This window comes from Leptolyngbya iicbica LK (assembly GCF_004212215.1).
Taxonomy (GTDB): domain Bacteria; phylum Cyanobacteriota; class Cyanobacteriia; order Phormidesmidales; family Phormidesmidaceae; genus Halomicronema; species Halomicronema iicbica.
Map to the genome: position 1 here is coordinate 1 of NZ_QVFV01000003.1, position 57,671 is coordinate 57,671.

34 protein-coding genes (1 of these 34 running past the window's edge) are annotated in these 57,671 nt (G+C 54.3%); 17 read left to right on the plus strand and 17 right to left on the minus strand.

The features are described from left to right. Positions 1-712 precede the first annotated feature (712 nt). The 4 genes from DYY88_RS14005 to DYY88_RS14020 all read left to right on the plus strand — a co-directional run bounded on the left by DYY88_RS14005 (position 713) and on the right by DYY88_RS14020 (position 25,017). Positions 713-886 (plus strand): hypothetical protein, encoded by a 174-nt coding sequence (locus DYY88_RS14005; protein ID WP_207223344.1) that lies wholly within the window; start codon positions 713-715, stop codon positions 884-886. A gap of 347 nt (positions 887-1,233) precedes the next feature. Then, on the plus strand, positions 1,234-13,389 hold the full coding sequence (locus tag DYY88_RS14010) for a cadherin-like domain-containing protein (protein WP_160299544.1): 12,156 nt from the start codon (positions 1,234-1,236) through the stop codon (positions 13,387-13,389). A gap of 1,079 nt (positions 13,390-14,468) precedes the next feature. Continuing rightward, positions 14,469-21,935: a cadherin-like domain-containing protein gene (locus DYY88_RS14015; RefSeq protein WP_039726775.1), complete on the plus strand. Its 7,467-nt coding sequence runs from the start codon at positions 14,469-14,471 to the stop codon at positions 21,933-21,935. A gap of 604 nt (positions 21,936-22,539) precedes the next feature. Beyond that, a complete protein-coding gene (locus DYY88_RS14020) occupies positions 22,540-25,017 on the plus strand; it encodes a CapA family protein (RefSeq protein ID WP_052288398.1) in 2,478 nt (825 codons plus the stop codon). A 123-nt stretch (positions 25,018-25,140) separates the two neighbouring features. Here DYY88_RS14020 and DYY88_RS14025 read toward each other — a convergent pair whose 3' ends face one another. The 6 genes from DYY88_RS14025 to gvpA all read right to left on the minus strand — a co-directional run bounded on the left by DYY88_RS14025 (position 25,141) and on the right by gvpA (position 30,838). After that, positions 25,141-26,529, minus strand: a complete 1,389-nt coding sequence (locus DYY88_RS14025; protein WP_039726777.1) for an alkaline phosphatase family protein — start codon at positions 26,527-26,529, stop codon at positions 25,141-25,143. A gap of 87 nt (positions 26,530-26,616) precedes the next feature. Beyond that, entirely contained in the window at positions 26,617-27,444 is an 828-nt protein-coding gene (locus DYY88_RS14030; protein WP_039726778.1) for a hypothetical protein, read from the minus strand. A gap of 41 nt (positions 27,445-27,485) precedes the next feature. Beyond that, positions 27,486-27,830: a gas vesicle protein gene (locus DYY88_RS14035; protein ID WP_039726779.1), complete on the minus strand. Its 345-nt coding sequence runs from the start codon at positions 27,828-27,830 to the stop codon at positions 27,486-27,488. Positions 27,831-28,060: 230 nt separating this feature from the next. Beyond that, positions 28,061-29,326 (minus strand): gas vesicle protein GvpN, encoded by a 1,266-nt coding sequence (gene gvpN, locus DYY88_RS14040; RefSeq protein WP_039726780.1) that lies wholly within the window; start codon positions 29,324-29,326, stop codon positions 28,061-28,063. Then, positions 29,323-30,321 (minus strand): coiled-coil domain-containing protein, encoded by a 999-nt coding sequence (locus DYY88_RS14045; protein ID WP_152624670.1) that lies wholly within the window; start codon positions 30,319-30,321, stop codon positions 29,323-29,325. Before DYY88_RS14045 ends, gvpN begins: the two co-directional genes overlap by 4 nt. Before the next feature lie 298 nt (positions 30,322-30,619). Beyond that, positions 30,620-30,838 (minus strand): gas vesicle structural protein GvpA, encoded by a 219-nt coding sequence (gvpA, locus tag DYY88_RS14050; protein ID WP_039726782.1) that lies wholly within the window; start codon positions 30,836-30,838, stop codon positions 30,620-30,622. A 339-nt stretch (positions 30,839-31,177) separates the two neighbouring features. On the opposite strand from gvpA, the gene DYY88_RS14055 reads away from it, so the two are divergent. Beyond that, positions 31,178-31,867 carry a DUF4079 domain-containing protein gene (locus DYY88_RS14055; protein WP_039726783.1) on the plus strand — a complete coding sequence of 230 codons (690 nt, stop codon included), beginning with the start codon at positions 31,178-31,180 and terminating at the stop codon, positions 31,865-31,867. 205 nt (positions 31,868-32,072) lie between these two features. Continuing rightward, a complete protein-coding gene (locus DYY88_RS14060) occupies positions 32,073-35,147 on the plus strand; it encodes a UPF0182 family protein (protein ID WP_052288399.1) in 3,075 nt (1,024 codons plus the stop codon). Positions 35,148-35,299: 152 nt separating this feature from the next. On the opposite strand, the gene DYY88_RS14065 is transcribed toward DYY88_RS14060, so the two are convergent. Together DYY88_RS14065 and DYY88_RS14070 are read right to left on the minus strand one after the other, a co-directional pair. After that, a complete protein-coding gene (locus DYY88_RS14065) occupies positions 35,300-35,731 on the minus strand; it encodes an EamA family transporter (protein WP_039726784.1) in 432 nt (143 codons plus the stop codon). 270 nt (positions 35,732-36,001) lie between these two features. Next, positions 36,002-37,060 (minus strand): tetratricopeptide repeat protein, encoded by a 1,059-nt coding sequence (locus tag DYY88_RS14070; RefSeq protein WP_039726785.1) that lies wholly within the window; start codon positions 37,058-37,060, stop codon positions 36,002-36,004. A 447-nt stretch (positions 37,061-37,507) separates the two neighbouring features. Between DYY88_RS14070 and DYY88_RS14075 the strand changes: the two genes are divergently transcribed. Together DYY88_RS14075 and DYY88_RS14080 are read left to right on the plus strand one after the other, a co-directional pair. Next, entirely contained in the window at positions 37,508-39,157 is a 1,650-nt protein-coding gene (locus tag DYY88_RS14075; RefSeq protein ID WP_039726786.1) for a B12-binding domain-containing radical SAM protein, read from the plus strand. 61 nt (positions 39,158-39,218) lie between these two features. Next, on the plus strand, positions 39,219-39,938 hold the full coding sequence (locus DYY88_RS14080) for an esterase/lipase family protein (protein ID WP_039726787.1): 720 nt from the start codon (positions 39,219-39,221) through the stop codon (positions 39,936-39,938). A 29-nt stretch (positions 39,939-39,967) separates the two neighbouring features. On the opposite strand, the gene DYY88_RS14085 is transcribed toward DYY88_RS14080, so the two are convergent. After that, the gene (locus tag DYY88_RS14085; RefSeq protein WP_044151202.1) at positions 39,968-40,612 is read right to left on the minus strand and encodes a lysophospholipid acyltransferase family protein; all 645 of its coding nucleotides are present in this window, start codon (positions 40,610-40,612) and stop codon (positions 39,968-39,970) included. 17 nt (positions 40,613-40,629) lie between these two features. After that, positions 40,630-41,514, minus strand: a complete 885-nt coding sequence (gene fabD, locus DYY88_RS14090) for an ACP S-malonyltransferase (RefSeq protein ID WP_039726789.1) — start codon at positions 41,512-41,514, stop codon at positions 40,630-40,632. Between the two features lie 232 nt (positions 41,515-41,746). On the opposite strand from fabD, the gene DYY88_RS14095 reads away from it, so the two are divergent. Continuing rightward, on the plus strand, positions 41,747-44,188 hold the full coding sequence (locus DYY88_RS14095; protein ID WP_052288400.1) for a GAF domain-containing sensor histidine kinase: 2,442 nt from the start codon (positions 41,747-41,749) through the stop codon (positions 44,186-44,188). Between the two features lie 70 nt (positions 44,189-44,258). Here the strand turns inward: DYY88_RS14095 and DYY88_RS14100 are convergent, their stop codons facing one another. Then, positions 44,259-45,380 carry an ABC transporter permease gene (locus tag DYY88_RS14100; protein WP_039726790.1) on the minus strand — a complete coding sequence of 374 codons (1,122 nt, stop codon included), beginning with the start codon at positions 45,378-45,380 and terminating at the stop codon, positions 44,259-44,261. Positions 45,381-45,737: 357 nt separating this feature from the next. Next, positions 45,738-46,322, minus strand: a complete 585-nt coding sequence (locus DYY88_RS14105) for a hypothetical protein (RefSeq protein ID WP_052288401.1) — start codon at positions 46,320-46,322, stop codon at positions 45,738-45,740. A 397-nt stretch (positions 46,323-46,719) separates the two neighbouring features. On the opposite strand from DYY88_RS14105, the gene ureA reads away from it, so the two are divergent. Both ureA and DYY88_RS14115 read left to right on the plus strand, forming a co-directional pair. Continuing rightward, positions 46,720-47,022 (plus strand): urease subunit gamma, encoded by a 303-nt coding sequence (gene ureA / locus DYY88_RS14110; protein WP_039726791.1) that lies wholly within the window; start codon positions 46,720-46,722, stop codon positions 47,020-47,022. Between the two features lie 86 nt (positions 47,023-47,108). Continuing rightward, positions 47,109-47,414, plus strand: a complete 306-nt coding sequence (locus DYY88_RS14115) for an urease subunit beta (RefSeq protein WP_039726792.1) — start codon at positions 47,109-47,111, stop codon at positions 47,412-47,414. A gap of 25 nt (positions 47,415-47,439) precedes the next feature. Here DYY88_RS14115 and DYY88_RS14120 read toward each other — a convergent pair whose 3' ends face one another. The 3 genes from DYY88_RS14120 to DYY88_RS14130 form a co-directional block, all read right to left on the minus strand. Beyond that, the gene (locus DYY88_RS14120) at positions 47,440-48,495 is read right to left on the minus strand and encodes a substrate-binding domain-containing protein (protein ID WP_039726793.1); all 1,056 of its coding nucleotides are present in this window, start codon (positions 48,493-48,495) and stop codon (positions 47,440-47,442) included. 76 nt (positions 48,496-48,571) lie between these two features. Further along, a complete protein-coding gene (locus DYY88_RS14125) occupies positions 48,572-50,119 on the minus strand; it encodes a serine/threonine-protein kinase (protein WP_039726794.1) in 1,548 nt (515 codons plus the stop codon). Positions 50,120-50,190: 71 nt separating this feature from the next. Then, a complete protein-coding gene (locus tag DYY88_RS14130; RefSeq protein WP_039726795.1) occupies positions 50,191-51,210 on the minus strand; it encodes a LysR family transcriptional regulator in 1,020 nt (339 codons plus the stop codon). A gap of 268 nt (positions 51,211-51,478) precedes the next feature. On the opposite strand from DYY88_RS14130, the gene DYY88_RS14135 reads away from it, so the two are divergent. The 5 genes from DYY88_RS14135 (at position 51,479) to DYY88_RS14155 (ending at position 55,386) form a co-directional block, all read left to right on the plus strand. After that, a complete protein-coding gene (locus DYY88_RS14135; protein WP_130199457.1) occupies positions 51,479-52,249 on the plus strand; it encodes a hypothetical protein in 771 nt (256 codons plus the stop codon). A gap of 135 nt (positions 52,250-52,384) precedes the next feature. Continuing rightward, complete coding sequence (locus DYY88_RS14140; protein ID WP_039726797.1) at positions 52,385-52,870, plus strand: 2Fe-2S iron-sulfur cluster-binding protein; 486 nt, start codon at positions 52,385-52,387, stop codon at positions 52,868-52,870. Between the two features lie 278 nt (positions 52,871-53,148). Further along, complete coding sequence (locus DYY88_RS14145) at positions 53,149-54,066, plus strand: RluA family pseudouridine synthase (protein ID WP_242517614.1); 918 nt, start codon at positions 53,149-53,151, stop codon at positions 54,064-54,066. Positions 54,067-54,163: 97 nt separating this feature from the next. Continuing rightward, entirely contained in the window at positions 54,164-54,949 is a 786-nt protein-coding gene (locus tag DYY88_RS14150) for a hypothetical protein (protein WP_039726800.1), read from the plus strand. Next, positions 54,949-55,386: a hydrogenase maturation protease gene (locus tag DYY88_RS14155; RefSeq protein WP_039726801.1), complete on the plus strand. Its 438-nt coding sequence runs from the start codon at positions 54,949-54,951 to the stop codon at positions 55,384-55,386. Before DYY88_RS14150 ends, DYY88_RS14155 begins: the two co-directional genes overlap by 1 nt. A gap of 84 nt (positions 55,387-55,470) precedes the next feature. On the opposite strand, the gene DYY88_RS14160 is transcribed toward DYY88_RS14155, so the two are convergent. Beyond that, positions 55,471-55,968: a molybdenum cofactor biosynthesis protein MoaE gene (locus tag DYY88_RS14160; RefSeq protein WP_063776178.1), complete on the minus strand. Its 498-nt coding sequence runs from the start codon at positions 55,966-55,968 to the stop codon at positions 55,471-55,473. Positions 55,969-56,338: 370 nt separating this feature from the next. Next, on the minus strand, positions 56,339-56,986 hold the full coding sequence (locus DYY88_RS14165; RefSeq protein WP_039726802.1) for a flavin reductase family protein: 648 nt from the start codon (positions 56,984-56,986) through the stop codon (positions 56,339-56,341). A 630-nt stretch (positions 56,987-57,616) separates the two neighbouring features. On the opposite strand from DYY88_RS14165, the gene DYY88_RS14170 reads away from it, so the two are divergent. Beyond that, positions 57,617-57,671, plus strand: partial view of a polysaccharide biosynthesis/export family protein gene (locus DYY88_RS14170; protein WP_160299545.1) — the start only. Its footprint extends 1,175 nt past the window's final position; only the first 55 of its 1,230 coding nucleotides appear in the window; it begins with the start codon at positions 57,617-57,619; the stop codon falls past the right edge of the window.

Here is a 57,671-nt window from a genome sequence, read left to right on the forward strand (position 1 = left end):
ACAACGAGGCGACTCGTTCATCGAACAAGTCGCCCAAGCCATGGTGCGGCAAAATCGCGCTGCTTAAATCGACGCTAAACACGTACGCGCTAACCCATCCTACAAAAGCTTTGAATATTTAGGGCGCTTTACTTACAACCTCACGGTTGTTTCTGCCCTGACCCTAACCGAAGCTCGAAGTCGCCAAACTAAGCCCTACATCTAGAGTCTCACGAGCCGAATCGAATCGAAAAAACTCTATCGGTGCCATCTTTTGACCATGATAAAAACGATCAGTCACTATCAGTAAACAGCGCTAAACAGTCCCATCATCAATTCACTCAATATGGCCGACTTTTAATCTGCTAATAATCTTTGACTGCCTGTTTTCATCGTGGCGGCATTACCGAGTCGCAAAAAAACGCTAGAAATGTTTAAATTCCCTCATCCCTGAAACATTCATGGTCAGAGCAAATTCGAACAATCACTTTTTGCAAAAAAACGCTACGTCATGAAATAGCCCACGCAGCCTTCTGTTACGGTCTGTTAAAACTTTCCGGGAATTGTTTCTGGCTGAACTACACTTGTGACCCCTCTCAATCTATTTAAGACAAAAATGCGCCGTTGACTGCCTAATAAAAATTAGACAGTTATCCTTTTTTTCTGAATACGCACTTTCCAAAAAAGGATTTGTAACAAAAGGCGGCAAGTGGTGAGTGTTTTAAATAACATCGTGGGTATCCTCACGGGTGTTGATGGTATTTATGAGTTTTGGATGAATGGTGCCGTTGATGCAGTCAGGGTTGATGTTGATGGTGGTTTGCGAATTCCCCTTTGTGCGAGGGCTGTGGTGATCGTCGCTAAATGGGAGGGCGAGATTCTGGCCGACGCTGAATGTTTAAGCTGATGTAAGGGCAAGATGGGTTGGGAGAACGTGCTGAGTGCTTTTTCGGACGTGTTGAGCGATGTTGTCCCTAAAAGTTTCCTCGTTGTTGGCCAATAGGTGAGAGTCATCTTGGTGTTGATTTGTCGCCGCAACTCTTGGGTCAAGTTGGCTTTAAAACATCAGTGTGGGGCAGTCGCTAGAGAAAATCTCTGTCGCAAAAGCAGTGTGTGGGTGTGATTTTTGGTGTGATCTTTGCAGAAACCTCTTATACACTTTGGTCAGCATGATGCCTGAAATCAGTGAGTAGGTGTTTGACTAAAAAGAGTGGATTCGGTGTGCAGGTTGTAGATTTTTTTGGGATGCGAATCATGGCGAATAAAACGAAGTCTATTGTTTTTGTTGATGCAAGTATTGAGGCTCCTTTGCAGCTAGCTGCTGGGATTGCTCTTGATGCTGAAACCTTGATTTTGCCTCCCGATGTCGATGGTGTGGCCTACATCACCGCTACCCTACAGGCTCACCCGACTGCGACCGAAGTCTTTGTGGTGGCGCACGGTGCGCCAGGGCGACTCTCGCTCGGCAATGCTGAGCTGAGCTTGTCAACGCTGCCTCAGTATCGCGATCGCCTCCAACAATGGACAGCTCAAACTGCCATTCAGGATATCCACTTTTACGGCTGCCGAGTCGCTGCGGGCGATGCCGGAGCCGAGTTTTTGGCCGCCATCCACACCCTGACCCACGCCAATATTGCTGCTTCTACCCACGTGCTCGGCCACGCCGCTCGCGGCGGCGACTGGACCCTTGATGCCTTTTGGGGCGAAGTCGAGCGGCGCCAACTCCTCACCGCTGCTGCCGCTGCCGCCTATCCCGGCACCTTAGCTGCGAACAACGATATTCAGAATGCGATCGCCCTCACTCCAGGGACGCCTGATGTGATCGGCAACGCGCTAGCCAATAATCAAGTCGGTGAGCCGATTCACGATGCCACCCCAGGGGCGACCACCTTCTCCAACGACTCCGTCTGGTGGACTTGGACCTCCAACGTCGATGGCCTGGTGAACATCAATACGGCTGGGAGCTCTATCGGCACTGTGCTAGCGGTCTATAGCAGCCCGATCGCCGCCACCGATCCAACCTTTACCTTCGGCAGTCTGACCCCCATTGCCAATGATCTGAGCGCCTCTAGTAGCGACACCACTAGCGTCAGCTTTGAAGCGCAAAATGGGGTGATTTACTACTTTGCAGTTGATGGCACAGGCTTTCAACAGACGGCCAACGATACCACTGGCATCACGATTCAGCTCGATGTGCCACCGCAGATTGCCCCGGCGCAGCTGTTTACCGTTCCCGAAGACAATAGTGCTGCCCCCAGCGATGGCACCGACAACCAGGTGAACTTGGTTGACCCTGCCGTGACGGTGGATACGTGGGCGATCACCAGCGGTAATCTTGACAATGACGGCGATGGCAATCTGGTGTTTGCGATCGATAGTGCGACTGGGGCCATCACCGTTAATGATGCCGATGACCTCGACTTTGAAGCCTTTCCGCAAAACTATGAGCTGACTATTTCGGCGACTAATGGCGCTGACACCGATACCGAATCGGTGTTTGTGCAGGTGACTGATATCAATGAGGCGCCCACTATTACCAGCCTGAGTGTGCCAGCAGGCACTGTAAATGAGGGGCAACTCTTTACTCTGACAGGGCAAGTTGATGACCCTGATATCAGCGACACCTCAACCGTGCTCATCGAATGGGGCGATGGCACCACTAGTACAGTGGCGGCTGATGGCACTGGTGCGTTTTCGGCCTCTCATGCCTATGCCGACGATACTGCCTTTACTGCAGGCTTCATTAAGGCCACGGTTACTGATTCCGGCAGCCTGACGGATTCAGCGACTCTTGATATCTCAGTGGAGAATGTGGCTCCCACGGTCACACCATCTATTGGCCAAACCTTTTCATTGGCGGAAGACGGCACGAAGAGTTTCTTTCTCACCGCTACCGATCCGGCTGGGGCGTTAGATCCCTTTACGTGGAGTTTCACTACACCCCCCTTATCAGCAGGAGGAAACCTCGTCATCAACCCGGGTGGGGACGAGGCAACACAGTTCTTTACCTATACGCCGCGCGCCAACTTTAACGGCACCGAAACGTTTGCCATCAAGGTTGACGATGGTGATGGCGGCACCAGTACGATTAACTTCACTGCCAACGTCACGCCAGTTGCAGATGCGCCGACCAGTTTCAAGTTGGCCACTTCGGCGGCCACCATTGATGAAGGCGACTCCATCATCCTCAGTGGTAGTTTTGTCGATCCTGACGTCGGGGACACCTTTACTGTCACCATCAACTGGAATGATGGCACCGCCCCAACCACCTTGAATTCGTCGGATTTAACCTTCAAAGCGGCGACGAATACCTATTCCTTTAATACGGGCCATGTGTTCAATACCAATGGCACCGTTGCGATCTCGGCCACCGTGGTTGATAGCTTTGGCAAAGTCGCGAACGCCACCAAGTCCATCATTATTGAAAACACGCCGCCTGAAGTGAGTCCGATCAGCAGCTTCCTCACGATTGACGAAGACGCTACAGGCACTATTACCCTTTCCGCTGCAGATATTAGCTCTGAGAGCTTTACCTGGGAAATTGATACTGCTCCGACTCAGGGCACCGCTAGCTTTGTGACCAGCGGCACGGGTGACACGCAAACCTTGTCGTATACGCCTAACCCTGATTATTTTGGGGGCGACAACTTTATTGTGAAGGTCACCGATGAAGACGGCGGCATCTCGTTTGCCAGCATCGGTGTCAACGTTAACCCGGTCAATGATGCGCCGATTAATCTGACGGTCACGCCCGATGTCAGCAGCATTAATGAAGGCGACACCGTCACGCTGAGCGGTAGCTTTGATGATATTGATAACTCCACTGAGGTCGATCTCGATGACGTCCACTCCATCACGGTGGACTGGGGTGATGGCACAGTCGAAACCTTCAATGACACGGATGTCACCATCTTTACGAATACGGATCAGACGACGGTTTCCTTTGCCGGGCTGACTCATACCTATCTGGATGAGGGCGATGGGACCTATGATGTCACGGTTACGGTGACCGATAAGGCCGGAGCCACAGACGACTTTACTACCGAGATTCAGGTGGCAAATGTCAGCCCGACGCTGGTTGATCCGGCTGCATCACCGACTAACCTGGGGCCGGTCACCGAAGATAAATCGTTTAATTTCACCGTCAAAGCGAGCGATGTCGGCACTCAAGATACGCTGACCTGGCAAATTGTGTCTGGCCCGAGCAACGGAACACTGACACTCGGCACAAGCCCGAGTAATGGAGTCCGAAATCTCACTTATACGCCTGATGCCAACTATGACGGAGATGGTGACGGCGCGACTTTTAACGACGATACCTTTACGTTACAGGTCTCTGATGGCGATGGCGGCTTTGAAGACTTGGTCTACAACGTCGGGATTACGCCGGTTGCCGATCGCCCTGACATTACCGTCAACAGCTTCACCGTGGTGGAAGATCAGGTGCTGCAAGTCACGGGCGATGTGCTGAATGCGATCGATGATGACACCTTGCCTGCCAATCTCAACTTCACGATTACAGGCACTGACTCAGGCAGCTTCTTCTACAACGACGGCACCACGGTCAGCGCAAAAGATAACTTCACGCTGGACGATGTTTTCCAGGGCAAAGTCACCTTCCTGTATGAGAACGCCAACAATACTGGTGCGCCAAACTTTACCATTACGGTCTCTGACGACACCACGCCTACCCCACTGACCGATATTGTGGCGGGCAACATTGTCAATTTCACGGCTGTCAATGACGCCCCAGAACTGGTCCTCGATGAGAGTACTGATGACCCGGCGACTGTTGATGTTGTTGAGATCGACAACTTTGTGGTTGATGAAGGCGGGCAGCTAAAGATTTCGAATGCCCTCATTAGCGCCACTGACGAAGAATCTGGCCCGGCTAATCTGACCTTTACGCTCACCAATATTGAAGGTGGCGATTTCATTGTCAACGGTCAGGTCAAGACGAGCTTTACCCTGGCACAAGTGAATGCCGGAGCTGTATCCTTCCGCCATGATGGGACTGAAATTGCCCCTCTTGCAACCATTAGCGTGACCGACGGTAATGGGCTATCGTCACTGCCACAAACCATTCAAGGCATTATTGATCCGGCTGGATTCGTAAATGATCCGCCCACGATTTTGGTCAACAATTTTAACGTGGTGGAAGGGGAAGAACTGCTCATTACCACCAGTGTGTTGGATGCGATCGATGTCGATGCGGCTACTCCTGCGCCTGACATCCAATTCACGATTTCCGGCCCTAATGCTACCAGCTTTATCTTTCCAGGAGATACTGACCCGGATAATGACGCTAGCACGGTCACCTTCAATCGCTCCGATATTGTGGCGGGTGAGGTCACCTTCCTCTACAACGGCGAAACGGCCCCCGTCTTTAGCATCACGGCGAATGATCAAGACCCGAATGTCACTCCCGCTGAAACCACTGTGGCGGGGAATGTCACCTTTACTGAAGTCAACGACACGCCAGTCTTTTTAGAGCCAGTTAATCCTGCGGTGACGCCAGTCGTCTTTGAGCCGAGCGATGGCATTTTGCCTGACTTTACGGTGAAAGAAGGCGGCAATGTCGCGATCAATCGACTGATCATTCGAGCGACCGATGGCGACTTTGACGATCGCAACCTCCAATTCACTGTCTCGAATGTGCAGGGGGGCGAATTCCGCTTGGTAGGCAGCTCCAATGCAGTTACCACGTTTACCCAAAACGACATCAACTTGGGCCGGGTGCTCTTTGTTAACGATGGCACCGTAACTGATCCGAGCTATGACATCAGCGTCACCGATGGCGTCAACACCGCTACGGCCATCGGCGGTGGCACTGTTACGGCAGTCAACGATGCGCCCGAAATCACGGTCAATAACTTTACCGTTGTGGAAGATCAGGTGCTCTTAGTCGATGGCAGCGTGTTAAATGCGACTGACGAAGATAACCCTGACCCGAATGACCTCACCTTTACGATTACGGGTAGGGATGCTGCCAGCTTTATTTTTGCTGGGGATACTGATGCCACCGACGGCATTAGCTTCAAGCTTTCAGATGTCTTCCAAGGCAACGTCACCTTCTTGTATGAAAACGCCGATAATCTCGGCGCGCCCAGCTTCAGTATTAAAGTTGCGGATTTACAGCCGCTGGCAGATACGGCAGCAGGCAACATTGTTAATTTCACTGCGGTCAATGACGCCCCGATTTTAGATGGCACTCCGCTAGATGATACGGATTCAGATGATCTGACTCCCATCACCGTCGATGAAGGCGGACAAGTTACCGTTAATAGCGTCAACATTGGGGCGCGGGATGAAGAATCAGGGGCCGCTAACCTGACCTTTAACCTGACGAATATTGAAGGCGGCGACTTCATTGTTAGCGGTCAAGTCAAGACCAGCTTTACCCAGGCACAGGTCAACGCTGGGGCAGTGTTCTTCCAGCATGACGGCACCGAAGTGCCACCGGCTTACACGGTGACCGTGACCGATGGCGGAGGTCTATCGTCTCCGCCACAAACCATTCAAGGCATCCTTGACCCGACAGGACTCGTCAACGACCCGCCCACGATTTTGAAGAATAACTTTGTGGTGACGGAAGGGGAAGAACTGCTGGTTACGACGAAGGTGTTGGATGCGATCGATGTCGATGCTACGGTTCCTGGCACCGATATTGAGTTCACCATTACGGGTGCCGATGCCAGCAGCTTTATCTTTGCGGGCGATACTGATGCGACAGACGGGATTACTTTCAAGCGCTCCGATATCGTAGCGGGTGATGTCACCTTCCTCTATGACGGTGAAACTGCCCCTGTCTTTAGCATCACGGCCAATGACCTTGACCCAGATGCCGCGGGTGGCGCGAAGGTCACGGTAGCGGGCAATGTGACCTTTACCGAGGTCAACGATACGCCCATCTTCCAAGAGCCGGACGGTGCGGGTGGCTTTGTCACCATTACCGACGGTACCTTGCCAGACATTACGGTGAATGAAGACGGTAATGTCTCAATCACGCGGCAAATTATCAAAGCGACCGATGGCGACTTTGACGATCGCAACCTCCAATTCACCGTCTCCAATGTGCAGGGTGGCGACTTCTTCATCATTGGCAACGCTAATCCAGTCACCACCTTCACCCAAAACGACATTAACTTGGGCCGCGTCTTCTTTGAAAACGACGGCACCGAAACTGCCCCGAGCTACGACATCAGCGTCACCGATGGCGTCAATACGGCGACGGCTACAGGCGGCGGTACTGTCAATGGCGTCAACGATGCGCCCGAGATCACCACCAACGTCTTCAACATTACCGAAGGCGTTGAGCTGGTCATTACCCCCGACGTGCTCAATATCACTGATGTAGATAGTCTCGACAGCGAAATCGAGATCACGGTTGCGGGCAACACCGGCAACCCGGTCGCGGGAATCGATACTGATGGCGAGATTAACGCAGCTTTTGCTGTCAATGGCACCCCTGCAACGACCTTCACCCTCGAAGACATCATCAATGGCGACGTCACTTTCAAATACGAAGGTGAAATTGAGCCGTCCTTTAGCATCACAGTCACAGATAATCGGGCTGGCGTGAATCCAACGCCCATTCCGTTAGCTCCGGTTGATGCCAACATCACCTTTACCCCGGTCAATGATGCTCCAGAGCTGACGCTCGACCCAGCAACGAACATTCCGATCACTGAAGATGCATCCCTGGCCATTACGGACACTTTCTTCAAGGTCGTTGATGCTGAGGTGAAAGCTGGACTGCAACCGCTAACCGATCTGGTTTACACCGTTGATGCCACCACCAACGGCACTTTCCAGCTCGACGGCGTTAACGCCACCACCTTTACCCAAGCGGATGTCGAGAATGGCGATGTTACCTTCTTGCACAGTGGCGAAACCGCCCCTAGCTTTACGGTCACCCTCAATGACAACGGTGCCCCCATTGATGAAGAGGTCACCGTAACTGTTGCGCCGGAAGACTTTAACTTCACGGCAGTGAACGACGTGCCCGAACTGGTCAACAAAAACCTGACTGTCACCGAAGGCAGCACGGTGACTCTGACAACGGCCAACTTAAGCGCGATCGATGTTGAAACCAAAGCGCTGGATCTTGAATTCACAGTCTCCAACGTGGTCAACGGTAGCTTCAATAAGACGACCTTCACGCTGCTAGACATCATTCAAGAAACGGTCACCTTTACCCACGACGACACGGGCGAAACCCCCACCGACAATAAAGCACCTAGTTTCGATGTCACCGTGACCGATATCGGAGCCGACGCCGGTGCGGCCTTAGCCGACAAAACGTCTCCGGTATCCACGATTAACGTCACCCTGATTCCGGTCAATGATGCTCCTGTGCTGATTCCCGATGGTGATCTGCCCGGTAACCTGGGCAATGACCCCTTTGCCATTACCGAGGGGGCGCTGCTCGTCCTTGATGCGACCAACGTAGCGGTGAATGCGGCCATTTTTGCCAGCGACACCGACACCTTGCCCGAAGATTTAGACTTCACGGCAACCAATGTTGTGGGCGGGTTCTTTGCTTTGGCGACTGATACCAGTACCCCAATCACCACCTTTACTCAAGCTGATATCGACAATCGACTGGTCGCGTTTAAGCACAACGGCACCGAAACCCAGCCCAGTTTTACGCTCGAAGTCACTGACGGCACTAGCACCGATCTACAAAACTACGTTGCGACCCTTGTCCCCGTTAACGATCCACCGGCAATTACGACGAATACCCTGACCATCAGTGAAGATGAGCAGGTGCTCCTGACCATCAGTGACCTCAAAGTCGTTGATCCAGAAAGTGGCCCTGCCAACCTCAAATACTCCATTACGAACCTGGCCAATGGCTCTTTCTTTATTGACGATGGCTCCGGTGCCTTCGCGACTGAAATTGCGACCAATACGGTGGATGCCTTTAGCCAACAGCAGGTGATTGACGGACTGGTCGCCTTTAAGCAAGGCGGCAGTAACGACGCTCCCACCTATACGCTGACGGCAAAAGACAATGGCACGCCTCAGGGAGTTTCTGTCGCCAGTGATGCGGATATTAACTTCACGCCGATCAACGACGCCCCTGAGTTGGCAGCCGGCACAACGGAAGGACTATTCGCGATTTCACAGGGCCAAAAAGTCACCATTGATGGAGCGACTCAGCTCAGCTTTGTGGATGAAGAAACCTTTGATGGCACCACTGGTGACCCGGCACTGCTGACCTACACCATTGATGCTGTTAGCAAAGGCACCTTCTTCTTGAGTGGTGCGGCGTTAGGCGTCAACGATACCTTTACGCAGCAAGACCTCAACCTGGGAAGCGTGGCCTTCCAGCATGACAACAGCGAGTTCGCGCCCAGCTACACCGTTACGGTGAGCGACAATGGCGTTCCCGCACCCGTCCAGTCCACTTCCTTAGAAGTGGTCTTTAAGGACGTCACTGATGGCGGCACCTTTACCAATCTACCGAATGCTCCGGAGTTGCTGATCAATGCCCTCACCATCGACGAAGGGCAAACGGTCGAGTTCACCACCAGCAATCTCAGTGCCGAAGACTTAGATTCGCCCAATCTCGACCTGGAATTCTTCATCACAGACGAGACCAATGGCACGTTCACCGTTGATAACTCAACTGCTGTTAATGGGGACTTCACTCTGCGCGATGTGGTGGAGGGGCGAGTCAGCTTTGAACATGACGGCTCGAACGATGCGCCGACTTACAAAGTCGAGGTCAAAGATGCTGGAGGCACGGGACTGACTTCCGGCGTGGAAGCTGCCGATATCACGTTCAATCGTGAGAACGACAATCCCACGTTGATCAGCCCCGATGGGCCGATTCCGGCGACTGATCTAGAAACGGCCAATGACTTGGCACAGTTTACGTTCACTGTCGAGGAAGATGGCATTTTCGGCCTCACCCTGGATCAAATTAATGCGGCGGATGAACTGGGTGAAACCGCACAAGAAAATTTGACGTTCGAAGTTGCTGAGGTGAAAGGTGGCTTCTTTGCCCTGTCAACCAGCTCGGATACCCCGATCGCTGATAACAAGTTCACCTGGGTGCAGGTTGAAAATGGCGACATCGTCTTCAACCACGATGGCTCTAACGTGGTTCCAAGCTATGAGCTGACCGTTTTTGACGACGAGGGCGGCAGCACGACCGCTACTTACGAGGGCACCTTGACCGCCATCAATGATGTGCCCGTGCTCAAGGCGGCCCAGCTCAGCCTCACCGAAATCGACGACGGCACTGGTACGCCCATCACGGCAGCCAACCTGCTGTTTGAAGACGAAGAGACGGCCCCTGCGAATCTCAACTACGAGATCATCAGCGTTGGTCCCGATGGGGCGACCGATGCGGAAGATGCATTCTTTACCAGAAACGGTACGCGGCTCAATGTTGGGGAGTCGTTTAGCCAAGCCGACGTCAACAATGGGCTAATCGCCTTTGTGCAGGCTGAGGTAGACAACAATGCCGCGCCGACCTTTAAGTTACAGCTCAAAGACCAGGTGGTGCCTGGTGATGTCACTTCCACGGTCAACGCTATTGATATCGAGACCGGAGTCAACTTTACGCTCAACTTCACGCCAGTCAACGATGCGCCGACACCTGATCCATTTGTGATTAGTTTCCCGACGGTGGTCGAGGGTGGCACCATCAATGTCGTGAGTGGAGTTGCAGATCCGCTGGCGGATCCGCCTGAGGTGCAGATCTTTGTCGAAGACGAAGAAACGACGAATCCGGTAGAGCTGGTTTACACCGTCGATAGCATTGCCAATGCGAACTTCCAGGTGAGTGGCAGCAATGCGACGACCTTTACCCAAGATGACATCAACAACAATCGGGTCACCTTTGTTCACGATGGCAGTGAGTTAGAACCGACCTTTACGCTGTCGGTGCAAGACAATAATGGCGGTACCGGGGCCAATACGCTCACTCAATCCGTCACTCCTATGTTCCAGTTGGCTAACGAAGCGCCAGAGCTCACGAAGAATACGCTGAGCCCGATTGAGGGACAGGAGATCACCCTGACCACTGACAATATCTTTGCGAGCGATCGCGAAGACCTGGTCACACAACTCAAATTTGAGATTTCTGATGTGGTGGGCGGCACCTTCTTCCTGAATGGTGTAGCGCTAGACGTTGTCGATGGTGGCGATGGCTTTGGCCAATTTTCCATTGCGCAGTTAGCTGCAGGTGAGCTCACCTTCAAAGATGACGGTAACGAAGATGCGCCCAGCTACAAGGTCAACGTGATTGATAGTGAGGGCTTGGCACTGGCGGCACCCGAAGCGGCCACCATTGACCTGTCCCAGTTCCCGGTGAATGATGCGCCTGAGATTAAAGTCGTTAACTTCCCCATTGTGGAAGGGACGCTGTTAGAACTCGATCTTGATCTCCTCGATACGGCCAACGCCAACCTGTTTACCGCGGATCCGGACAATACCGATGCGGAGCTGACCTACACCGTCAGTAACCTCACAGGTGGCCAGTTCTTGCTCTTTAACTTGACCACTGCGGCGCTAGATCCGACCAGCACATTCACCCAAAAAGACGTGATCGACGGCTTGGTCAACTTCCAGCCGGACAAAAATAGTGAGGTGGCCCCGAGCTTTACGCTGACGGTCAGTGACGGCATTGATGGCACTGACTCGGTCAACGTTTCTGTTGCGAGTGGCAATATCACCTTTATTCCGGTCAACGATCCGCCGGTAGCGGTTGCGAATAGCTTCACTACCGATGAGGATACGAAGCTGACTGGGCTGAATGTGACCGCGAATGACACTGACGACAGCGGCACCACCCTGCAGGTCACTGAGATCAACGGTCAAACGGGGACGGTCACTACCACCAAAGGGGCTACCGTTGAAATTGTTGGTAACCTGATTAACTACGATCCAACGACATCTACAACTTTCCAAGCGTTGGCAGTCGGGCAATCCGGCACAGACACCTTTACCTACACGATCAATGACAATGACCCTGACTTAACTGATGGCAAAACAGCTATTGGTACGGTGACGATCGCGATCGAGGGGGTAAATGACTTGCCTACTCTGGATACGGCGAGCTTGACTGCGGCAGCGACTGAGGGCAGCCCGCTTAACCTCAACCTTCTGACGGCGGCGGGAGCGAAGGATGTCGATTTTGGCGATGTGCTTACCATTAGTGACGCCAGCGATGGCACCTTCGGTACGGTCACGTTCACCAATGACATCCTGACGTATACCCCAACGGGGAATCTCTTAGGGGGCGAAGTTAAAGAGGATACGGTCACCTACACAATCAGTGACGGCAACGGCGGCACCGTCGATGGCGAGCTGAAAATCACCCTGACAGGCGTCAACGACCCACCTGTTGCCGTCGCCAACAGTGGCTCTGGCTTCCGCACAGTTGAGTCAGCGGCCTTTAGAACCGGTAATGTGCTAACCAATGACTTTGACCCTGAGGGCCAAGCCATCACCTTAAAGAGTGTTGACACGACTGGGTTGCGAGGCTTACTCGTCAACCGGGGCGATGGCACCTTTACCTATGATCCCAACGGGGTGTTTGATGCGCTACCAGTGGGCAAAACTCGCAATGATGTCTTTAGTTACACCATTGAAGATGCTCAGGGGGCAACTGATAGCGCTACCGTCAGCATTCGGATTACCGGGCAGCTCAGTTCCTTCCTCGATTATGAGAAGCAACTGAAACTCCAAAACCTGAATGCCGTGGCACCGGGGAATACCTTCGGCGTGTTTCCCCTGGCCCAGCTCTACGACGAGCGATACTATCTCAATCAAAACCCACAAGTTGCGGCTGTTGTCGGCCCAGGTTTACCCTTTAGTTCTGGCTTCCAGCACTTTGTACAGTTTGGCTTGAGTGAAGGGCGCAACCCCAGTGTGCTCTACAACGAGTCGTTCTATCTGGCGAACAATGCGCAAGTGCGTCAGGCGGTCAACAATGGTATTTTCAGAAGTGGTTTGGAGCATTTCCTCCAGTTTGGTCACCGCGAAGGCCGAGACCCCAGCGCCTTCTTTGACCAGAGTGATTACTTGCTTAACAACCCCGATGTAGATAGGGCCGTAGATAGTGGGGCGATTCAGAGTGCCTTCCAGCATTACGTCATTGCTGGGGTGGATGAAAATCGCTTGCCCGCGTTGTCACTCTTTGATGCCCAGTACTATTTGGATACGAATCCTCAATTAGTACAGGCGGGCGTTACCCGAGCAGGAGCATTTGACCACTTCCAACAATTTGGTCAGTTTGAAGGGCGACGAGGTAGTGCGGCTTATCGTGAATCGAGCTACCTGTCATTTAACACAGACGTTGCTAACGCCATCAACTCTGGAGCCCTGCCCAATGGCTTCCAGCATTTTGAAGCGGCGGGCCGCTTTGAAGGACGGTTTGTCTTGCCCGTTTAAGGGGGTAGGGGCTTAACGTCAAAACGACTCCACGACCCAGACTCGTCTTTTAATAATTGGCGGGGCTGGGTCATTCTTATTCAGCCATGTTGGTGGTGAGGAAATGTTCTTTTATGGGTAAGCGATCGCCCCACCATCACAACTCTGACTTCCTTTTCTGAATACTAAACTTGATTTTTGTAGATAAATCATTATCATGATTACGGTCGATCCTGTTCAGTTCTTGGTAAAGATCTAGGACGATCTTTAGAGACGTATCGGCAATAGCGACTCATCGCTTTGACCTGATGCCAAAGTGCAAGCAATCGATGACGTCTTTTGTTGATTTTGCAGTCTTAAATAAAATGACTTTTGACCAATTTAGGTTGAGCTAAGGTTGCGAAACGGCGTGACTTCTTGTGACGACGTGAGTTCACTCGTTGATGTCTGATCAAGCAAATTTGCTTTAGCTGAAGCTATGCGAATACTTGCTTGAGTACTTGTCACGCTAATACCATTACGAACGCTATGGCAGCCCGTAATGCCGATTGTAATGATGGAAGCCTTATTTTTCCGAAGGCCCTGGTAGCCTGAATGACTTTAGGGAAAGCCTGGCAGAGCTTATATCTATAGACTTTGTCACGTTTCTCTACAGTGCCAAATTTGATGAATGGCCTATTTTTAGGGCTACTTCGACTGTGTTAATTATTGCAGGATGCTGCACTCAACTCTACGAACTCTGTCAGTCTCAAGAAAGATAGTTACGAAAATGATCTGCCTTAGGTGGGAACCGATATTTGGTTTGGCCTGATATTTAGAGACGACTTCAAATTCTGCGATCGCTGAAAAACTACTATTGCTGAGTTGTTGCGCTCCATAAAATTTATGTGCTCAAAGCCGCTCACTTTTTAAAAGTTGAGCTAGAGTTTATGTGGCTTTTTACACACAAGTAATTTGAGTCTACTGTTGGGTGTTTGTTAGGTGATCTAATTTTTGAGTGAATTTTTATGAGCGTTGATTGTGTGCGAATAGTCACCTAAAAGGCTGCGATCGAAATCGAGTTAAATCTTCCACTGCATTGAAATTCAAGAGTGAATCCCATGGCTATACCCATCATCCAGAACAATATTCTCAGCATTGAAGAAGGGAATACCCGCACACTATCGCTGAACAACTTGAATGCCACTGCAGGGGACGCGGCACTGGATGAAATTCTCATCACAGTTGAGCCGACGTCTGAGGGCTCATTGGCGGGGACCTTTTTGCTGGATGGCCTGCCCACACTGAGTTTCACCCTTGATGATGTGGATATGGGGCTAGTGGAATTTGAGCATGACGGCTCGAACTTTGCCCCCAGCTACAACATCATCGCGAGTAATGACGGTGATGTGTCTGCCCCAGATCTCGCGCAGGTATTGTTCGACGCGGTGAACGATTCTCCCGATGTTGAGGCCAATGCGCTGACGATCGCCGAAGGCGGCACCGTCGTGTTCAACCTTGGGGATACCGTCAACCTCCTAGTGACTGATGAGGAGGGAGAATCAACAGCCGCCGAGCTTACCTACGATATTCAGTCGGTCACCAACGGTAAATTTCAGAAGTTAGAAGATGGCGTATTCGTTGACTTAGGGGTGGGTGACGATGCGTTTACCCAAGCCGATGTTGATAACGAGCTGATTCGATTTGTCCATGATGGCAGCGAGCTCGCGCCCACCTATCGCCTGCGCGTGGTGGATAGCGGTTTGCCGGGTGAGGGCTTTGATAAGTTGCCCATTGGCCAGTCGATCCGGGGCAATATTACGTTTGAGCCGGTCAATGACGCGCCGACTCTGACGACGAATACGTTGACGTTATCAGAAGGCGATACCGTCACCATCACAGCGGCTAATTTGGCGGCCACTGATGTGGAAGAGGATGACGCGACCCTCACCTTCACAATTACCGCGATCGCGGGCGGACGATTTGAGCTGCTCGACGCTCCTGGTGGCAGTGTCGTAGACGTGTTGGCGGCCCCCGGGCAAGCCCCGGTGGGCTTTACGCAACAGCAGGTGAGCGACGGACTGGTGCAGTTTGTTAACGATCCGGCGACCGATACGGCTCCCAGCTACTCCGTGCAGGTCAGCGACTCTGGCCGAGTGTCGGCAACGGCTGCTCCGAATCCTGATCTTGTGCAAACCGACAGCGGCGCGATCAGTCAGGGTGACGGTATTACCTTTGCCCCGGTCAACGACGTGCCCATCGTCAAGTTTCCCAATGTGGATTCAGCGCTGATCGATTTGGCTGAACAGACCCAGGTCACGCTGTCCAACAACGATTTGAGTGTTGAGGACGAAGAGTCGACTGCGGCCAACCTGGTTTACACCGTGACGGATCTAACGGAGTCACCGAACGAAGCAGCTGGTGAATTTCTCCTGGAAGATGTTGACACTGGAGAATCCAGCCCGACGCTAACGTTTACTCAGGCCGACATTGATGCAGGCTTGGTGTCCTTTAACTACTTTGGTGATAAACAAGCTCCCAGCTTTGAACTCACTGTGACCGATGAAGGCGGCGAGTCTGTCGTAATTGCTGGTGGTGAGATTTTCAACTTCTTGCCGAACAATGATGTGCCCCAGATTGCGGATGATCTAAGTCCTCTGGCTCTGCCGGAAGGGGAGATGGTGCTCATCACTGCGGCTAATCTATCGGTTACTGACGAAGAATCGACAGCGGCAGAGTTGACGTATACCGTCACCATCAATAATTTGGACCCCGACCAGCCCGATAGTTTCATCATCGATGGCGTAGTGGAACTCGGCCCCGAAGTCACGTTTACACAGAAGCAGATAGATGACGGACTGGTGATATTGGTGCATGGGGGCTCGAATTTTGAGCCCGATTTGACCATTAGCGTGACCGATACGGCAGTCGGGGGCGATGCGAATACGATTCCCGTGTCGTTGAATATCGCCTTTGAACCGCTGAACGATCTACCTGTTTTGGAGCCCCTGGCGTTGTCCCTCACTGAGGGAGGCACTGTGCCCATCACGGATGCAGTACTGTCCGTCAGTGACGAAGAATCGGGGGCTGCCGACATCACTTACACCGTCGATGCGGTGACTGGCGGACAGTTTTTGCGCTTGTCGACGGAGCCCGGTGGCGAGCCGACAGTGGCGACCACCTTTACCCAAGCCGACATTGACGCTGGGGATGTCATCGTCTTTGAGCATGATGGCTCGAACGATGCGCCGACCTTTAGCCTGGCGGTGAGTGATGGCGAAGATGCGATCGCGATCACCGACGCCGATGGGCAGATCAACTTTACCGCCACCAACGATGCTCCAGTCCTGACGAATAATACGTTGACGGTGCCCGAGGGTAACCCCGACAATCTGGTGGGCATCACCCTGACCGCCGACAATTTGTTGACTGAAGACGAGGAAAGCGCTCCTGAAGGCTTGACGTATACCGTCACGATCGCCGATAACGACGCCGAAAATCCTGACTTCTTTCAGGTGGATGGCGTCAGAGAGATTGGGCCAGAAGTCACCTTTACCCAAGCGCAGGTCAACGACGGGCTCGTCCAGTTTGTCCATGGCGGCTCCAACAGCATCGCAACGCTAACCGTCAGCGTGACGGATACCTTCCCCGAGGGAGAGCCGATTACGACGCCCCCCGTGCCCTTGAACGTCGATTTTCAAGCGGAAAACGACTTGCCCGTCGTGGTCAACAATCGCCTGGCGATTAATGAGTCGGGTTTGGTGATTTTCGGTCCCAATAATTTAAAAGTCACGGATGAAGAGACCACGGCGGCAGCGGATCTGGTATACACCATTGAGGCTGTGACCAACGGTGACTTTGAACTGCGGGATCTGGATTTGGGCACGGCCACGAAACTGACCGTCGGGCAAACCTTTACCCAAGCGGATATCGATGGTGGACTGATTCAGTTCAAGCATGACGGCGAAGAAGCGGCTCCCACCTACGAACTCAGCCTGGTCGATACGCCGCTAGAGCCGGGCGGCCCGGTGAATGAGGTCGCGATCGCGAGCAAGATTACCTTCGAAAATATCAACGATGACCCCACCTTGACCGCGAACGCGATCGAAATCGATGAGGGTGGTTCCGTCATTCTCACGCCGGATAATCTGGCGGCCAGCGACCCTGACAACCTGGCCAGCGAACTCCGATTTAATATCACCAACGTCCAAGGCGGTACCTTTACCTTTGATGGCCAACCGTTGGTCGAAGGGGCCAATTTCACCTCGCAGGATCTGCTGCTCAAAGAGCTGAAGTTTACGGACAATGGCGACGAAACTAAGCCCGCTTACACGGTGACTGTGCTCGACCCTGAGGGCGGCGTAACCACTGGCGATGCTGCGGTCACCTTTAACCCCGTCAACGATCCCCCTGAAATCACCGTCAATACCTTCACAATCGCCGAGGGCGGCATCTTAACGCTGAATGACAAAGACACACCAGGCGTGGTGAATCTGGCAGCGACGGATGATGAAACGGCGGCGGCGGCGTTGGTCTTTACGCTGAGCAATGTGCAGGGCGGTTCGTTCGTAGACTTTAATGCGCAACCGATCACCGAGTTTACGCAAAGCGTCTTGAACCAAGGGGAAATCACCTTTGTGCAAGATGGCAGCAGCCCCGTCCCCAGCTTTGACATTACCGTCAAAGATGCCGCCGGCGAAACGGTCACCGTCGCCGCTAACGTTGACTTTATCCCCGTTAATGATGCGCCCGAGGTGCAGGTGAGCACCTTTGCGGTCACTGAGGGCGAGACCGTCACTCTGAGTTCAGAAACCCTGCTCACGTTGGATGACGAAGGCGAGAGCGGCCCCGAAGATTTGACCTATAAAATCACGATTGCCGATAACGACGCCGAACAGCCCGACGGCTTCGAAGTCGATGGTGTGTTGCAAACGGGGCCCGAAGTCACGTTTACCCAGGCTCAAGTCAACGACGGACTGGTGAAGTTTGTCCACGGTGGCTCCAACACGATTGCCGACATCAGTGCCACCGTGACCGACGCCTTCCCCGCAGAATTTGGCGAGCCGATTACGATTCCGGTAACGCTGGAAATTGGCTTTACCGCCACGAACGATCCCCTCGTGGTGGAAAAGAACAGTTTGACCATTAACGAAGGGCAAACGGTGACGCTGACCGAAAATAATCTGCGCACCACCGACGAAGAAACCGCGCCGGAAGATATCCTCTACACCGTCGTTGCCACGACCAATGGTTCCTTCCAGCGGCGCAATCTCGATCCTGACGACACGGCGACGACGATTCCGGTCGATGGCACCTTTAGCCAGGCCGAGATTACCGCAGGCTTGATTCAGTTCAAGCAGGACGGCGCAGAAGCGGCTCCCACGTTCTCGCTCAAGGTGGAAGACACGCCCCTGGCCCCCGGTGACGAGACCAACAGCATCACCTTTGATGGGGTGATTGCGGCCTTTGAGAATGTGAACGATGCCCCGACGTTGACCGCCAATGCCCTGACCGTGACTGAGGGGGGCGAGGTCACCGTCACCCCGGCGAATCTGGCGGCAACGGACCCCGACAACTCACAAAGTCAACTGCGCTTTTCAATTGGGGCAGTCACTGGTGGCGAGTTCTTCTTGGATGGGGCGCTACTGGCCCCAGAGCAAAAATTCACTGCGGCCGCGATCGCCTTTGGTGAACTGACCTTTAAAGATGATGGTGACGAGATTGCCCCCACGTATACCGTCACGGTGACCGATCAACAAGTTGATGGCACCACCGTCGCTCCGGCTGCGGTCACCTTCAACAAGGTCAATGATGACCCCGACATCACAATCAATACCTTCACCATTACAGAAGGTAAGCGGCTCACCCTTAACAATCCTGATACGCCTGAGGTCATCAATCTGGCCGCCACCGACCCCGAAACACTAGCGCCCAATCTGCTGTTCCGAGTCAGCAATGTGGTGGGGGGCCAGTTCTTTGATTTCGCCGCTCAGCCGATCACCGAGTTTACGCAGGCGTTGCTCAACGCGGGCGAAGTCAGCTTTAAGCATAATGGGTCGGAAACTTCGCCAACCTTTGACATCACGGTCGTCGATGCGGATGGCGGCACCTTTACTGAGGCGGGCAACGTCGTCAGCTTTGTGCCCATCAACGACCCGCCGGTGATTGGCAAGGCCCAACTGACGGTGACCGAAGGGGCGACCATCACGCTGACCGGCGACAATATCGCGGTTGACGACCCTGATACCCCGTCTGAAAACTTGATCATCACCGTTTCGGGATTGTCGGGCGGCTCATTCAACTTAGTAGTGGATGGTGTCGTCACTGAAAATGTCACCAGCTTTACCGAAGCTCAAGTGATCGCGGGTCAGGTGCAGTTTGTGGATGATGGCGACCAAGTCCAGCCCAGCTTTAGCGTCAGCGCGAGCGATGGTGAGTTTACCAGCGTGGCCGTGCCCATCACGATTGTGGAGTTCCTCAACATCAATGATGCGCCGACGGCGGTGCCCGATCCGAGGCCAGGTAATGGTGCGGCCTTCACGACGGATGAAGATACGGCCTTTGTCACGGGCGATGTCTTGGCGAATGACACGGATGTCGATCCGGGGGATCAGGACAATCTCTTTATCTCAGCGATCGCGGGCCAAGCTGTGGCGACTGGCGATATTACGCTGGCCTCTGGAGCGATCGTGTCCCTAGCCGATGGTGGCACGATTAACTACAACCCCAATGGCGCGTTCCAGTTAGCCCTCGGTGAAACCGACACCGACAGTTTTAGCTACACCGTCAGTGATCCCAATGGCGGCAGCAACACCACAACGGTGACCGTCACGATTACTGGGGTGAATGATGCCCCGATCGCCAAGGATGATCCGATCCCAGAAGATGAGGACGATCTGGCGTTATTTACGGCTCCTGACAACGCCCCCTTTACGACTCGCCCGTTGACCGACAATGATGAAGACGAAGATGGCGATACCCTCAAGGTCACCAAACTGAATAATCTGGCTGCCGTGGTGGGGATACCGGTGACCCTCGACGACACCGATACGACGACCGCCACTTTGAACGCTGATGGCAGCATCACCTACACGCCACCTGAAATTTTCCGGATGTTGGCAGTGGGAGAGACTGCCACCGATAGTTTTACTTACACCATTGCAGACCCAAGCGGGGTCGAAAGCACGGCCACGGTCACGATGTTGATCAATGGCGTCAATGAAGCGCCGACTATCACGAGTGAGTTGGTGACCTTTGACACCACCGAAGGCAACGCGATCGATCTAAATCTCCTTACCAAGGCTGGGATTACAGACATTGACCTCAATGACAATCCCAACCTGACGATTAGCAGTGTGAGTGACGCAAGTTTTGGCACGATCACCAATAATGGCAGCACCCTGACCTATACCCCTGGGCAAAGCCTCATCGGGGGGCAGGTCGCAACCGAAACGCTCACTTACACCGTTAGTGATGGCAATGGTGGCGAGGTTGATGGCACCGTCAACATCAACATCACGGGGATTAACGATCTCCCGATCGCCCTCAACGATAGCGGCGCGGGCTTTAGAACCGATGAAGCCACGGCCTTCACCACGGCGAACGTCTTGGGGAATGATTTTGATCCGGAATTCAAGGCGGATCCGAGCTTAGGGCAACTCGAAATCATCAATGTTGATACGTCGAACACGCGGGGCTTAATCGTCAATCGCGGCAACGGGACCTTTAGCTACGATCCCAATGGGGCCTTTAACTTGTTGCCAGTGGGGCGCAGTGCCACCGACCAATTCACCTACACCGTGCAGGATGAACAGGGCGCGACGGCGACGGCGACGGTCAGCATTACCATACGCGGTCTGCTCAGCACCTTTATTGACTACGAGCAACAGCTCCAGCTCGATAACCCAGCGGCAGTGGCCCCAGGAGAGTTCATTGATAGCTTGCCCTTGGCCCAGCTCTTTGACGAGTCTTTCTATCTCAGTCAAAACCCTGATGTGGCCTCTTTGGTGGGTTCGAGGTTTACCTCGGGCTATCAGCACTTTGTGCAGTTTGGCATTAACGAAGGACGCAATCCCAGTGTGCTGTTCAACGAATCGTTCTATCTGGCGCGTCATGGAGACGTACGCAATGCGGTGGCGACTGGGGCGCTCAGCAGCGGTCTGTCCCATTTCCTGACCCGTGGTCACCGAGAAGGGCGCGACCCCAGCGCGTTTTTTGACCAAAGTGACTATTTGTTGAACAATCCCGATGTGTCGCTAGCCGTCGCTCAAGGTCGATTGACGAGTGCCTTCCAGCACTACATTTTGACCGGGGTTGATGAAGGGCGCGTACCGAGTCTCGCCCTGTTTAATGAGCAGTTCTATCTCCGAAATAGCCCAGATGTGGCAGCTGCAGGCACGGATCCTTATGAGCACTTCATCGACTTTGGTCAGTTCGAGGGCCGACGACCGAGTGCGTTGTATAACGAGGACAGCTATCTGGCCCTCAACCCAGATGTGGCTGCCGCTGTGAATGCGACACCAGGCTTCACGGGCTTCCAGCACTATCAAGAAATCGGCCGCTTTGAGGGGCGGCGCGTGTTTGCTTAGGAATGAGGATCAAATCACCCCAATGGTTGTAAAAGCAGGCAGCTTGTCTGCTTTGGGATAGCCGTAGTGGCTGTTTAGCGTTAGTTCGGAATAGCTGGTCCCCTCCGATGGAGGGGTGCCCGGAGGGCGGGGTGGGTCAGATATCGGTCATGACTTGACTAACCCACCCCAACGCCCCTCCCCAGAGGGGATTCAATCCCGGCGGAGAGCTTCACGCTAAACACTTACTAGCTGTATCGGCTATCCCGATCGCTGCTCGTTCTCTAGCGAAGGACTGCTGCTGAGAAAACCCGATCGCTTTTTTTAGATATCGCTCTCGAGAGCGATCAGTCTCTTTGGCTCGCGTGCTGGTAAAACTGGGCGCGGGTCATATTTGATATAGGCGTGGGACGAGTTTTCTCAACCGTGACCTTTTGGGAACCCACAAAATCGCTCTAAAATATTGACAAAATCGTTTCTTTTTCCGAAATCGTTGTTATCATCATTGGCGCTTCTACCTATTCGTTCACGATAAATTTGATGACGCCAGGTTTAAGTGTGCGATGTTTAGGGGTGCTTTAAGCAAGTGCACCCTCGTCTCTGGCTCTACAACAGTTCCAACAGCATGGTTAACGCTACTGTCAATTCATCGGCTGATAGTCTGTCCACCAAGGTGTTGGCGGCTGCTGGGCAGTTTCGGGCGATCGCCCTCTGGCTCAATGAGCCGCTCATTCCCGAAGGCATTTATGCCCAGGTGAGCCAAGACAAACGGCCTGGTTGCATTCAAATCACGCTTGAGTTTGAGCGCACCCCCCTGCAAAAACCGCTGACTCAATATGTTTGTCACCTCATCTGGCAGCTCAATTCACCCCTGATTGAAGGCATTCATCTAACCGCGCGACCGATTGGTGGGCGCAAGCTGCTTTGGCAGCAGCGCATTCGGGTCATGACACCGGCGTTGAGAGAGCGTCTGAAGCGTGAACAAGGCGCGGGAGCAACTTCCGCGATGATTCCCCCGACTTTAGTGCAGCGGACCGCTTCTACTCCCAATATTCCAGGCTTTGGCTGGCCGGTACTGGCTGACCAAATTAAGACGATGCGTGCCTTTATGCTGACGGGGTCAGCCGTCGCCGCGTTCGTTTTTGGCTGCATGGTCGAAGTCGTGATGTCGGGTCGGACCGAGCCGTCGCTGCCCTTCCAAACTCGGGCGGAGACGGAGGCGGGCGATCGCCTCCTGCCTGCTGGTCGCGAGGCCCGCAACAAAGGGGCCGAACCGCAGCTGCCCACCTTTACCCCTAACGGTACCCATACGGTGCTGGCTGACCATGCTGCCCCTGATCAGGCGACCAGCCATGCCACCACCGTCGCGACGTCGGTGGCCTATAAAGTTGAGCCCGAGCGCGATCGCCCCAATGTCGTCAATGCCGCCTTGGAACCCGTGGGCGTGCTGAAGCATGATCGCCTAGAGCTGCCTCAAGATCCCACCATTACGCTGCTGTTTGGCGGCGATGTCGATTTAGACGGCTTGCCCTATGACCAGCTGGCCTATGAAGGTCAATTATTGGCGGGCTTGCCCAACTATCGCCAGGCGGACATTGCCATGGTCAATCTACAAGATCCCCTGGCGAGTTCAGCCACTTCGCTCGAAGAAGAATGGTTAGAACGGCAGCGTCCCGATGCCATTAATCTGCTCAAAGAGGGCGGCGTTGATTTGGTTAACCTGACAGGCAAACAAGCGCTTGCCTTTGGGGAGCAAGGATTAGCCGAAACCCTCGATACTCTTGATCGCAACGGTGTCTTTCGTGTCGGTGCCGGACGCGGCCAGCGAGAAGCCCGTCGCCCCGAAATTGTGGACGTCAAGGGACAGCGGATCGCTTATCTGAGCTACGACCGTGACTTTACTTTGGCGGCTGATGAAACCCTCGGCGGCGTTAATGCCGTCACCATGAAAGAAATCGTGGCGGATATTCAGGCCATTCGAGATGAGGTGGACTGGTTGGTGGTGAGCTATCGCTGGTCAACGGAGCCACCCGCGACCCCCGCCGAATCCCAAACGAACTTGGCTAGATTAGCCATTGATCAGGGCGCTGATTTGGTTGTCGGTCAACATCCCCACCAGTTGCAAGGTGCGGAACTGTATAAAGGTCGCCCCATTGCCTATTCCCTCGGCGATTTTGTCTACACCCAGGCCACCGAAAACCCCACAGCGGAAACCGCCGTGTTGCAAGTGGCGATTCGCGCGGGACAAATGAAAGTCGATTTGATTCCCGTCAAGGTGGAAAATGGGCAGCCGCAAAAAGTGAGTGGCGCTGAGGGCGATCGCATCCTGCAAAAAATTTACGCCGCTTCCCAAGAATTTCGAGAGCCCATGCCACCGTCAGTCGTGCTGGACGTGCGGCCCACTGGCGCGGGTGCGGCACCTGTGACGCCCGATGGCGATGGCTTCACGGTTGATGAACCCCTCGAAACGACCCCTCAGTTCGCCCCCGAGCCCGAGCCCACGGGTGAAGCAGAGGTCGCGCCACCGGACGCCTTCGATGAGACGGCCCCCGTCGAGCCTGCCCCCACCTTCGAGGCGGAAGACGAGCTGGACATCGAAATTGAAGAATTTTCCGACGACTTGCTGCAAGAGTGGGGACCCAAAGATAGTCCCAACACAATTTACGAGCCGGAGTCTCGCCTGCCCAGTGAATTCAAACAACCGGTCGAAAAGCCTCAGCCGTCCACTCCGACCGATATTGACAAGCTAGAGCTGCAGGAAGTCGAAATTTCGAACCCTGCCCCTGACGATAAACCGGCAGCCCAGCCCAAGTCGTTGGAATCGCCTCCCGCGATCGCGCCTGCCGCTCCTCCGCCTGCCCCAAAAGATGCCATCGGTCCCTATAGCGAGCCCTTAGTTGGCCCCATGAGTTCTTTGCCGGAGATTACCCCCGAGATGAAACTAATGCAGCATAAGCCGATGGACACCGATGTCAATGCGGGGCTGCCCCAAACCCGCGTTTATGAGCCCCTGAGTCATGACGATGAGCCAGGCGATACGGTGAACATCGACGCTATACAAATGGACGAGATCGCCCAATCGGATCCCTCCTCTTCTCTGTAAGTGCCACTGGAAAACTGCCGTGTCTGATGCAGGCGTGCGGCGCTTATGCAATGTAGTTTCAATAGTGTGCGCTCAGCCTGCGCCCCTTTTTGCTGGCTGAGCTGCATGGTATCCAAACTGTCGCTAAAGATTCAGAATCTTACCGCGCAAATCTTTGGGCGCTTCTAAGCCGTAGCGGTGCAGCAGGGTCGGCACAATGTCGTACAGCTGAGCACCTTCCAGAACCTGTCCATGTTGGGGCGATCGCGGATCATGGAAAATCATCAACCCAAAGGGTGCATGATTCGCATCGTCTGGCCCCGTGTCGTTTTCCACGGTATAAAGGTCGCCCGTGCCGACACTACCGACCGATCGCCACGCCAAATCATCAAAATACACAATCAGATCAGGCGCTCGACCCCGCACTTTTTGGTAAATCTCTTGGGGCCGAAATACCTTGACATTCAAGGGGTCGCCGGTCGGAGTCGTCAGTTGGGATAGTTTAGCGGTGAGTTCTTCCCGTAGCGGCTCGTAATCAGTCATGGCAACGGTGCCCTCGGGTTCGCGCCCCTTGACATTGAGAAAAATGCGGGCATAGTAGCCACCGGCGCCCCAGACCTTAGTCTGGCTCCAGTCCACCGACACTTCATTTAAGGGCACGGGCTCAGGGGGGAACTCGTTAAGGGTGAGATAGCCGTTTTTGATCAACCATTCGTTAATGCAAATCCCGCCCATCAAAGGTTGCGCGCCATGGTCTGAGACCACTAGCACCGCAGTATCGTCGTCACAGACCCGCAGCAATTCCCCAATGCGCTGATCAACGTGGACGTAATAGTCATGGATTGCGTTGGCAAAGGGAGAGTCCGGTTCATATTGCGGATGGCGCGGATCCATCGGTTTCCAAAAGGCGTGGTGAATGCGATCGACCCCCATATCCACCAGCATGAGGAAGTCGGGTTGGTCTTGGGCAATCAACTTTTCCGCCAGGGTAAAGCGTTGGTCGCACAGCTTAAACAGATTGTCTAAAATGCGCGCTTTGTCATCCGAGCGAAAGTTGGGCACATCCATCATGAAATCGGGCATCCAATTGCGGATTTGGTCGCCGAGTTCGGGCGGGTGGGTAAAGGGCACCTCGGTGCTGGGGGTCAAAAAGCAGGAGACGAGGCTACCATTCACCGGATAGGGCGGTGAGGTGCCGGGCACGCCCAAGGCGGCCACTTGCCAGCCGGCGTCACCGAGCCAGTCCCACAAGCGAGGAAACTTTACTGCACTACCGTCGGAAATGCCCATGCTGTGGTAACCGCGATCGCGCCGATTGCGAAACCCATAAATCCCCAGCTCGCCTGGATCCCGCCCCGTCATCATGCAGCTCCAGGCGGGCACGGTAATCGCGGGAATGCTGCTTTCAAAGCGACCATAGCTGCCCTGAGCCATCAATCGCTGCAGGTTGGGCAAATCCTCCCGCCAGCGATCGAACACCAGCGAGGGTTCCATACAGTCCAGTCCGATGATGATGAGGCGGGGCGTTGGCATTAGCTTGGTTACCTTGTGAAGCTGTGCCTATTCTAGAGAACTCTGCCGCCATTCATTGACCAGAGCACTTAGCCACCTGGTCTGCGGTTAATAAGGCGCTTGCCGCGGCTGAAATTGCATCGGGTTGAAATCAAAGAGCTCGGTCGCCTGGGACAAGCCACCGTGATGGATGCGTCCGGCCAAGAGTTTGCCGTGCTCTGCCCAGACTAAGCGATCACCATCCAGCTCGGCCCATTCCCAATCGGGATAATTTTGGGTCGTGCCCGAGGCGGGATGGCGGAGTTGATGCTCGTCCCAATAGCAGCCTTTGCCGACGGGCGCTCCCACTTCGGCATGGGCGATTTTGCGCAAGCGCCAGCCGTGACCTAAGGGCTTTTCGAAAATATCTTGACTCTGCCACTTCGCTATTTCTCGCTGCTCTAGCAATTGCCAGCCATCTCGTAGCAAACGGGGATAGTAAACCCCAGTACATTCAGCACCAAAATAAGTAGAGGGCTGAAACTTCAGATCGCGGCGCAGTTTGTTGGCATGGTTGAACAAGGCTTCGTCATGACAGCCATTGAGCCAGTAACGGGTGTGGCCGGTCCACAAGCCCCCGCCCTGCCAACAATCGCCCTTAGGAAATAGCGTCAATGCCTTGAGGTAAGGCGCTTGGGAAATCGCGGTCCACGATCCTTGCGCCTCCGATTGCCAGTGGCCATTCATGGCAAAGTAGATCAGGTATTGGCCATCTGGCGAGAGATCGCTGCGGCGCTCATAAATACGGCCTTTGAGCCATTGCCCTAGCTGAAAGGTATCTTGGCGGCGATCCCACAAAATTGTCGCTACCTGTTTAGACGGACCCCGCCGAATGATGACCCCCAGTGGTGCCTGCGGAGCCAATAAACCATGGATGCGAGCGGGAAACTGGCGCATGGGTCAGGCATCAGCCCTCATTCATCAACGGGTGGATGCGGTCAGTCTTCTTGCGATCGCAATGATTTCAGCTCTTGTTCCAAGCTTTCGATGCGGGATTGCAGTTGTTCATTGGCGGTCAAGAGTTCCTGCGATCTCGCACTCAGATACGGATCGTTTTCCCACCAGTTGATGCCCATTTCACGTGCCTTATCGACTGATGCGACCAGCAAACGAATGCGAATGGTGAGCAGTTCTGTCGAACCGACCGAGACGGAAATGTCGCCTGCAATGACAATGCCCTTGTCTAGTACTCGTTCTAAAACATCGACCAAAGTGGAACCTTGGGTCGCGGTGGCCATTTGGCGATTGGCACTTGAAGAACGCGATAAAGATTGGCCAGTCATGATTGCCCTTTTGTGCAGCAGTGGTTCAGAGACCACAAACAAAGTTGGAAAATTTTATGAGAGAAGTATTTGATTGAAACCCTCAGATGATTGAGTGAGATCGCCCCAATTGTGAGGCACTGACCAAAAATCATGGCAAATCATTTACGTGCCTTAAGAAAACTAGCCAGGGATCAGCATCAATGACAACTCATATTTACCCACTTGGCGAGCACTTGCAATGGCGGAATCTAGGACTCCTCTGGCACTAAACCATAAATCGCTGGTTTGCCCGCACCGTTTTGTTTTTGTAAGTAACCGGCCTCGACCAGAGATCGCAAAGCATCGACTGCTTTAAACCGCGTCAAAGAAAGTTCCGACTCAATTTCTGACAAAGAGGCCGATTCCCTCGCGGTCAAAAAGGTCAAAATGCTGGACTCGATTTCGTCGAGTTCTGGGGCTGAGGCACTATCATCACCAGCCTCATCAGCCTCCTCTGAAGCCTTAGCCGATTCTTTAGCCTTACTTTTTGTCGTAGATTTGCCCTTAGAGCCCTTCGTCTCGACTGGCTTATCTGCCTCGGGTTGGGGGCTGACATCAGTGCTGTTACTCTCTGGGCCCAACACGTCTGCGCTGGCAGTTAACTCATTAAATAAATCCCATAAAGTATGGGTTGCCGGCGACAGTTCATTGGTGACGCGAGATAGCAGAACATCACTACAGACGTCTCGAAAATCAGCATCTTCCGTCATCATCGCGACGCCATGCTCATGGCAAATATTGGCGATCATCAAGCTAGGTCGCAGGCTCGTTGCGCTGTGGTTCCCCATTTGGGATTTAAACGCTTTGACCAAGCGTACGATCATCAGCGCATCAGCTGGTTCAATCCCAACTTTTTGGATCAGAATTTGCTGCTGAGTGAGCTCGTCAGGTTCGGGCATGTGGATGGTAATCAAACGATCCAGCAGGGCATCTTGAGTGCCGTGCACCCCCGCATACTCTTCGGGGTTAGAGGTGAAAATTGCCCGAAAATGGGGATTGACCCGCAAATATTCTGGTCGATGACCGCTCGGGGGCAGCACCAGCAATTTTTCTTCTAGGGCCGAGAGTAAAACGTTGTTGACCTCGGGACGCGAGCGGTTGAACTCGTCATACACCAGAGTGAACCCTTCTCGGCAGGCTAAGGTTAAGCGCGAATCGACCCAGTTGTGTCGCAGTTCATCTTCAACTTTCACGACACTGTGGATATAGTTGTCGACGACCTTTTTGCGGGTATAGCCAGACTGATTGCCAATCAAATCTGAGGTCTTGAACTCATCGTCACCAAACACCAGCATGATGGGCCGACTTAACAGATCAGCGAGGTGCAGGGCGAGGGTCGTTTTGCCAGTACCGGCAGGGCCGCGCAGGTGTACCGAATACCCAGATTGGAGATACCGCAGGGCACGGCGGGCAATGCGTTCGACGGCGGGGGTACTGACAAAGTTGCGGGGGCGGGCTTGTAGGACGGTGCTCACAGAACGGCTTCCTCTTGAATACGGTAGGTTCTATCTTTTTGAACGATGAGCTCTTTTTGAATTAGCGATCGCAGGGCATCCACCGCTTGGAATCGATTAATTCCCAGAGTGGATTCGATTTCGGTCAAACGCGCACCGTCATTGTGGTCTTGCAAATACTCAAAGACCGCTTCTTCGGTGGGCACAGCAGCCTTAGCGGGAGTCGCTTTTGGCGCTGCCGGAGCCGGAGCTTTAGCGCCATTTGATTTAGCCACCGATTTCATCGTTGCTGGTTTAGTGGCAACCGGTTTTGCTTTTGTAGGAGACTTGCGGGCCGCTGCCGGTCGACTTTTTGCTGCCGATTTCGGTGGTTTCGGAGCCGCTGGCGCTGCTTGCGGGACGGCATCACCCCAGACAGACTGCCTTAAGTCTTCGCGAAAGTCGCGCATCTGCTGCCGATAAACCGTGAATTCTTCGCGCAGGGCTTCCACATCTTCTGTTAATGCTTCGCGATCGCGATGCCGCTGAGCCCGATCAACGACTGCCGTCGCCTCTCGATTTTCCTTGATCTCCGCCAGATAATCGGCAACGACGTCTTCGAGTTCAACGACATATTCAGACAAGGCTTGCGCTTGGCGACTGCGCATCACGGCGCGATCGTGCATGTGACCCGCCAACTTTTCCTGAGTGGCTTGTTGCAGCTCAAACAGGTCTTCTTGATTGGCCGCCCGTTGATCTGCCACAGCGCTGCGCAGCTCAGCATCAAACTCCTTTAATTGCTGAGCGGTTTGCCTGGCCATCGCCCGACGTTGTTGCTCGACTTGGGTCAAATATAAATTGGTTTCGTCCTGCACTGCGGCATAATGCTCAGCCAAGGACGCTCGCATTTGAGCAGCGTCGGCTTCGCGGCTCTGCTGGCAGTGCGCTAATTCTTCCAACACCGTCGCCCGGCGCTGAATCACTTCTTCTTGGCGCGTCGCACGCGCTGTTTCCCATTCATCTCGGAGTGCCGCCACAGCCGTCATCTCCCTAATAAAACTCTGCAAAGTGTGGTGAAAGATCTCTACCGATTTCTACAAGGGCTTCACTCCATATTTGGAGTAAGAAAAAACATCTATTCGGCAACCTGTGAAGACCTGATAGAGAAGACTTCACGAGGCTAGAAATCCTGTGTGAACGAATCCCACAGTTCAGCTTCAAAGATGGGAAAACCAGTAGACAAACTCGAACAATCTCAAACAATGAATGTTTGGGAGGAAGCAAGCGGTATGGCCAACTCCTCCCAAACCAGGTTAATTAAAACCGTAAACCTAACTAGGAGGCAGGAACGGCAGCTTGAGCCGTCAAACCAACTGCTTCGGCATACTTCAAATAGGTCTCGACAGAGGCGATGACAACGCGAGCTTCAATGGCTAGCAGCTCAATACCAACGAGCGATACGCGAACCCAAGCATCAACTACGATACCTTTGTCGAGAATCCGATCAACAACTTCTGCCAAGCTGGACGAAGAGTTTACTTTTTCAACAGCCATGGTGATAAACCTCAAAATCTGTTTGATTCAGGAAATGTGAAATCTGTTGTTCACAGGCTCAAGAGAACTGTGCAGTGGGAACAACACACTTCATGTTTTGCACAGATTTATGTTGCCCAGCCGTTATGAGAACTCACCATGATTTACAGATCAAAATCATTCAGCAACAAACCTTGACAATGTCAGGGCACGCCCGGGCAGATTTTCAGGGGACGCTCAGGCACGTCTCACAAATACTGTTTACGATTACTTCAGCAGGGCTGTCGTTGAGGCAGTCGCTAGCTTGTTCTGAAAGTCAGTCAGCAAAGCGTTTTATTTTCCTTGCGGCATTCCTAACCTATGAATACTACCGACATTTTGCGGCTCGTCCACCCGGCGATCGCCGTTTTCTACGTTTTCCCTCTGATTGGGATTGCGACCTACTTTGCCTTACAAACTCGCCAACGCCGCTTGGCCGCATCCACTAAACAGAAATCCAAAATCCCCCCAGTTGTTGGGGCGGAACACGTCAAGATCGGTCGCTGGCTTGCTGCCTCGGTGGTGGGCATTGCCCTCCTCGGCATGGCCCATCCCCTCATCAAAACCCTGATTCGCACGAATGCCTTTGCCGATAACTTATTTCAGGTCTTTTTTATCGCTGCCATGTATGCCTTTACGGTGGCAACTTTGGTATTGCTGTATCGCGCTAAAAAGCCTGTTTGGCGTGCTGGCTTTGCCACCCTCTCCAGCATGGGGTTGATTATTTTAGGCTGTCAGGACGGCATCTTTCGTCGCACGAACGAATGGTTCATGTCTCATTACTACTACGGCATTGTGGCGGCTGTGTTGATGATTGTATCGGTTGCCATCTTGCCCGAGATTTATCGCTCTAAAGCTTGGCGCAACAGTCACATTGCCTTGAATATGGTCGCTCTCTTACTCTTTGTGGGCATGGGCATTACGGGAACCCGTGACCTGTTAGAAATTCCACTCTCCTGGCAGGAACCCGTCGTTTATCAGTGCGACTTTGCAAACAAAACCTGTGAGTAGCAGTGCCTGATTGGTTGGGTAGCAGAGTGCCTGGGTAGCTGGGTGGTTGGGTAGCAGAGTAGTTGGGTTAGCCAAGTAGCTTGAGGGCTCGATAGCTAAACCCCCTGCCACCCTCATACCCTCACACCCTGCCACCCTCACCCCCTTCCCCAAGCTTCTGTAACGCCGGACGATCACTCTCGCGATCGCCCCTTAAAATGCAGGCATGTTAGAAAAACGACTCCGGTATTGGGCGGGCTGGCCGTGGCTCATTGGCATCGGCGGCGGGCTGCTGTTAGCGCAAGTCATCGCCTATTTTTGGGCTGAGGGGCTGTGGTTTCAAGATGCAGGCTACAGCGATGTGTTTGTGCTGCGGGTGCGGAGTCAAGTGTTGCTGGGGGGGCTGGCGACTGGCCTAAGTGGGCTGGTGCTTTGGGGCAATTTGGCGTTAGCGAATCGGTTGCCCACACCCATTACCAGCGGCCACTCGCATCGCGAACGGGAGCGATCGCGCCAAACGGGTATCGGCCTGTTTCCCCTGCTGCTACTGACGGGTGGCCTGACCCTGATCCTGGGCATTCAAATGCTGTATTTGGGGCGCGTCGTCACCAGCTATTGGGATCTCAGCTCCTCGGTTTACAATCCTGCGCCGCCGCTGCCGCTGTGGGCTAAACCGGAGGCGATCGGCGCGGTGCTAGTGCAGTTAGTGACTTATCCCTGGCTGTTGGCGGCGCTGTTGGCGGTGGTGATAGCCTTCATCTTTTTGCCGCAAATCTGCACGGCGATCGCGGCCGTCTTTGCCAGTTTTGCCCTCGGCCTCGCCCTCTCTGAACAGTGGACAAAGGTCTTGACGGCCATCAATCCCGTTCCCTTTGACGCGGTTGATCCCCTCTTTGGTAATGACATCGGCTATTACGTGTTTCGACTGCCCTTTTTAGAAGTGGCGGAATTCTGGTTCATCAGCCTGATGTTCTTCACGCTGGTCAGCGTTACGCTGATTTATCTACTGTCAGGCAATAGCCTCAGTAATGGTCGCTTTCCCGGTTTTACCTCGCCTCAACAGCGGCACTTATATGGCTTGAGTGGCTTGCTGCTATTAGCCACCAGTTTGAACCATTGGCTGGGCCGGTTCGAGATTCTCTACTCTCCTCAGGGGGTAGTGTATGGCGCGAGCTACACCGATGTGCGGGTCGGGTTACCCGTCTACACTGCGCTCAGCATCATTTCCCTCATCTTGGGGATGGGGATGCTGTGGCGATCGCTCTTTTGGACAGTGGGTCTGCGTGATCTCATCGCTTGGGCTGGCGAGATTGCCCATCGCCAACACGCAACGTTGCCGCCGGTGACTCAACGGCCACTGACAACGCGCCCGCTAATTTGGGGCTTGGCTGTTTACATGGTGCTGGCTATTCTTGGGGGCTTGGTGGTGCCGCGCCTCGTGCAGCAAATTGTGGTGCAACCGAATGAATTGCAACGGGAGCGGCCGTACATTGAGCGGGCGATCGCGCAAACCCGCCAAGCCTTTGACCTGGCCGACATCAACGTGCAGCCCTTTGACCCCCAGGATAATCTCACCGCCGACACCCTCGAAGATAACCGCCTCACCCTCGACAATGTGCGTCTGTGGGATACCCGCCCCCTGCTGCAAAGTAACCGTCAGCTCCAACAGATTCGCCTTTACTATGAATTTGCGGATGCGGATGTCGATCGCTACTCCCTCATCCAAGACGACAGTTCTACAACCCTGCGGCAGGTTTTGATTTCCGCCCGTGAGTTGAACTTTGAGCGGGTGCCCGAAGTGGCCCAAACCTGGGTCAACGAACACCTGGTCTACACCCACGGCTACGGCTTCACTATGAGCCCCGTCAACACCGCCGATGATGACGGTCTGCCCACCTACTTTATTCGCGACATCGACCATACTCCCAGCGACGAAGCCGTGCGCCGCAGCATTCCCGTCGGGGCACCCCGCATTTACTTTGGCGAATTGACCAATACCTACGTCATGGTCGATACCCAGGTGCAAGAGCTGGATTTTCCCAGTGGTGACGACAACGCTTACAACACTTACAGCGGTAATCGCGGCATTTCTCTGGCGAATCCGCTCACCCGCTTGCTCTTTGCGTGGCATCTCAAAGACTGGCAGATGCTCTTTACCGAAGACTTTACGGACGCGACACGATTGCTCTATCGTCGCCCCATCAGCGATCGCGTGCAGACCATTGCCCCCTTTCTGCGCTTTGACTCCGATCCTTACCTCGTCGTGGCAGATATTGGGAATGACAGTGAAACCTGGGGCACCAACGCTTCCGCTGCGGGCATGACGCCTCCCGACCAGCCCAACTATTTGTACTGGGTGATTGATGCCTACACCACCAGCGATCGCTTTCCCTACTCTGATCCGCTGGAAAACGACTTCAATTACATTCGCAATTCAGTGAAAGTCGTCATCGACGCCTACAGCGGTGCGATTCGGTTTTACATGACCGATGCCGACGACCCCATCATTCAAACCTGGAGTCGGCTGCTGCCCGGCATGTTTGTCCCCATTGCCGACATGCCCCCGGCGCTCTTCGCTCACGTGCGCTATCCCCAGGATTACTTTCAGGTACAGTCCAATCAGTTGATGACGTACCACATGACCGACCCGCAGGTGTTTTACAACCGGGAAGATCAGTGGCGTGCGCCCAACGAAATTTACGCCAACGAAGCCCAAGAGGTGCAGCCCTATTACCTGATCATGCGGTTGCCCGATCAAGCGGAAGAAGATTTCATTCAACTGCGACCCTTTACCCCCGCCCAGCGGAATAACCTGGTGGCGTGGCTGGCCGCGAGTTCGACGGGCGATCGCTATGGCGAAATGCTGCTCTACCGCTTCCCCAAACAAGTGCTCGTCTTTGGGCCAGAGCAAATCGAGGCCCGCATCAACCAAGATCCCGCCATTTCCCAACGAATTTCCCTGTGGAATACTCAGGGATCGCGGGCGATTCAGGGCAACTTGTTAGTCATTCCGATCGAGCGATCGCTGCTCTACGTTGAGCCCTTGTATTTGGAGGCGGAACAGAATAGCCTGCCCATCTTGGCTCGCGTCATTTTGGTCTATGGCAACCGCATCGCCATGGCCGAAACGCTGCCCGACGCCCTCGACGCCATCTTCAATCGAGAACGAGAAACTGCCGCGCCAGTCATTCGCGACCTGGAAGCGGACAGTCAGGGCATTGACACGATCGTGCCTGGCCTGCTCGATGAGCCCACCGGGGCTGATGCTGAGGCTGGCGACAGTGAGGTCGAAACCCAGTAAGCTGTTAGCCTTTTAATTTGCACGGTTGATTCAGTTTGAGGTGCGGCTGGACAGGCGAGGACGCCTATCCAACGAGTTTTCCCTGGCATCTAAATATGCAAAGTCGGTAGGTTTTAGCTTAGCCGCTGTTCGCACCCCGTCTCGGCTACATTTCATCGTTGAGGATTGATCCCGAAGAGAATAATCGCGATCGCGGCCAAAGCCGCTGCCACCCAATCTTTTGCGGCCAAACTCTCGTGGGAAATGCTGACGGCTAATGCAATGGTGACCAAAAAGCTCAGGCTCCGCAGCGTCGCCGCCACCGAGACATCAATGGCATTCACCGCGTAGTTAAAGGCCCACACGCTGGTGAACAAAAACGCCGCGAGCAAGGCCGGCCAGAGGAGCGCCGTTTTATCAAACGGTTGTTTTTCGCCAAACGCGAGCCAAACGGCGATCGCGATGAGCAGGCTGAACAAGTAGTAGAAAAATGTTGTATTCGTCGGCCCAATCGCCGCTGTACTTTGCTTGTAGAGATAGGTGCTGATGCCTAAGGTCAGCATTGACAATAGCGCGAGCAATAAGCCGCTTAAACTTGTGGACATAAATCCTCCGTAGACGTGTGCCAAGCCCACCACCCACATGATTGGCGCAGCTTTGGATAGTGAACTACGGAATTGCCAGGATTGGCACCCCCAGGCCTTGGTCGAAACATTGCGGGCTGTAAGTCAGGCTCCGGGGACGGTTCAGTTGAGCTGATAAGGCCCCCGATCCCTGGATCGTGACCTCAGGAGATTGGAAAGTCTGCCAGGGACTGGGGGGCTGAAGAGATGATGTGGAAGATTGGTCAGCCCCATCTGCCGTCGCTAAATGCTCTAAACAGATTCTGTGAGGTAGTTGATGTAGCGCTTGACCCGCTCAAAATCACCCTGGGCAATGCAGGCCATCTTGAGGCTCGATAATGCTTGCCGCTGGAGGGATAAATCTTGTAGGCGAATGGCTGCCTTGAGCCGCTCTTCGCGAGCTTGCAGGGCCTTGGCGGTATCGCCCAAGATATCATAATTAATCGAGAGGTTTTCTAGCGTTTGCACTTCACCGCGATCGTCTTGGAGCTGGCGCACGAGTTGCAGTCGTTCTTGTAGGTAAACGACGGCCCGGGTGTAGTCGCCGATCGCATAACAAGCGCTGTGCAAATTACGCAAAATTTTGTTGACGACCGTTAGTTCCATGCGATCGCGGCTGAGTCGGAGCAAGCGATCGTAATATTCAATCGTTTTCTGTGAATTGCCGAGGGCATGGTAAGCATTGCCCAAATTGCGCAAAATCTGTTCTAGCGCCACTAGATCTTGATGGGCTTCAGCAATTTCTAGGCTCTGCTCATAGAGGTCAACCGCTTGGTCTGACTTGCCCTGCACCCGATAAATGAGGGCTAAATTACCGAGGGCCCGCATTTCAGCCTCGCGATCGCAAACGACTTGAGCTAGTCGCAAACTTTGGGCCATGCAGGTTTCGGCGTTCTCCATTTCTCCCAGATGGCGATAACTGTTACCCAAACAACTCAGCGCTTGATGCTGCAAAGTCTGATCGGCTAACTGTTGCGCCAGCGCCAGCCCTTGACGAGCGTAGTCAGCGGCCCATAGATAATCGGCCAAGGTGTAACACAGATGTGCCATCACGAGCACGACGCGGGCTGCCGATCGCGGCTGCGCCAGGGTTTGAAACACCTGTAAAGCCTTTTGAAAGTCACCTAACGCGGCCACCGTGTTGCCCTGGCGTTGGTGGGCTGCGCCCTGCTTCAAAGACTGCTTAGCTTCGGCAGCCAGACAAGTTCTTTGCTCCGGGGTGAGGGCCTGCTGAGCGAGTTCTTCATGAGAAGCGACTAGGGTCTCTTCTAATAGAAGCCGTTCAACTTCTGGGCTCGGGATGTGTTGCATCGGGGTAACTATACCTTTCTAAGCAGAAAATCTACTCAGAGTCTCTATATCAAAGGTGCTTGAAAATTTGGGGGTGGCTGGGAGGTCGGTGACGCATCGCTCGAGAGGGTTAAGGGGGTAGAAAAATGAAGGCAATATATCTGTGATGTCATCCTAGTTAAAGCGTTGGTGAAGCGTAACCGTGCATATAACCAGACTTCTACGTATGTCCCTAAGCGCTTGATCCGCGTATTTTCGTGGTTTGTTCGGCTTGCAGAATGTGTCTCGAAGAGGATTCGTCACCGGCCTCAGCCCAACGGCTGACCGCATAACCGTCAGGCTGGACTAGGCTAATCATGGAGACGGACGTTCTTTCCGGATTAGCAGGCGGCGATGGTGGGCCAATGGCGAACCCGCAGCGGGCGATCGCATACTAAAGTCAGACCAGCACCAGAAGAGGAGTATCCGTTGACTGCGCCATTTCACTTAGAAAAACTGCTGTTTACCCCGGCGACACCCGCTGACCAGGCGGCGACTGTGGTGTTTGCGTTTCCCAATGAATACACCATTGGCATCACCAGTCTGGGGTATCAGGTGATCTGGGCCATGCTGGCGCAGCGGTCAGATTTGGCGGTGTCGCGCTTATTTACTGATGGACACGAGCCATTACCCACTCAGATTGAGCTGCTGGGCTTTTCCATGTCTTGGGAGCTGGACTACGCCAATATCCTCACTCAATTAGAGTCGTTGGATGTGCCGATTTTGGCGGGCGATCGCGGCAACGAGCATCCCCTGGTGTTTGGCGGTGGCCCGGTGCTCACGGCCAATCCGGAACCCTTTGCGGCGTTTTTTGACGTGTTGCTGCTGGGGGATGGTGAGGTCGTGCTAGATGCGTTTATCGATGCGTATCAAACGGTGCGGGACTGCGATCGCCCCACCCAACTCCGTCGCTTGGCTCAGGTGCCCGGCGTTTACATTCCCGCGCTGTATGAGCCGATCTATGACAGTCCGACGGGGGCGATCGCGGCCATTCAGCCCATCGATGCCGATATTCCCGCCGTGGTGGAAAAGCAGACCTATCGCGGCAATACCCTCTCCACCTCATCCGTCGTGACGGAACAGGCCGCGTGGGAAAACATCTACATGGTGGAGGTGGTGCGGAGCTGCCCGGAAATGTGCCGCTTCTGCTTGGCGAGCTATCTCACCTTGCCGTTTCGCACTGCGCCTGTCGCTGGCGGGCTGATTCCAGCCGTGGAAAAGGGCATGGCGGTGACCGATCGCCTCGGCTTGCTCGGGGCTTCCGTTACCCAACATCCCGAATTTGACGACCTGTTGGACTATCTGAACCAGCCACAATTCGACGATATGCGGCTGAGCATTGCCTCAGTGCGCACCAACACGGTGAATCAAAAGCTGACCAAAACCCTGACGCGCCACGGCACCAAATCCATCACGATCGCGATCGAAAGTGGCTCGGAACGGGTGCGGCAAATCGTCAACAAAAAACTCGCCACCGACGACATTGTGGCTGCAGCGGTGAATGCCAAGGCCGGCGGCCTCAGTGCCCTCAAGCTCTATGGCATGGCGGGCATTCCGGGCGAACTGCCGGAGGATTTGGAAACGACCGCTGACTTGATGTTACAACTGAAGAAAGCGGCTCCGGGGTTGCGGCTCACGTTGGGGTGCAGCACCTTTGTGCCTAAAGCCCACACCCCGTTTCAGTGGTATGGCGTTAACCCGCAAGCCGACAAGCGCCTCAAACGGCTGCAAAAACGCCTCCGGCCCAACGGCATTGACTTCCGCCCCGAAAGCTATAACTGGTCAATCATTCAGGCGTTGATTTCGCGGGGCGATCGCCGCCTCACCCCCTTGCTGTTGCAGGCTCGCGAATTTGGCGATTCCCTCGGCAGCTACAAGCGCGCGTTCAAAGCGTTGAAGGGTGAGTTGCCGCCGCTCGACTTTTACGTTCACGCCCATTGGGAACGGGATCAGCCCCTGCCGTGGGACCACTTGCAAGGTCTCCTGCCCAAAGCCACGCTGCTGAAACATCTGGACAGCGCCACGTCCCATTTTGCTCCGGATACGCCGACCCCAGTGTTAGCCGCGAGCCAGTCCTGAGCGGTGCGGCGCAACGGTTCCGTGTCGCCCCATAATAGAGGTTGGCGATCGCGAGAGTGTCATGACTTTGCCCACGGTAATTATTCCGGGATACTTTGCGGGGGCGGCTCCGTACCGGTCTTTAGTTGCGGACTTAAACCAGCGTGGCATTTGGACGACGGTGGTGCCGCTGACCCAAGCCAGTTGGGTGCCAACCATTGGCGGTCGTTCGGTGCAGCCGATTTTGCAGGCCATTGCTGCAACCGTTGAGCAGGCCAGGGCGGCCACGGGGAGCGATCGCGTCAATTTGGTCTGCCATTCCGCTGGTGGGTGGATTGCGCGGATCTATCTCGGCGATGAACCGTACGATGTGCATCCGGCGGATCGCGATCGGGCCAACGCTTGGTCGGGCCACCGCCACGTGCAAACGCTGATTACCCTCGGCACCCCCCACACCAGCCAAGAGCGCTGGACTCGCCGCAACCTTGACTTTGTCAACCAGACCTATCCCGGTGCGTATCACGCCGACGTGCGCTACGTCTGCTTTGCGGGCAAGGCCATCTTTGGGCAACGGTGGCGCACCTGGTTTACCTACAACAGCTATCAGATTACCGGCGGCGACGGAGCCTGCTGGGGTGATGGCATTACGCCGATTCCGGCGGCGCATTTAGAGGGAGCGACAAATCTCGTGCTGGATGACGTGTGCCATTCACCCAAACCCGGTGTCGCGTGGTACGGCACCCCCAGCGTGGTGGATGAGTGGGCGACTTATCTGCAGGTCGATTCCGTGACCAGCCGATGAACAAGAGAAACGGCTGGGCCGCAGCGCCGTTAACGGCCTAAATTATGGAGTTGATGAATGGCCGCTGCACATTGTTCAGTGGTTTGCTGCAGCAAGACTTTATCGGCCTTGGCCGGCGGCGGCGGAATGGGTTCGCCAATGCGCACGGTCAAGGGGTGCGATCGCGGCACTTTGCTGCCCTTTGGCAAGATGCGTTGGGTGCCCCACAGGCTGACGGGCAATAAGGGCGCTTGGGCTTTGGCGGCAATCAGGGCTGCACCCAGTTTCGGGTTAGGAATGCGCCCATCGGCGGTGCGGGTGCCCTGCAAAAAGACTCCTACGGCCCAGCCTTGATCCAGCTGTTTCAACGCCTCGCGAATGGCGCTGCGATCGGCACTGCCCCGCTTGACGGGATAGGCACCATACAAGCGAATCGCTGGCGCTAACACCGGCACCGTAAAGAGTTCTTCCTTCGCCATAAAGGAGACGGGCCGCCGCACACAGTTCGATAAAATGGGCGGATCAAAATCGCTGGCGTGATTGGCCACCACGATCAGTGGCCCCTGCTTAGGCACGTGCTGTGCCCCTTCGACCCGCCCCCGAAAATACAGACGAAACGTGGGGTTCACTACCGTCCATTTGAACAGGTAGTACAGCAATAAACTGGCAAAAGGCTCGCGATCGCGGCTAGCCATTAGGTGACGCCTCAGGGCTACAGAGCAGTGAGTTGCTCAAGGGTACCGACATTTGTGAGTTGCAAGGTTTTGACCGTGCGCTTGATCAGCCCCGTCAGCACGTTACCTGGCCCGACTTCGATCACTTGCTCCACCCCGAGTTCAGGCAACGAGAGGGAAATCTCGCGCCAACGCACGGAGCCCGTCATTTGCTGTGAGAGCCGCTGCTTCAGCGTTGCTGCATCGGTGGCTGGCGTCGGGTCAACATTGGAGAGGACGGGAATGGTGACATCGCGGAATTCTACCGCATCCAACACCTCTTGGAACTCCCGGGAGGCGGGGGCCATTAAGGGTGAATGGAAGGCACCGCTGACATTTAGTTTGACCGCCCGCTTGCTCTTGACATCTGCCAGCACCGCATCAACGCCCTCGGGTGTCCCCGAAATCACGACCTGGCCGGGGTTATTGTCATTGGCCAGGACCACCCCTTCGGTCTCAGCAATTTTGGCATCCAACTCGTCGCGGTTAAAGCCCATCAGCGCCGCCATAATCCCCTCGGAGGTTTGGGACATGAGTTCGCCGCGCAGCTTTACCAGCCGCAAGCCAGCCGCAAAGTCAAAGGCTCCAGCGGCATACAGGGCGCCATATTCACCCAAACTGTGACCGGCGACGAGATCGGGAGTGTGGCCGTGCTCCTGTAGCCAATCCACCAACAAACTTTCCAGCACATACAGGCACGGCTGGGTGTACAGGGTATTCGAGACTTTATCGTCAGGGCTCTGACAAATCTCGGCGACTGACCAACCCAGGATCTCGTCCGCGATCGCCAATCGCGCCTCGCTGGCAGCGTGGGTCATCAAGTCCATGCCCATCCCCACCGACTGCGATCCCTGACCAGGAAATACCCAGGCTGTTTTCACCATGACTGCCTTCTTGTTTCACGAAACTCAAGATTGTGCATCTCTAACTCTCTCAAGAAATGGCCGTTTCGCAAAGTTGAATATTTTCTCGCTGAGCCTGGGATCACCATAGGGGGCTCCCTGCCAGGGTGGGAGGGGATTAAACGTGCGTGCGCTGCGCGTGTGAATGCGCCGGGGACGGGTACTCTAGCAAGCAAACCGACTAGATGCATGCCACAGCGCACTGCCTTTGTTTATGGATGCTGCCGCTACCCGCTCGACCTTGCCCGATGCGCTCAAAAAATTAGTCGCTGGCTCCCCAGAATGGATGGTGCTGTTCGATCGCGATCGCCGTTACTGTCAAGCGAGTCCCCCCTTGGCGGCAGCGTTGGATGCCAGCAACTTGGCCTGGTTGGGACGACACAATACCGAATTGGCAGAGTTAGCAAAACAGGCTGGCTTGCCCAAGGTCTGGCGTAAGTATTGGCAGCAGGTCGAAGACGCTTTGATGACCGTGCAGCAGCAGCGCAAAGCGGAAAAACGGGTACATGCCCTGCCCAATGAAGATGGTGACCTGCAGCTCTGTGAAGTCAGCTATACGCCGATTTGCGACGCGCAGGGACAGGTCGAGTCCGTGGTGAGCATTAGTCATCCCACGGTGGTGCCGCAGGGCCTGTATGAGTCGGAAGGCAAAAGTCTGACAGCGGCGCAGTTAGAAGCGTATCCAGATGCGATCGTCGGTGCTGAGATGCCCGACCTGACGGCGGCCTCCTTGGCCCATGTGCCGACGCCGTTAGCGGCGGCGGCCTCCCCCCTTGCCTCACGGCTACCGATCCCGGCGGTGGTTCAGCCGGGGCTCCAGGTTCATCAGACCGCCGAATTCCTCCAAGTCGTGCTGGACAATATCCCCCAATACATTTTTTGGAAAAACTTAGATTCGGTCTATCTGGGGTGTAACCAACGCTGGGCTGAGATGGCGGGCTTTAACAATCCCAGTGAGGTGGTGGGCATTACGGATGCTGATTTGCCGTGGACGCCGGAAGAAGCAGCGTGGTACCTGAAGTGCGATCGCCGGGTGATGGCAACGGATACCCCCATGTTGCGCATCAAAGAGTCGCAGATGCAGGCCGATGGCAAACTGAGCTGGCGAGAAACGAGCAAACTCCCGCTACACGACGCCCAGGGTAACGTGGTGGGGCTGCTGGGCACGATTGAAGACATTACCGAGCGCAAAATTGCGGAAGATTTGCTCAAGCAGTCGGAAGCCACCTATCGCAAATTGGCGAAGCAAGAAGAGCTGCTCAACCAAATTTCCCAACAGATTCGGCAATCGCTGTCTGTGGCCGAGATTCAACAACGGACGGTGCAAGAAGTGCGCCAACTGTTTCACGTTGACCGGATGTTGATCTATCGGTTTGACGAGGATTGGCTTGGTCGGGTCGTGACCGAGTCGGTGGAGGCGCCCTGGCGATCGCTACTCGACGAGGAAAGCCAGGATTCCTGTTTTCCCGAAGAACATGCGGCGATGTATTTGCAAGGGCGAGTCCGCACGATTCCCAACGTCGCCACGGCGGAGTTGGATGAATGTCATCGCGACTTTTTGCTGGGGATGCAGGTGCAAGCCAACGCGATCGTGCCCATCCTCGTGCGTGATGAACTGTGGGGCCTCTTAATTGCCCACCAGTGTTCCGGTCCCCGTGACTGGCAAGATGAAGAGATCAAGCTCCTCAATGCGCTCGCCGCCCAAGTCAGCATTGCGATTCAACAGGCTGAACTGTACGCCCAAACCAAACAAAGTGGTGAACTGGCTCAGCAAAAAGCGGCTGAGTTAGAAAACGCCCTACAAACTCTACAAAAGACCCAAACTCAACTCGTCCAGACGGAAAAAATGTCTGGGCTAGGGCAAATGGTGGCGGGGATCGCTCATGAAATCAACAACCCCGTCAATTTTATCTACGGCAATATTCCCCACATCAAAGAACACCTCACCGATCTCACCGATCTCCTAAGTCTCTACCGAGAAAACTATCCCGAGCCGGTGGAAGCCGTCGAAGAGTTCATTGAGGAAATTGACCTGGACTATGTGTTGGAAGATTTGAGCAAAATTTTGAAGTCGTTTCAAATTGGCAGCCAGCGCATTCAGCAAATTGTGACCTCGCTGCGCACCTTCTCCCGGTTAGATGAAGCGGAGAAAAAAGATGTCGATTTGCACGACGGCATCGATAGTACCTTGCTGATCTTGCAGCATCGCCTCAAGGCGAAAAGCGATCGCTCCGTGATTGAGGTGAGTAAAGACTATGCCGATTTGCCCCTGGTGGAATGCTACCCGAGCCAGCTCAATCAGGTGTTTATGAACATTTTGGGTAACGGCATTGATGCCCTAGAGCAAGAAATGGCTACTGGGGCTAGAGCCGACAAAACTGAGCCCCCCACGATCGCGATTTCTACCCAGCAGCTCCCTGGCGAAGTCTTGATTTGCATTCGCGATAATGGACCCGGCATTGACGAAAAACATCGGGCGCGGCTCTTTGATCCCTTTTTTACCACTAAGCCGATTGGTAAAGGGACAGGGCTGGGCCTCTCTATCAGCCACCAAATTGTGACCGAACGCCATGGCGGACGACTCATCGTGATTTCTGAGATCGGACAAGGGACTGAGTTTCAAATCTATGTGCCCTTGGCTCACACCCCGCTCTAACGCTACGTTTCAGCATTTTGTCGGCCCAACAGCGGGAGCGTTGCGATTCAACAACCTAGCAGCGTATTCCTTAGCTCAACTGGGCGCGAAAGCGGTTGATGCTCAGGCCTAGCAACAAGACGGTGAAGCCTACCAGGGCCAGCACTTCGGGGAGTAATACTTCGAGGCCAACGCCTTTCAACAGGAGGCTGCGGGCAATCGTGACGTAGTGGCGCAGCGGATTGAAGAACGAGAGGATGCGGAAGAAGGTCGGCATACTCTCAATGGGGGCGATCGCACCAGAGAGCTGAATCAGGGGCACATTGAAAAAGAAGGAGGTCAGCACCACTTGCTGCTGGGTGCTAGAGATGGTCGCCAGCAAAATGCCAATGCCAATGGCAACAAAAATGTAGACACCCGATAGCATCAGGAACAAAAAATAGTTGCCGCGAAAGGGCAGGCCGAAAATGAGCCGAGCGATCGCGGAAGCCAGCAACACATCCCCCATCAGCAGCACAAACAGCGGTGTTATTTTGGCGGCGAGAATTTCCCAACCCTGGGCAGGAGTCATGAGCAGTTGTTCCAGGGTGCCGACATCTTTTTCACGAATGACGGTGGTGGATGAGACCAGCGACCCCGTCAGCGTCAGGACGACCCCAATCACCCCTGGCACAAAGAACCAGCTGCTCAGCAAGCCGGGATTGTAGAGAAATCGGGTGGCGATTTCTACAGGCAAGTCGGGCACTGCCTGTAAGGATTGTCCATAGCGGTTAATCAGTTGCTGCATGTAGCCGCTGGCAATGCCGGCGGTATTGGCATCGACCCCATCAATGAGGACTTGCACATCCACGGTCTGATCAGCAGCAAGATGGTCAGCAAAATCCGGCGGAATCACCAACCCAGTGGAAACTCGCCCCGTTCTCACCTGCTGCCCCAAAGTCTCCACACTGGGCTGATAAGACTCGATCTGGAAAGTGTCATTGGCGGTTAAGGTGGCGACAAATTCGCGACTGGCAGGGCTGTGACTGTAGTCCACAACGCTGAGGCTGAGGTTCGTCACTTCCGGGTTGAGGGCGAGGCCAAAGACCAGCAGTTGCACGGTGGGAGGAAAAAGCAGAAGGAAGATAATCTGCCGATTTCGGAGGATTTGTCGCGTTTCTTTCAAAATGAGCGACCAGAGGCGGGATTGGCGGAAGGTACGAAGGGGGCGCATGGGTGTGAGGGTGACACGGTGGTTGGGTGACAGGGTGGTTAGGTGTAGGGGCGAGGCATTGTGGGCGCAGCATTCTGAATAAACCCGAAATATGATTTCCACAATGCCTCGCCCCTGCGGATCAGTTCACATGAGGGAAATGTATGGATGCGCATACAGGGAATGGGGCGGTGAATCAATTGGGGCATTGCAGGCGGTGGTAGGTGCAGGGAAGGATGCGGAAAAACAGTCCCCGATCGCGCCGACAGCCTATAGCGCGTACCCAATGCGGCAAACGCCAATCCCCTCCCAGCCTGCCTAAGAATATGCCTGGCAGCAAAAAGCTGAGACAGCTATGCCAACGGCTTCCCTCATTGCCTAGGCAAACATATTCCAGCAGAACACGACACCCAAGGCAACGACCATTAGGGACAGTAAGGTGATGCGACTCCTGAGGGCCAAGATTTCCGCCGCTTGCTTTTCAATAATGGGGGATAGTGACGGCTGGGCCTCTGACAGAGACTCAACCACCTCGGGCGGCAATTCACGCAGAGATTCCACCTCAATCGGTTCCAACTCGTGATTGCGCGCTTCAAGCAGCAAAGCTTTTTCGTCAAAACGGACTTGTCGGTAGAGCCAGTTGGTAATCAGTTCGGGACAGTTGCGCTTAAACCACCGCCAGGCAAAGAGCTTAAACACGGGTTTGCTAAAGGATGCAATGCCTTTGAGCGGCCCTCGCAGGGCTTTGATGCTGACCTTGTCATTGATTAAGTGGATCGATCCCACTTCATATAAGCCATCCAAAATTGCTCTGACAGTGGCTTTCTCGCGCTCAGCTAAGTTAGTCAGCAGTAGATGCGTATTTTGCATCAACTGCTGCTCTTTCTCGTATTCAGTTGAGTTGAGCGAGAGCCGTCGAGTTTCTCCGTTTCGGGAGGACGGCTGGGCTTGAGAATCCTGCATTGGTAACTACATGACAGCGCTGACGATGAGCCCTGATATCAGAGGTTGCCATCACAATGAACAACCTTTATCAAGGTACAACCTTCCCGAAGTTGATGCAGCCTGATGTCGATTCGAGAAAAGTTGCTGAGACAAGTGTCTGACGATCGCACCGACTCCACATGAATGACGAAATTATACTCCGGTCACATCAAGGGGATAGTCAAGATCCTAACGAACTTGCCCAGTTGTCGGGATCTCGGCGGCGTGGATCCGATTGATTTGTAACGGGCCTTTAAGCTGATTGCTGCAAAAAGTAGAGGAAAACCTGGACTAAGTGTGAAAATCGGTAAAATTTGCACAATCTAAGCCCTCATTTCAACGTATCGTCAGACTCGGTCTCCACAATCAGCCATTTATGCAATTAACGCCCCAAGAAAAAGATAAACTCCTGATTTTTACTGCGGCTTTGCTAGCCGAGCGACGTAAGGAAAAAGGTCTCAAGCTCAACTATCCAGAGGCGGTAGCATACTTGTCGGCGGCCATTTTAGAAGGGGCGCGGGAGGGCCGTACCGTGGCTGACCTGATGCATTACGGCACGACCTTGCTAACGGCGGATGATGTGATGGACGGGATTCCGGCCATGATTGATGAGGTCCAGGTAGAGGCGACTTTTCCGGATGGCACGAAATTGGTGACGGTTCATAATCCCATCGTCTAGCTTTTTTTACGGTTAGGGATGGTGCGGGGTGTGCCGCGATCGCCCGCTTACTCATTTTTTTGACTCAATTGCACTGGAGATAGCTCATGATTCCTGGCGAATTGCTGCCTGCTGAGGGCGATATTGAACTTAATGCAGGTCGCGACACAGTGACGCTGGCGGTGGCCAATAGTGGCGATCGCCCCATTCAGGTGGGGTCACATTTTCATTTTTTTGAAGTGAATACGGCGTTGCAATTTGACCGCGCTCAGGCTCGGGGCATGCGCCTCGACATCCCTGCTGGCACCGCCGTTCGGTTTGAACCGGGGGACGAGCGCGAGGTCACCCTGGTGCCTTTTGTCGGTAGCCGTGAGGTATATGGCCTCAATGCTTTGATTGACGGTCCACTTTAAGGGTTGGGCGGTTGTCCAGACGGCATTAACGAATGGCGACAAATCCGGCTTCGCTTAAAAGCTGTTGTCCCTGCTGGGTGAGCAGCAAATTGGCATAGGCTTCGCCCGCTTGCTGATCTTGCGTGCCATCTTCGCGGATGATGACAAATAATCTGCGAGTCAGCGGATACTCCCCACTACGCAAGGCGGCGCTATTGATTTGGTTGCGCTGGGCAGGACAATTTTCTGGCGGCACGTAAGGTTCTGCATAGGGGCGCACCAGTTGTCCCGGTTGGCGACCCAGGGCCAGGGGTTTTACCGTGCACTGACCCACCACTTCGGGGGCCGAGGCGTAGTAAATCGCACCGGGAGTGCTATCGACCAGACGTAAAGCTTCGGTCGTCGTGTTGGCGATGGTGATGCTGCTGGGTAGCGGGGTGCCGCCCAAAACGGTGCCAACAAAAAACTCGACGGTGCCGCCATCGCTGGGGCGAGAAATGGGCACAATCGGCAAATTTGGCCCGCCGACCTGGCTCCAATTAGTGACGCTGCCTAAGTAAATATCGCGCAGTTGGGTGAGCGTGATGCCGTCAACGGGGAGATTGGTATTGACGGCGATCGCCAAGCCTTCCAACGCCACGGGAATTTCTTTAAGACTGAATCCTTGCTGTTGAGCGGCTTGTTGTTCGTCGGGGTTAATAGCCCTCGACGACTGCGAAAACGACAGCTGCTTTTTGAGCAGCATATCGATGCCGGAACCGGAACTTGCCGGAACCCCAATAGGGTCGGTGTAGCGTAGCTGAAACCCTGGAAACGCCTGTTGCATCATCGGATCAACGCTGCCGCGCACGGGAGCCCAGGTAGTGCTGCCGCCATAGTTAAACAAGCCCGCCGGGACGTTTTGCACCTCGTTGAATTGTCCCCCGGTACTGGCCGGAGCATCAGCACCGGAGGGGGAAGCGATCGGTGAGGAATTGCTGCCGCCGATACCGGGCACGTTTAAGCCGCCATCTCGCGTAAACCACCAATAGCCGCCGCCTAGGAGCGCGGCGGTAATCAGCAAAGAGGCGATTAGAACCGGAGTTTCATTCTTGCTGCTCATTGATAACTGTCGAATAAGGCCAAGAGAAGCGTACTTAACGAGGGTAGACCAGGAGCCAGCAGGTTAAGCGCGATTGTTACATGAAGGTAGATAGCAAGCGGTAAATGAGCCGAAAGAGAGTCCCGATCGCGATCGCGGCAAGTCCCGCCATGACCGCCAACACAATCACTGTGATACGGGGCGTGGCACTGGTGGCCAAGATTGCTTGTAAGGGTGGAAACAACAGGACGACCCCCAGAGTCACCACCGCAATAATCACCAGGTCAAACCGCTCAATCACCCGCCGTACTTGCAGCAAAATCAGCACGGCTAGCAGCAGCAGCCAAGCGCCACTGCCCAGCAAAGTAGTGCCGAGTAAGCTCAGCAGGGCGATCGCCAGCAGTCCACCTTCAAACCCAGTAAAGGCCGCACCGCTCAAAAACTCCACTAATGACACCGACGACATCGCCGTCGACTGGGATGCAGAAGCCGCAGGCGAAGCTGACTTCGCTTTGACTGGCTTCGTTCCCTTGGGAGGTCGCGCCAAACCAGGGGGGGCAGCGGGGGGGGCAGGCGCAGTAGGAGCCGCTGCCGATGCAGGAGTTTGCATGGCGGTGTTGGGAGACGGCGCCGCCGGGCTGGTTGCGGCTCGGGGCGGTGGTGGAGCCGCAGCGTTAGCACTTCCCGATGAAGCCGCTTGGCGCAAGGCCGCGAGTACCGCTTTGGCCGATTCGTAGCGTTGATTGGGTACCGGTAACAGCATTCGATCCAGCACATCGGCGATCGCTGGATTGATTTGCGCATGGGCTCGCCACGCCCAGGAATTGTTGTACGAATCGTACAATTCCCCCGCCTCTTTGCCCGTCAGCAGGGTAATGCAGGTCACGGCCAAGGCATACAAATCGGTCGAAGGATACACCTCTCCCCCCGCCATTTGCTCAGGCGGCGCAAACCCAATGGAATAAATGCCCGTGGATCGGCCACTCGGCTTCCCCTGCGCTGCGGTCACCTGTTTCACCGCCCCAAAGTCCAGCAAATAGAGGCGGCCATCGCGATGACGCATGATATTGGAAGGCTTGATATCCCGGTGAATCGTGCCGTTATCGTGGACAAAACTCAATACTTTGAGCATCGAGACCAGCACTTCGATCATGTCGGAAGCGCTGAGGGGGCCACTGCGGGCTAACGCCTGCTCCAGATCTTCGCCATCGATGAATTCTTGAACGAGATAGAAATACTCTTCTTGCTTGCCGGGTTTGAGGCTGGGCACCATCAGCGGAAAGAAGGCATACAGATCGGGAATTTGCAGATGTTTGCGGCCAATTTCTTCCAGTACCGCCGCTTCGCGTTGAAACAAACTTTGCGCCAGGGCCAACTGGTCAGGATTGAGATCCCCAGACGGCTGAAACAGCTTGACCACGCAAGGGCGGAGGTTGGGGGTGTAGCGATCGCGGGCCAAATACGCCGCTCCGAAGCCGCCCTGCCCCAACAGTTTTTCAGGCAAATAACGACCACTCAGAATCAACGGCATGCCACAGGCCGTGCAAAACTTTTGTTGCACCGTGGTCAACGTGGCCGAATTTTCCAGATCGGCAAAATGGTTGGCCGGTCGGGGACAGGTCGGTCGAGTACAGACAATCTCCATAGGCGCTGAGGTAGGCTAGCCAATCGCTAGATAAAGCTTATTCTTCCCCCATAACATTACAAGCCGATTCGCTACTCGACCGAAGCTTTCCCATTGATTTCAGGTAGTGAGGGCACTGAAGTCGTCTGCCCATTCTGCTCAGCTGCCCCTTGCGATAGCTCGATAGCCCGGTTTGTAAACTGGGGCAAAATCTCTTCGGTAAACGCTTCAGCCGCTTTTGAGCGATAGCGATTGGGATTCACAATCACCGAGAGGGTGCGGTTCACCACAACGCCTTCAACGCGACCACGATGCAACATGCCCATCTGCAATTCTTTTTCAATCGCCGAGATGGAAACAAATGCTACTCCCAGACCCGACTGCACTGCGTTTTTGATCGCTTCAATGGAGTTAAGTTCCATCTCAATATGCAGATTCCCCGTTTCGATGCCGCAGCGGGTTAATACCTGATCAATCACTTTGCGAATGGTGGATTGAGAGTCGAGGGCAATGAATTTGAGCTGATACAAATCTTCACGACGAATAATCTCGGCATTCGCCAGGGGGTGATAAACCGGCATGATCAGGGCCAATTCATCTTCGGCGTAGGGGATGATTTCGAGGGATTCTTGCAGTTCGCTGGGCACTTCGCCGCCAATGATGGCTAAATCGACCTGACCATTGGCAACGCTCCACGAAGTGCGGCGAGTCGAGTGGACATGAAGCTGTACCGCGACTTCTGGATAGCGTTGACGGAACAAACCAATCATTCTTGGCAGCAGATACGTGCCTGTGGTTTGACTCGCGCCGACAATCAGGGTGCCTCCCTGGAGGTTTTGTAGATCTTCGATCGCGCGGCAGGTTTCCTGGCATAGACTCAAGATGCGATCGCCATATTCCAGCAGCAAATGTCCGGCTTCGGTGAGTTGGGCGCGGCGACCCCCTCGGTCAAATAGGGGCACACTCAGCTGACGTTCTAAATTCTGAACTTGAAGACTGACCGCTGGCTGGGAAACATAGAGGCTATCGGCAGCCCGTTTAAAACTGCCTTCAGTTGCGATCGCTTTAAGGATGCGCAACTGATCCAAAGTAAACGGAAGATCAGAAGACATAAAAACCTATCCAGAGAATCGAGTGAGACATAGAATTCAACAACAAACGCATGAGCATTTCATCGCAGTCACCCATCAATGCCATCTAGCTTGATGTTTCCCCAACTAATCCTTGGTTAAGGAAAAACAAAAGGATATTCAGCCTCCCTTAGATTACTCGTTCAGCGGATTTTCTCGATACCGCACTGTCAGAAAACTCAGCTTTTTTATGAAACAACAGGTGATATTGAGCTTTTTAAATTTACCTGGGATCGTCGGTCTCGGCCTCATGGACGGGCACTCGCGGCCTTATTTTTCAGGAATAGATCAGTCGCTCAACTTTCAACAAAAAGAAGCGTTAACCCAGGGTATACAGCAGGTCATCAGTACTACGCCGACCGGATTTGAATCATTTGATTTTAAATTTGCTCGGCGCGACGCGCGAATTTATCGCCTCAAAACAGGCGTGATTCTATTAGTCGTTACGGATGAACACCTCGATACCGTAGTTTACAACGACACTGTGGCTCAACTCAAAGACACTTTAGAGAGTGATCCCCACAGTGCGGTCTCCACGTTTCGCTTGCTGGCCGGCAGTACGACGCTCAATCGGCCTACCGAGGGAGGAGCCGCCGATGCTCCGTCTGAGTCTCCAGCGTCTTCGCCCTCGGCACCCGTGGTTGCAAGTGCGCCCGGTGGAACGGCGATCGTCACCTGGGGCAGTTATCTGGCGACCCTCAACGCCTTGACCGATGCGACCGCCCAATATTTGGGCAAAATTGTAGTGGCTAACACCTGGCGCACCACGCGGCCCAAAGACGATCACCTTGATGTGATGCAGCTCGACCGCAACGGTCACTTTAGCGTGACTGCAGAGGCGCAAATTGCACCCGCAGCGTCCATTGATCAAGCTATACACGCGGCTCTCGATCAGTGGGTCAGTACCTTTATCAAACGGTGCTCAATGATCATTCGTGATTATCAAGCATTGGTGATTGAGCAACAGCTGACACCGGAGCAAAGAGCGGTATTGCAGGTCGACCAGGCTCCGGTTGAATGAATTAGAATTGATGCCTGACCGACACTGAAACCCAGGTGTCTAGCCTCACGATACCTTTGGGGTGCCCCCCACTGTTTGATGGCAACTGATTGAAAATTGCCCGACCGCTCATACTTTTAAGGAGAATTCACCCTAATGGTCAAAACCGTACGGTTAGAACCCATTGCTCAGGAAAGCTCTATCCAAACGAATGGCAACCTGCTTTCTGTCTTGCTCAACAAAGACTTAGACGTGCTCAAAGAATGTGGCGGGCGGGGCATGTGTGCGACCTGTCATATCTACGTTAAAGACGGAGCTGATGCCTTAACCCCGATTAACCGTCGTGAGCAGCGCACCTTGGAGGTGATTACCTCGTGTAAGCCCAATTCACGGCTCGCCTGTCAAGCGCGTGTGATGGGTGAAGGGGTGGTGGTGGAGCTGCCGCCCGGTATGTACGTCAACTCTTTGCAGGATATTGAAGCGCTGATTGGTCGGCGGGCCGAGTCCAACTTGCTGCACCCGATTACGGGCGCAGTGCTGGTAGAAGAAGGCAAATTGATTACCCGCTCGATGCTGAAGCAGTTGGAAAACACCGATACCTTCAGAGTCAGCGAATACTATACGCAATCTTCGGAAGCGTAAGGGTTTGCTAGCCTGGATCATCATGGCGGGGATAAGTCGGTAGCCAAAACTAAGCATCTCTAGCGCGGCTAGTTTCGACTCCGCTCAATTAGCTAGACGGGTTGACGTGGGACCAACGAGGGCTGAGCGGAGTCGAGGTCCGGATCGATGGAGAATTCTGAGTCCTGATTGAGACCTGGGATTGGTGCAAATCAGGAATGGCGATCGCCAAAAATGCTAGAGTTTGCTTCTGTTGAATTCAGTCACTCCCCATTTCTGACACGACCCTACAGCTCCAGGTGGAAACAGCGTCACCGTCGCGGCTTGATCGCTGGTTGACAGCGCATCTCCCTGACCTGTCGCGTAATCGGGTGCAAAAGCTCATTGACTGGGAATACGTGACCCTCAACGGCTCCGTCTGTACGGACAAGAAAGCGGCGGTGAGGGTGGGAGATGCGATCGCGGTCACGATCCCTGCCACGAAGCCCTTAGAGGTGAAGGCCGAAGCCATTCCCCTCGACATCCTCTACGAAGACGAGCATTTCGTCATTGTCAACAAGGCAGCGGGCATGGTGGTGCATCCCGCCCCGGGCAACATGGACGGCACCCTGGTGAATGCGCTGCTGGCTCATTGTGGCGACCAACTGACGGGCATTGGCGGCGTCGAGCGTCCCGGCATTGTGCATCGGTTAGATAAGGATACGACTGGGGCGATCGTCGTCGCTAAGTCAGAGCTGGCCCACAAAGATTTGCAAGCGCAGATGAAGGCCAAAACCGCCCGCCGCGAATACCTCGGGGTGATTCATGGGGTACCCGCGACCACTAGCGGCACGGTCGATGCCCCCATCGGTCGCCATCCCCACGATCGCAAAAAGCAGGCGATCGTCCCCGTCCACAAAGGCGGTCGGGAAGCGGTGACCCATTGGCAAGTAGAAGAACGGCTGGGCAATTTCACGCTGATGCGCTTTCAGTTAGAAACGGGGCGTACTCATCAGATCCGCGTCCACTGCCTGCATATGAAACATCCCATGGTGGGCGATCCGGTTTACGGCGCGGGGCGTTCGGTTGGTGTGAATCTGCCCGGTCAGGCGCTCCACGCGGAAAAGCTGACGCTGCGCCATCCCGCAACGGGGGAACTCGTAACGGCGATCGCCCCTTTCCCCCCCCACTTCATCAAACTGCTCAGCGTGCTCCGCAATCGACAGCTATCGGGGTGAATTTTGGCGAATTTCTGACACATTGCCGCAGCAACCAAGGCCAGACCCAGTATCCTGAAAGCCGAGACTTTGCACCTTAGCCGCTGGCACCTGCTTCATGGGCGTCGAAATCCTGATCCTGACGGTTTATTTCATCTGCGTCATCTATGTGCTGTATCAGATGGCTTTGTCTGTCGAAGACAAACTCGAAGATCAGGTGGCCATTGTGCTCCAAGGGGAAGCGCTGCAGGATGCCGTCAATGCCCAACTACAGCAGCAAAATTTATATCAGGCAACTGCCGAAACCCAAACCGTTAACGGCATCTCGGCGTTTGCCATCACGTTTTTCAACGCTGAGGAGCGGGTGGGTGCTGTCGCGCTGCAAGTGATGCCCCAGGGCAAGCGACCGTTGCAGCCCGCCGTCAAAACCTTGAGTGTGAATGTCGTGAATACGCTGCCCGATCAGCAGGTCTTTATCGAATGGGACCGCAGCGCCCTGAGCATTCACGGCGGCTACGCGCAGCGCGTGATTCGCCAGGTGCCCGGCAGCACGACCGATTTGCTGCCGTCGCAAGCGCCAACGGTCGTGAACCCCGGTTTGCAAACCAGTGTCAACATCACCGGAGAAAGTCTCCTCAGCCGCCCCGACAATCAGATGACGTTGGAGGTGGGGCCAGCCCTGGTGAATTTAAGCCAAATCCCCAATATGCCCGCTCCGGCCCGCCAATATACCCTGCAACTGGTGCTGTGGGTGCGATCAACCTTGCATCCCAATGCTCCGGCTTTGCAGATTATTTTGCCCTTCAATTTCCAAATTGAGGTGTTGCCTGATCATGTGGCCCTGCCGGTGTTGAGCTGGTTGCTCAACTTTAATCCCATGGCGCTATTGCCGCGAGGCCGCTGATGACGACTTTGGTCGTGGGCTATGGCAACACGCTGCGGGGTGACGATGGTGTGGGCTATCAGCTGGCAGACCAGGTTGCAGCATGGGAACTGCCCAACGTGAGGGCGATCGCCTGCCACCAACTCACCCCAGAGCTGGCAGCGGCCATGGCTGAATGCGATCGCGTCATTTTCATCGACGCGACCTTGCCCCATACCCAAGTTGACGTGACCTGGCGATCTCTGTCCCCCAGTGATGCTCCCGGGCTGGATGCTCATCGCAGCGACCCGGCTGATCTGTTACGCCTAACCGCGCAACTGTACGACACGGTACCGCTCGCCTATCAGTTACTATTGCCCACTGCGGCGATGGATTTTTCAGAAACTTTGTCCGCGATCGCTCAAGCCGGTTTCGACACGGCATTGTCTCAGTTATGGGACTTTCTCACCGCGCCGTAAACCGTAACTAGAGACAACCGACGCCTGTTCAGTCTGGGAGCCGTGCATTCGATCCATTCGCGCTTGCGCTCGTGTAACCCACCGTCAGCCGCCCTCTGGTGTTTGTTCACAAGCGCCGATGCTGACCCAAGTGCTCGCACCATCTTCCCAGTGCTCTTTTTTCCAAATCGGTGCGTTGTGCTTCAGCGTATCGATCGCATACTGGCAAGCGGCGAATGCCTCACTTCGATGGGGGCACCCCACAGCGACCAAGACACTGATTTCACCGACCAGCAGTTTACCCGTGCGGTGATGAATCACGACGCGAGTCACATCCGGCCACTGCTGCCGCATCTGCGCCGCGATTTGTTTGAAGATTTCCAAGGCCATCGGCTCATAGGCCTGATATTCCAAATAGGAGACGGCGCGGCCATCGGTGTTGTCGCGCACCATGCCGCTCATCACCACGATCGCCCCATTCCGCGAATCATCCGCCAGACGATACACCTCATCTAACGACAGCGGCGCAAAGGTTACGGCAAAGTTGTCGCCCTCAGCTACCGTCGCCTTCGTCACCACAGGCAGCGTTGAGTCTACAGCCACATATCCCTCTCTTCACATGCAACACAGCTATGGGTACAGCATACAAATCCTGGTCGCGATGACGCTGCCATCGTCGGTTAAATGTCAGCGGGTCAAACAACGCGAGTCATGCTACGGCGTTGCGCAGATAGCTCCGTTCATCGCTTTGGCAGCAAACCGAAGGGATTAGATTAGGAAGCAAGATTTTATCAAATCCCAGTTTTGTGGGGCATGCATCTTGACTGCCCCATGACAGCCGAGACGGCTGTCCACACTTCGATTCAATGCCCATGCTTTTCCATGCCCATGCTTTCAACTTTTGGGCTCTCGGCACCTAACTGCGGATTGCCAGACCTCTTGCTACCGGACGTGGCTCTGGCCCATTGTTCGCCTATTGGGATTGCTTTAGAGCCGCCTTTTTCTCCGCAGAAAAGCCGTTGGGAATAGTGAAGCGATCGCGGATATGGCAATAATCATAGCCAGCCAAACGGCCTACTGCGCCAAGCTTGTCAGTGTCAACGTGGTAGCGATCGTCTACCAAATCATCGCGAATAAACATGTGCACCACCTCGCCAATGACCATGGTGAACTCGCCCACTGGCACGATTTGGATGGTTTTGCACTCAAACGCCACTGGCGACTCTGCCACGCGCGGTGGCGCCACGAGTTTGCTCGGGGCCTGCGTGAGTTCCAAATAATCAAACTCAGATTCGCTATGGGGCAACGGCTCAGCTGCCTCAGCAACCTGCTGCACATAAGACGACACCGCGAGATTGATCACATATTCGCCTAGCCCCCCTGCGCTAACGGGGCGTACATTGAGGATGGTATCTTTGTCGCTGCCATCGGGCTTTTTGCTAACGCTAAACATCAGTGCGAGCGGTTTGTGCCCCACGGCGTTGAAATATGAAAACGGCGCTAAGTTCACGACCCCTGCTGACGACAGGCTGGAGACAAAGGCAATGGGACGGGGCACGACACTCCCAATCAGCAGCTTGTAGCGATCGCTCGGGTTCAGAGACTTGGGATCTAGTTCCATACAGTCATCCTTGATAAATTCGCGCAGTTAACTATCAAGACCAGCTTAGTGGTCTTTTTCACTCATCAGAGATCGGTAGACAAATAACATCACCAAACCAATGTGGATTGGCAGATGAGTGCTTGAGTGAATGGTGCTTTCGGTGTGAATGCTTGATGGTGAGACAGTCTTGACGACACCCATCGAGCAGTGCCCGCATTTTCAGGCTTGCCCCAAATTTCAAGGTGGCGGGAGTGGACTTGTTATCAGGCACTCACCGACCATTTAGGGGCCATGCAGACAGATTTATGTAAACCATCCGTATATTTCGTGAGTCGCTTTTGAAGATTTCATGAACTCGCGGGAATCGAAATTTGCAACGGTGTCCGACGGATACTACCGTATGCAAATACAGCGCACTAATCGGCGCGATCGCGACCTATAGGATACAGCTAGAGATACTGTGCTGAGGGGCGGCAACGCTTTCGATAGCTATTGCCAAGCTCCTTGCTCAATATTTGACCCAACGCTAAGGAACCCGGCAGCAAGATATCTGGTCGATGCACCAAAGCTAAGTCTGGGTTTTGGTGGAACTGCCAAAATTAATGAAAATTCTCAAATTTACAGCCTGATTTTTGATGGGGAATGATGATGAAGAATGCGTTTCTGGTGCTAGAGCGATCGCGGCTACCCATTTCAGCCGTAC

Excerpts from the sequence above, each read along its gene's own strand:
- DYY88_RS14010 (WP_160299544.1), top strand. The coding sequence starts at position 1,234 with ATGGCGAATAAAACGAAGTCTATTGTTTTTGTTGATGCAAGTATTGAG.
- DYY88_RS14015 (WP_039726775.1), top strand. The coding sequence starts at position 14,469 with ATGGCTATACCCATCATCCAGAACAATATTCTCAGCATTGAAGAAGGG.
- DYY88_RS14020 (WP_052288398.1), top strand. The coding sequence starts at position 22,540 with ATGGTTAACGCTACTGTCAATTCATCGGCTGATAGTCTGTCCACCAAG.
- DYY88_RS14025 (WP_039726777.1), bottom strand. The coding sequence starts at position 26,529 with ATGCCAACGCCCCGCCTCATCATCATCGGACTGGACTGTATGGAACCC.
- DYY88_RS14030 (WP_039726778.1), bottom strand. The coding sequence starts at position 27,444 with ATGCGCCAGTTTCCCGCTCGCATCCATGGTTTATTGGCTCCGCAGGCA.
- DYY88_RS14035 (WP_039726779.1), bottom strand. The coding sequence starts at position 27,830 with ATGACTGGCCAATCTTTATCGCGTTCTTCAAGTGCCAATCGCCAAATG.
- gvpA (WP_039726782.1), bottom strand. The coding sequence starts at position 30,838 with ATGGCTGTTGAAAAAGTAAACTCTTCGTCCAGCTTGGCAGAAGTTGTT.
- DYY88_RS14055 (WP_039726783.1), top strand. The coding sequence starts at position 31,178 with ATGAATACTACCGACATTTTGCGGCTCGTCCACCCGGCGATCGCCGTT.
- DYY88_RS14060 (WP_052288399.1), top strand. The coding sequence starts at position 32,073 with ATGTTAGAAAAACGACTCCGGTATTGGGCGGGCTGGCCGTGGCTCATT.
- DYY88_RS14065 (WP_039726784.1), bottom strand. The coding sequence starts at position 35,731 with ATGTCCACAAGTTTAAGCGGCTTATTGCTCGCGCTATTGTCAATGCTG.
- DYY88_RS14070 (WP_039726785.1), bottom strand. The coding sequence starts at position 37,060 with ATGCAACACATCCCGAGCCCAGAAGTTGAACGGCTTCTATTAGAAGAG.
- DYY88_RS14080 (WP_039726787.1), top strand. The coding sequence starts at position 39,219 with ATGACTTTGCCCACGGTAATTATTCCGGGATACTTTGCGGGGGCGGCT.
- DYY88_RS14085 (WP_044151202.1), bottom strand. The coding sequence starts at position 40,612 with ATGGCTAGCCGCGATCGCGAGCCTTTTGCCAGTTTATTGCTGTACTAC.
- fabD (WP_039726789.1), bottom strand. The coding sequence starts at position 41,514 with ATGGTGAAAACAGCCTGGGTATTTCCTGGTCAGGGATCGCAGTCGGTG.
- DYY88_RS14095 (WP_052288400.1), top strand. The coding sequence starts at position 41,747 with ATGGATGCTGCCGCTACCCGCTCGACCTTGCCCGATGCGCTCAAAAAA.
- DYY88_RS14100 (WP_039726790.1), bottom strand. The coding sequence starts at position 45,380 with ATGCGCCCCCTTCGTACCTTCCGCCAATCCCGCCTCTGGTCGCTCATT.
- DYY88_RS14105 (WP_052288401.1), bottom strand. The coding sequence starts at position 46,322 with ATGCAGGATTCTCAAGCCCAGCCGTCCTCCCGAAACGGAGAAACTCGA.
- ureA (WP_039726791.1), top strand. The coding sequence starts at position 46,720 with ATGCAATTAACGCCCCAAGAAAAAGATAAACTCCTGATTTTTACTGCG.
- DYY88_RS14115 (WP_039726792.1), top strand. The coding sequence starts at position 47,109 with ATGATTCCTGGCGAATTGCTGCCTGCTGAGGGCGATATTGAACTTAAT.
- DYY88_RS14120 (WP_039726793.1), bottom strand. The coding sequence starts at position 48,495 with ATGAGCAGCAAGAATGAAACTCCGGTTCTAATCGCCTCTTTGCTGATT.
- DYY88_RS14125 (WP_039726794.1), bottom strand. The coding sequence starts at position 50,119 with ATGGAGATTGTCTGTACTCGACCGACCTGTCCCCGACCGGCCAACCAT.
- DYY88_RS14130 (WP_039726795.1), bottom strand. The coding sequence starts at position 51,210 with ATGTCTTCTGATCTTCCGTTTACTTTGGATCAGTTGCGCATCCTTAAA.
- DYY88_RS14135 (WP_130199457.1), top strand. The coding sequence starts at position 51,479 with ATGGACGGGCACTCGCGGCCTTATTTTTCAGGAATAGATCAGTCGCTC.
- DYY88_RS14140 (WP_039726797.1), top strand. The coding sequence starts at position 52,385 with ATGGTCAAAACCGTACGGTTAGAACCCATTGCTCAGGAAAGCTCTATC.
- DYY88_RS14150 (WP_039726800.1), top strand. The coding sequence starts at position 54,164 with ATGGGCGTCGAAATCCTGATCCTGACGGTTTATTTCATCTGCGTCATC.
- DYY88_RS14155 (WP_039726801.1), top strand. The coding sequence starts at position 54,949 with ATGACGACTTTGGTCGTGGGCTATGGCAACACGCTGCGGGGTGACGAT.
- DYY88_RS14165 (WP_039726802.1), bottom strand. The coding sequence starts at position 56,986 with ATGGAACTAGATCCCAAGTCTCTGAACCCGAGCGATCGCTACAAGCTG.